General features: G+C 68.7%; 40 protein-coding genes, 4 tRNA genes and 1 other RNA gene (1 of these 45 running past the window's edge). 26 read left to right on the top strand and 19 right to left on the bottom strand.

The genetic code is table 11. The annotated features are described in order from the left end of the window. The 5 genes from thrS to AB7V09_RS02195 all read right to left on the bottom strand — a co-directional run. Positions 1-942, bottom strand: partial view of a threonine--tRNA ligase gene (gene thrS, locus AB7V09_RS02215; protein WP_419142802.1) — the 5' end (the start) only. Its footprint begins 1,110 nt before the window's first position; 942 of the gene's 2,052 nt are visible here — the first part of the coding sequence; it begins with the start codon at positions 940-942; its stop codon lies off the left edge, out of view. Between the two features lie 87 nt (positions 943-1,029). After that, a complete protein-coding gene (locus AB7V09_RS02210) occupies positions 1,030-2,355 on the bottom strand; it encodes a lipid II:glycine glycyltransferase FemX (protein WP_009747645.1) in 1,326 nt (441 codons plus the stop codon). Further along, positions 2,356-3,597 (bottom strand): carboxylate--amine ligase, encoded by a 1,242-nt coding sequence (locus tag AB7V09_RS02205; protein WP_081385242.1) that lies wholly within the window; start codon positions 3,595-3,597, stop codon positions 2,356-2,358. It abuts the gene before it with no gap. Between the two features lie 286 nt (positions 3,598-3,883). After that, positions 3,884-3,958: transfer RNA gene (locus tag AB7V09_RS02200), tRNA-Val, on the bottom strand. Position 3,959: 1 nt separating this feature from the next. After that, positions 3,960-4,032: transfer RNA gene (locus AB7V09_RS02195), tRNA-Gly, on the bottom strand. A 215-nt stretch (positions 4,033-4,247) separates the two neighbouring features. Between AB7V09_RS02195 and glgX the strand changes: the two genes are divergently transcribed. From glgX to AB7V09_RS02170, 5 genes are all read left to right on the top strand, one after another. After that, positions 4,248-6,455 (top strand): glycogen debranching protein GlgX, encoded by a 2,208-nt coding sequence (gene glgX / locus AB7V09_RS02190; RefSeq protein ID WP_009406109.1) that lies wholly within the window; start codon positions 4,248-4,250, stop codon positions 6,453-6,455. 93 nt (positions 6,456-6,548) lie between these two features. Beyond that, complete coding sequence (gene treY / locus AB7V09_RS02185) at positions 6,549-9,182, top strand: malto-oligosyltrehalose synthase (RefSeq protein ID WP_009406002.1); 2,634 nt, start codon at positions 6,549-6,551, stop codon at positions 9,180-9,182. Beyond that, the gene (gene treZ, locus AB7V09_RS02180) at positions 9,179-10,978 is read left to right on the top strand and encodes a malto-oligosyltrehalose trehalohydrolase (RefSeq protein WP_419142801.1); all 1,800 of its coding nucleotides are present in this window, start codon (positions 9,179-9,181) and stop codon (positions 10,976-10,978) included. Before treY ends, treZ begins: the two co-directional genes overlap by 4 nt. Before the next feature lie 152 nt (positions 10,979-11,130). Further along, positions 11,131-11,736, top strand: a complete 606-nt coding sequence (locus AB7V09_RS02175; protein ID WP_419142800.1) for a DUF3000 domain-containing protein — start codon at positions 11,131-11,133, stop codon at positions 11,734-11,736. 125 nt (positions 11,737-11,861) lie between these two features. After that, a complete protein-coding gene (locus AB7V09_RS02170; protein ID WP_009406047.1) occupies positions 11,862-13,136 on the top strand; it encodes an HRDC domain-containing protein in 1,275 nt (424 codons plus the stop codon). 110 nt (positions 13,137-13,246) lie between these two features. Here the strand turns inward: AB7V09_RS02170 and pflA are convergent, their stop codons facing one another. From pflA to dxs, 4 genes are all read right to left on the bottom strand, one after another. Next, positions 13,247-14,122, bottom strand: coding sequence for a pyruvate formate-lyase-activating protein (gene pflA / locus AB7V09_RS02165; RefSeq protein WP_004564789.1), 876 nt, complete (start codon positions 14,120-14,122; stop codon positions 13,247-13,249). Between the two features lie 23 nt (positions 14,123-14,145). Further along, positions 14,146-14,391: an autonomous glycyl radical cofactor GrcA2 gene (gene grcA2 / locus AB7V09_RS02160; protein WP_009406209.1), complete on the bottom strand. Its 246-nt coding sequence runs from the start codon at positions 14,389-14,391 to the stop codon at positions 14,146-14,148. A gap of 77 nt (positions 14,392-14,468) precedes the next feature. Beyond that, positions 14,469-16,583: a pyruvate formate lyase family protein gene (locus AB7V09_RS02155; RefSeq protein WP_419142799.1), complete on the bottom strand. Its 2,115-nt coding sequence runs from the start codon at positions 16,581-16,583 to the stop codon at positions 14,469-14,471. Between the two features lie 385 nt (positions 16,584-16,968). Further along, on the bottom strand, positions 16,969-19,026 hold the full coding sequence (gene dxs / locus AB7V09_RS02150; RefSeq protein ID WP_419142798.1) for a 1-deoxy-D-xylulose-5-phosphate synthase: 2,058 nt from the start codon (positions 19,024-19,026) through the stop codon (positions 16,969-16,971). 353 nt (positions 19,027-19,379) lie between these two features. On the opposite strand from dxs, the gene AB7V09_RS02145 reads away from it, so the two are divergent. Beyond that, positions 19,380-21,410 (top strand): alpha/beta hydrolase family protein, encoded by a 2,031-nt coding sequence (locus AB7V09_RS02145; RefSeq protein ID WP_419142797.1) that lies wholly within the window; start codon positions 19,380-19,382, stop codon positions 21,408-21,410. Further along, positions 21,410-23,362, top strand: a complete 1,953-nt coding sequence (locus AB7V09_RS02140) for a chloride channel protein (RefSeq protein ID WP_419142796.1) — start codon at positions 21,410-21,412, stop codon at positions 23,360-23,362. The genes AB7V09_RS02145 and AB7V09_RS02140 overlap by 1 nt, the downstream gene beginning before the upstream one ends. Before the next feature lie 54 nt (positions 23,363-23,416). Here the strand turns inward: AB7V09_RS02140 and AB7V09_RS02135 are convergent, their stop codons facing one another. Continuing rightward, entirely contained in the window at positions 23,417-23,971 is a 555-nt protein-coding gene (locus AB7V09_RS02135) for a hypothetical protein (protein WP_419142795.1), read from the bottom strand. A 21-nt stretch (positions 23,972-23,992) separates the two neighbouring features. Between AB7V09_RS02135 and AB7V09_RS02130 the strand changes: the two genes are divergently transcribed. The 3 genes from AB7V09_RS02130 to sucB all read left to right on the top strand — a co-directional run bounded on the left by AB7V09_RS02130 (position 23,993) and on the right by sucB (position 29,363). Continuing rightward, the gene (locus tag AB7V09_RS02130) at positions 23,993-26,005 is read left to right on the top strand and encodes a leucyl aminopeptidase (RefSeq protein ID WP_419142794.1); all 2,013 of its coding nucleotides are present in this window, start codon (positions 23,993-23,995) and stop codon (positions 26,003-26,005) included. Positions 26,006-26,243: 238 nt separating this feature from the next. Beyond that, positions 26,244-27,617 (top strand): dihydrolipoyl dehydrogenase, encoded by a 1,374-nt coding sequence (gene lpdA, locus AB7V09_RS02125; protein WP_009405889.1) that lies wholly within the window; start codon positions 26,244-26,246, stop codon positions 27,615-27,617. 30 nt (positions 27,618-27,647) lie between these two features. Then, the gene (gene sucB, locus AB7V09_RS02120) at positions 27,648-29,363 is read left to right on the top strand and encodes a 2-oxoglutarate dehydrogenase, E2 component, dihydrolipoamide succinyltransferase (RefSeq protein WP_075413780.1); all 1,716 of its coding nucleotides are present in this window, start codon (positions 27,648-27,650) and stop codon (positions 29,361-29,363) included. A gap of 141 nt (positions 29,364-29,504) precedes the next feature. Here the strand turns inward: sucB and AB7V09_RS02115 are convergent, their stop codons facing one another. Both AB7V09_RS02115 and AB7V09_RS02110 read right to left on the bottom strand, forming a co-directional pair. After that, positions 29,505-30,479: a Clp protease N-terminal domain-containing protein gene (locus tag AB7V09_RS02115; RefSeq protein ID WP_075413779.1), complete on the bottom strand. Its 975-nt coding sequence runs from the start codon at positions 30,477-30,479 to the stop codon at positions 29,505-29,507. 379 nt (positions 30,480-30,858) lie between these two features. Then, the gene (locus AB7V09_RS02110) at positions 30,859-31,479 is read right to left on the bottom strand and encodes a TetR/AcrR family transcriptional regulator (protein ID WP_314920892.1); all 621 of its coding nucleotides are present in this window, start codon (positions 31,477-31,479) and stop codon (positions 30,859-30,861) included. Between the two features lie 88 nt (positions 31,480-31,567). Here AB7V09_RS02110 and AB7V09_RS02105 point away from each other — a divergent pair, with 88 nt between their 5' ends. Beyond that, the gene (locus AB7V09_RS02105; RefSeq protein ID WP_419142793.1) at positions 31,568-33,835 is read left to right on the top strand and encodes an FAD-dependent oxidoreductase; all 2,268 of its coding nucleotides are present in this window, start codon (positions 31,568-31,570) and stop codon (positions 33,833-33,835) included. A gap of 75 nt (positions 33,836-33,910) precedes the next feature. Here the strand turns inward: AB7V09_RS02105 and AB7V09_RS02100 are convergent, their stop codons facing one another. Continuing rightward, positions 33,911-35,641 carry a serine/threonine-protein kinase gene (locus tag AB7V09_RS02100; RefSeq protein WP_419142792.1) on the bottom strand — a complete coding sequence of 577 codons (1,731 nt, stop codon included), beginning with the start codon at positions 35,639-35,641 and terminating at the stop codon, positions 33,911-33,913. 102 nt (positions 35,642-35,743) lie between these two features. On the opposite strand from AB7V09_RS02100, the gene lipB reads away from it, so the two are divergent. From lipB to AB7V09_RS02065, 7 genes are all read left to right on the top strand, one after another. Next, complete coding sequence (lipB, locus tag AB7V09_RS02095) at positions 35,744-36,445, top strand: lipoyl(octanoyl) transferase LipB (protein WP_314157528.1); 702 nt, start codon at positions 35,744-35,746, stop codon at positions 36,443-36,445. Positions 36,446-36,536: 91 nt separating this feature from the next. Continuing rightward, complete coding sequence (locus AB7V09_RS02090; RefSeq protein ID WP_009405909.1) at positions 36,537-37,568, top strand: lipoyl synthase; 1,032 nt, start codon at positions 36,537-36,539, stop codon at positions 37,566-37,568. Between the two features lie 75 nt (positions 37,569-37,643). Next, complete coding sequence (locus AB7V09_RS02085) at positions 37,644-38,399, top strand: DUF4191 domain-containing protein (protein ID WP_009747267.1); 756 nt, start codon at positions 37,644-37,646, stop codon at positions 38,397-38,399. Between the two features lie 192 nt (positions 38,400-38,591). Beyond that, positions 38,592-40,016: a type I glutamate--ammonia ligase gene (gene glnA, locus AB7V09_RS02080; RefSeq protein WP_075254645.1), complete on the top strand. Its 1,425-nt coding sequence runs from the start codon at positions 38,592-38,594 to the stop codon at positions 40,014-40,016. Positions 40,017-40,171: 155 nt separating this feature from the next. After that, positions 40,172-41,092, top strand: coding sequence for an ABC transporter substrate-binding protein (locus AB7V09_RS02075; RefSeq protein WP_419142791.1), 921 nt, complete (start codon positions 40,172-40,174; stop codon positions 41,090-41,092). A gap of 3 nt (positions 41,093-41,095) precedes the next feature. After that, positions 41,096-42,061: an amino acid ABC transporter permease gene (locus AB7V09_RS02070; RefSeq protein ID WP_419142790.1), complete on the top strand. Its 966-nt coding sequence runs from the start codon at positions 41,096-41,098 to the stop codon at positions 42,059-42,061. Then, a complete protein-coding gene (locus AB7V09_RS02065; protein WP_141406899.1) occupies positions 42,058-42,858 on the top strand; it encodes an amino acid ABC transporter ATP-binding protein in 801 nt (266 codons plus the stop codon). The genes AB7V09_RS02070 and AB7V09_RS02065 overlap by 4 nt, the downstream gene beginning before the upstream one ends. Before the next feature lie 12 nt (positions 42,859-42,870). Here AB7V09_RS02065 and AB7V09_RS02060 read toward each other — a convergent pair whose 3' ends face one another. The 3 genes from AB7V09_RS02060 to AB7V09_RS02050 all read right to left on the bottom strand — a co-directional run bounded on the left by AB7V09_RS02060 (position 42,871) and on the right by AB7V09_RS02050 (position 48,566). Further along, positions 42,871-43,524 carry a histidine phosphatase family protein gene (locus tag AB7V09_RS02060; RefSeq protein WP_009406468.1) on the bottom strand — a complete coding sequence of 218 codons (654 nt, stop codon included), beginning with the start codon at positions 43,522-43,524 and terminating at the stop codon, positions 42,871-42,873. Positions 43,525-43,619: 95 nt separating this feature from the next. After that, positions 43,620-47,216, bottom strand: a complete 3,597-nt coding sequence (locus AB7V09_RS02055; RefSeq protein ID WP_419142789.1) for a bifunctional [glutamine synthetase] adenylyltransferase/[glutamine synthetase]-adenylyl-L-tyrosine phosphorylase — start codon at positions 47,214-47,216, stop codon at positions 43,620-43,622. Between the two features lie 18 nt (positions 47,217-47,234). Then, a complete protein-coding gene (locus AB7V09_RS02050) occupies positions 47,235-48,566 on the bottom strand; it encodes a glutamine synthetase family protein (protein WP_004564746.1) in 1,332 nt (443 codons plus the stop codon). A gap of 204 nt (positions 48,567-48,770) precedes the next feature. On the opposite strand from AB7V09_RS02050, the gene panB reads away from it, so the two are divergent. The 3 genes from panB to AB7V09_RS02035 all read left to right on the top strand — a co-directional run bounded on the left by panB (position 48,771) and on the right by AB7V09_RS02035 (position 51,985). Further along, the gene (gene panB / locus AB7V09_RS02045) at positions 48,771-49,619 is read left to right on the top strand and encodes a 3-methyl-2-oxobutanoate hydroxymethyltransferase (RefSeq protein ID WP_075379030.1); all 849 of its coding nucleotides are present in this window, start codon (positions 48,771-48,773) and stop codon (positions 49,617-49,619) included. Between the two features lie 105 nt (positions 49,620-49,724). Then, a complete protein-coding gene (gene map, locus AB7V09_RS02040) occupies positions 49,725-50,630 on the top strand; it encodes a type I methionyl aminopeptidase (RefSeq protein WP_419142788.1) in 906 nt (301 codons plus the stop codon). Positions 50,631-51,124: 494 nt separating this feature from the next. Further along, on the top strand, positions 51,125-51,985 hold the full coding sequence (locus AB7V09_RS02035) for a hypothetical protein (RefSeq protein WP_419142787.1): 861 nt from the start codon (positions 51,125-51,127) through the stop codon (positions 51,983-51,985). A gap of 88 nt (positions 51,986-52,073) precedes the next feature. On the opposite strand, the gene rnpB is transcribed toward AB7V09_RS02035, so the two are convergent. After that, positions 52,074-52,464, bottom strand: an RNA gene (gene rnpB, locus AB7V09_RS02030) — RNase P RNA component class A. Between the two features lie 87 nt (positions 52,465-52,551). Between rnpB and AB7V09_RS02025 the strand changes: the two genes are divergently transcribed. After that, on the top strand, positions 52,552-53,361 hold the full coding sequence (locus tag AB7V09_RS02025; RefSeq protein ID WP_419142786.1) for a YaaA family protein: 810 nt from the start codon (positions 52,552-52,554) through the stop codon (positions 53,359-53,361). Between the two features lie 35 nt (positions 53,362-53,396). Here AB7V09_RS02025 and AB7V09_RS02020 read toward each other — a convergent pair whose 3' ends face one another. Both AB7V09_RS02020 and AB7V09_RS02015 read right to left on the bottom strand, forming a co-directional pair. Further along, a complete protein-coding gene (locus tag AB7V09_RS02020; RefSeq protein WP_419142785.1) occupies positions 53,397-54,131 on the bottom strand; it encodes a zinc ribbon domain-containing protein in 735 nt (244 codons plus the stop codon). 46 nt (positions 54,132-54,177) lie between these two features. Further along, entirely contained in the window at positions 54,178-55,080 is a 903-nt protein-coding gene (locus AB7V09_RS02015) for a Nif3-like dinuclear metal center hexameric protein (RefSeq protein WP_419142784.1), read from the bottom strand. 203 nt (positions 55,081-55,283) lie between these two features. On the opposite strand from AB7V09_RS02015, the gene AB7V09_RS02010 reads away from it, so the two are divergent. The 4 genes from AB7V09_RS02010 to AB7V09_RS01995 form a co-directional block, all read left to right on the top strand. Further along, positions 55,284-55,375 (top strand) — tRNA-Ile (locus tag AB7V09_RS02010). 38 nt (positions 55,376-55,413) lie between these two features. Further along, positions 55,414-55,498, top strand: a tRNA-Leu gene (locus tag AB7V09_RS02005). Between the two features lie 127 nt (positions 55,499-55,625). Then, complete coding sequence (locus AB7V09_RS02000; protein WP_009405745.1) at positions 55,626-56,798, top strand: aminotransferase class I/II-fold pyridoxal phosphate-dependent enzyme; 1,173 nt, start codon at positions 55,626-55,628, stop codon at positions 56,796-56,798. An 87-nt stretch (positions 56,799-56,885) separates the two neighbouring features. Further along, a partial coding sequence (locus tag AB7V09_RS01995; protein WP_419142783.1) for a DUF1266 domain-containing protein occupies positions 56,886-57,671 on the top strand: 786 nt, incomplete at its 3' end.

Here is a 57,671-nt window from a genome sequence, read left to right as displayed (position 1 = left end):
CTCGGGGGTGTGGACGAAGTCGAAGCCGTAGTCCTGGTGGCGGTCGACGACGTACTGCTCGATCTGGTGGCGCAGCATGGCGCCCTTGGGGTGGAAGACCACCAGGCCGGGGCCGATCTCCTCGGGGAAGGAGTAGAGGTCGAGCTCGGCGCCGAGCTTGCGGTGGTCGCGCTTGGCGGCCTCGGCCAGGCGGGTCTGGTAGGCCTTGAGATCGTCCTTGCTGGCCCAGGCAGTGCCGTAGATGCGCTGGAGGGAGTCACCGGACTGGTCACCCTTCCAGTAGGCCGACGAGGACTTGGTCAGCGCGAAGCCCTGCCCGATGAGGCGGGTCGAGGGCAGGTGGGGGCCACGGCACAGGTCGGTCCAGGCGACGGTGCCGTCGCGCCGGACGTTGTCGTACATGGTCAGCCCGCCGGCGCCGACCTCGACCGAGGCGCCCTCGGCGCCCGCTCCCTTGGTGGTGATGAGCTCGAGCTTGTAGGGCTGGTCGGCCAGCTCCTCACGCCCCTGGTCCTCGGTGATGTCGCGGCGCACGAAGCGCTGCCCCTCCTTGACGATCCGCTTCATGCGCTTCTCGATCTCGCGCAGCATCTCGGGGGTGACGGCGTCGATGGCGCCGAAGTCGTAGTAGAAGCCGTCGGTGATGAAGGGGCCGATGCCGAGGTTGACGTCCGGGAACATCTCCTGGACGGCCTGCGCCATGACGTGGGTGGCGCTGTGGCGCAGGATGTTGAGGCCGTCCTCGCTGGCCAGGGTGACGGGCTCGACGACGGCGCCGGCCGGGACCTGGCGCTCCAGGTCCCAGGGCTCGCCGTTGACGCACATCGCGACAACGCCGTCCTTCTTGACGGCGTCCTGCAGGAGGAGCGCCCCCGTGATGCCCGCCTCAATGGTGCGGGGCGCGCCGTCGAGGGTGATCTCAATCATGGGCTGGTCTGACACGGGTTCGTCTCCTCTGCTGCATCGGTGCGGGGCGCTGTACTGGTGCACCCCGGTTCGACCGCGAGTCTACGTCGTGGTCGCGCGGGCTCAGTCCTCCCGTGAGCCACGCCGCGCGCGCAGTGCGTCACGCAGGCGCTTGGCGGCGGACATCCCGGAGTAGATGACTCGGGAGACCGGGACGTCCCAGGCCCCGTCCACCTCGGTGACGTGCTGGGCGTAGCGCTTCTTGTACTGGCCCACCGTGTAGAGCGAGGGGACGCGGGTGGAGCCGGCGCCCATGAGGTCCAGGCCGCGGTAGCCCTCCTGCGCCAGGGTGCAGGCGGCCCACCAGTCCAGGGCCTCGGCCCCGCGGAAGGTGCGCGACTCGTTGGAGGAGGCGCCGTAGTAGGCCACGGAGTCCTTGCCCGAGGTGAGGATGAGGTCCCAGGCGTGGGGGATGCCGTCCTTGCGCAGGACGAACAGGCGGGCGTTCTTCTCCCCCAGGGAGGTCAGCATGGTCCAGTAGACCTCGGCGTCGTGGGGCTTGAAGCCGTCGCGCTCGGCGGTCTCGCGCAGGACCTCGTAGACCTGGTCGAACTCCTCGCGGCTCAGGCCGGTCTCGTCGCTGATGGTGCAGCCGGCCTCCCGGGCGACGCGCTCGGCGCGCTTGACCGCGCGGCGCCCGTCCTTGGGCATGACCGCCGCGATCTTCTCCGGTGTCTTGGGCACCAGGTCAATGACGTAGGTGCGGTCATAGGTGATGGTGGACAGCAGCTCTCGCAGGTCGGCAGCGCGGTAGCGGGCGTGCATGCGGATGAAGCGCACGGAGCGGTCGCGCTCCTTGACCACGGAGCGCAGCAGACGACGCAGGTGGGCCTCGCGCTCGGGCGACTGCTCCTTGAGCCAAACCGGGCCGTGCTTGGCCCACAGGAAGGTCTGGCCGCCCATCTCGTAGCGGTACAGGGCGATGGCGGCCACGGGCTTACCCTCGTCCTCATAGAGGTAGCGGCCCCACAGGGGGCGGCCCATGGCCTCCTCGAAGCGCTCCCAGGCCTCGGTCTGTTCAACCGGGAAGTGGCTGTTGCCCACGGCCAGACGCATCTCGCGCCCGTCGACCCGACGCAGGGTCTCGGAGCGGTCCGGGGTGGAGTGCACCGGCTCGGGGTGCGTGAGCCGAGGCGCCTTGGGCTTGTCAGTCTTGTCGGCCCTGGCGGGCTGGGCGGGCTTGTCGGTCGGGTCAACCTTCTGCTCGGGCTGCTCGGGCTGTTCGGGCTCACCGCCCTTGCGCCCCTTGTTGTTCTTGGGCTGAGTCGCCTGAGCCTTCTGGGGAGCCGGCGCACCGGCCTCGACCTTGATTTCAGGGGTGGAGTCAGTCGCGGAATCAGTCGTGGCGTCGGGGGTGGTGCTGTCGGGCATGTTCTCGTTCTCGGGCATTCAGCGGGACCTGTCGACTCGTTGCGGATAGTTGCGGGCGAACTTGCGGTAGTGGTTGAGGCGCTGGAGCTCGATCGTCACGCGACGGCGCAGCGAGCGCTCAGCCGGATCGCGCAGCGGGTCGACGCCCCGCCCCAGGCCCTTGGCCTTGCGGCGCAGAGCCTCATCGGACACGTAGCGTGCGATGACGCCGTCGGGAACCAGGGAGTAGAGGATCTGCCGGGTGACCTCGATGGGCTCGTCACGCTGGTCCAGGACCAGGTCCTTGAGCATGACGGCCATGGGGTTGGCGCCCGCGGCGGTCAGGTAGAAGGAGTTGCGGCCGATACGGGGGTTGACCTCGAAGAAGAGCTCCCGTCCGTCACGGGGGTCGACCTTGATGTCGAGGTTGGCGAAGCCGCGGTAGCCGGCATGACGCAGCAGGCGGCCGGTGGCCTCCCACAGGTCGGGGAAGGCCTCGGTCATCATGGCCACAGGGTTGCCGATCATGGTGGGCGCGTGGTCCTGCAGCAGAACACGCGCCGAGCCGATGAGGCGCAGCTCACCGGTGGAGTCCATGTAGGCCGTCACCGAGCGCATGGCGGTGTCGTCACCGGGGATGCACTCCTGCACCAGGAAGGTGGAGCGGTAACCGGCCTCCTTCAGGCTCCTCCACATGCCTGCCAGCTCGGCGGCGTCATCGATGAACCAGATCTTGCGCTTGCCAGGGAAGGAGATGCGGTCGTAATCAGCGCCGATGGCCGCCTTGGCCACGAGCGGGAACTCCATGCCGAGTTCGTCGGCGCTGGTCGGCGGCACGCAGTCGGGGTCGGCCAGGTCGACGACGACCTCCCGGGGCGTGAGCACCCCCACCTCGGCGCACAGACGGGAGAAGGAGGCCTTGTCGCTGACGGCATCGAGAACGTCGATGTCCGGAAAGGGCAGGACATAGGTGGGCTCGAGCTCGCTGCGGTGGGCCGAGATCATGGCGGCCGCGGCGTCGGTGTTGGCCATGAGCACAGCGCTGCGGGGCCCTCGGCCCTGAGCCAGCTTTCGCAGCAGCGCGATGGTCCGCTCCGGCGGGGCCCCGGCCTCCTGGTGGACCACGGTGATGTAGACCGACTCGGAGATCGCGACGATCGGATCCGAGGCCACGACCGTCACCGACGTGCCGGTGACCTCATGAAGCTGCCGCGCCAGGGCGTAGGCGCCGATATCACCGCCGAGGACCACGGGCAGCAGGTGCCTGAAGCGTTGCGTCATAACCATCCGTTTCTTGCCGCAGGGGCCAACTCCTCCCCAGATGGTAGAGCACGCCGGGACGCCCCGTTCCCGACCGCTCCAGGAACATCACGATCCAGACACGGGACCGTCCCCGACCGCCTCCACCCCACCCCCTCAATCCAGCGTGATTCCAAGCGATAGTCCGCACCTCGACGACGACATCGCGGCCTGACGGTGACACATGCCACCCTGCTCGAGGCCGCCTTCCCGGAGAACGACAAGAGCCCGGAGCGCTGGGCTCCGGGCTCACTTCGACCATCGGTTCTGGTGGGCGATACTGGGATCGAACCAGTGACCTCTTCCGTGTCAGGGAAGCGCGCTCCCGCTGCGCCAATCGCCCGAGCGGATGACGGGACTCGAACCCGCGACCCTCACCTTGGCAAGGTGATGCTCTACCAACTGAGCCACATCCGCGTGACACCCTTGTGGGGTGCGGGAAGAAAGTTAGCAGAGGTATCCCTCGGAGGCAAAACGCAGCCGAGCCCGTGTCCTCATGAGGTGTCTCACGCCCCGCCGCCCCAACTCGATCACCGGGCAGCACCCGGGGACGTGCCGGGAGACGCTCCGACGTGACATGTCTTTCTCCCACTCTCCTGCCTTCGCACCTCAGTCGTGGCAGGGTAGTCCCCATGACCACGCCGACAACACCGACGCCTCAGGCCGCACCGGAACCTCAGGAGGGCCCCCAGCGCCAGATCTGGCCGGGCCACCCCTACCCGCTCGGGGCGACCTACGACGGCTCGGGAACGAACTTCGCCCTCTACTCCTCGGCCGCCACCGGTGTCGACCTGTGCCTGTTCGACGACGAGGGCCACGAGGAGCGGGTGGCGCTCAAGGAGGTCGACGGCGACGTCTGGCACGCCTACCTGCCCGGGATCTTTCCGGGTCAGAAGTACGGCTACCGGGTGGCGGGCCCCTACGACCCGGCCTCCGGTCACCGCTGCGACCCCTCCAAGCTGCTGCTGGACCCCTACGCCAAGGCGATCTCCGGCGAGGTGACCCCGTCCCAGACGCTGTACTCCTACTCCTTCGACAACCCGGAGGTGCGCAACGAGGAGGACTCGGCGGGCCACACCATGCGCTCGGTGGTCATCAACCCCTACTTCGACTGGGGTCACGACCGTCCCCCGAACCACGAGTACCACGAGACGATCATCTATGAGGCCCACGTCAAGGGCATGACCAAGCTGCACCCGATGGTTCCCGAGGAACTGCGGGGCACCTACGCCGGTCTGGCTCAGCCCGCCGTCATCGACCACCTCAAGAACCTGGGCGCGACGGCCATCGAGCTCATGCCGGTCCATCAGTTCGTCAACGACACCCACCTGCAGGAGAAGGGCCTGTCGAACTACTGGGGCTACAACACGATCGGTTTCTTCGCCCCGCACAACACCTACGCCGCCTACGGCGCCGAGGGTGAGCAGGTCCAGGAGTTCAAGTCCATGGTCAAGGCCTTCCACGAGGCCGACATCGAGGTCATCCTGGACGTGGTCTACAACCACACGGCCGAGGGCAACCACCTGGGCCCCACCCTGTCCTTCCGAGGCATCGACAACAGCTCCTACTACCGCCTCGTCGATGGCTCAGCCAGCCACTACTTCGACACCACCGGTACCGGCAACTCGCTGCTCATGCGATCGCCGGCGGTCCTCCAGCTCATCATGGACTCGCTGCGCTACTGGGTCACCGAGATGCACGTCGACGGGTTCCGCTTCGACCTGGCCTCCACTCTGGCACGGCAGTTCCACGAGGTGGACAAGCTCAGCGCCTTCTTCGACATCATCCACCAGGACCCGGTGCTCTCCCAGGTCAAGCTCATCGCCGAGCCCTGGGACGTGGGCGACGGCGGCTACAACGTGGGCGGCTTCCCGGCCCTGTGGAGCGAGTGGAACGGCAAGTACCGCGACACCGTGCGCGACTTCTGGCGCGGGGAGCCCTCCACCCTGGGCGAGTTCGCCTCCCGTATCACCGGCTCCTCCGACCTCTACCAGCATGCCGGGCGCACCCCGGTGGCCAGCATCAACTTCGTCACCGCCCACGACGGCTTCACGCTGCGTGACCTGGTCTCCTACAACGAGAAGCACAACGAGGCCAACCTCGAGGGCAACGCAGACGGGGACAACAACAACCGGTCCTGGAACTGCGGCGCCGAGGGTCCCACCGACGATCCGACGATCACCGAGCTGCGTCAGCGCCAGACCCGCAACTTCCTGGCCACCGTCCTGTTCAGTCAGGGCGTGCCCATGATCTGTCACGGCGACGAGATGGGACGCACCCAGGGGGGCAACAACAACGTCTACTGCCAGGACAACGAGATCTCCTGGGTCAACTGGGATCTCAGTGAGCAGGACAACGACCTGCTGGAGTTCACCCGCACCATGATGTGGCTGCGTCGCGACCACCCGGTGCTGCGGCGTCGGCGCTTCTTCACCGGGGACGCCCGCCACGGCGGGGAGAGCGAGCTCGGCGAGATCGAGTGGCTCACTCCGGCCGGTGAGTCCATGACCGACCAGGACTGGACCACCTGGTACGCCCGGGCCATGATGGTCTTCCTCAACGGGGAGGCGATCGCCGAGCCCGATGAGCGCGGACAGAGGATCGTGGACGACTCCTTCCTCGTACTCATCAACGCCTCCGACGAGGACATCACCTTCACCCTGCCCGGCGAGGGGTACGCCCCCACCTGGAAGGTCGCGCTGGACACGGCTCCCGCAGTGGACGGGGACTCCGACCCGGTTCTCGCTGCTGACGACACCGTCGTGGTCGAGGCCCGCTCCATGCTCTTCCTCATCGACGCCCCCGAGTCCGCCGCCACCACGGAGCGCCACCCGAGGTAGGGGCTCTCCGCGGCCCTCCGGCGCGCCACCGAACGCACATCACCCATCAAGCAGCACCACCCGACGCAGACCAGACGAGCTTCAGGAAGTGACATGACCGACGCAGTGGACGCAGCAGTGGATCAGGCAGGTTCGGCGGGTTCGGCCGAGACACCCGCCTACGCGCCGTGGTCGGGGCACGTGCCGGCTCCGGAGCACCGGACGCCGGTGACCACCTACCGTCTCCAGCTCGGTGAGGATCTGACCTTCGCAGACGCCAAGGCCCTGGTCCCCTACCTGGCCGATCTGGGAGTCACCGACCTCTACCTCTCCCCGATCCTCACCGCCGCGCCGGGCTCCACCCACGGCTACGACGTCGTCGATCACCGCCGGGTCTCGGCCGTCATGGGAGGAAGGGAGCAGCTCGAGGCCCTGGCCGCTGAGGCCGACGCCCATGCGATGGGCGTTGTGGTGGACATCGTTCCCAACCACATGGCCGTGCCCACCCCCGGCTGGCACAACCTGCCCCTGTGGTCGGTGCTGCGTGAGGGACCGGACTCCCCCTACGCCGCCTGGTTCGACCTCTCCCTGGACGAGCCCATCCTCATGCCGATCCTGGGCAAGCGCATCGGCGCCGTCCTGGCCGATGATGAGCTCACCCTGGAGCAGATGGTGGTTCCGGGGCAGGAGGATCTGGGCGAGCAGTGGGTGCTGCGCTACTACGACCACGCCTTCCCCGTTGCCCAGGGCACCGAGGCGCTGCCGATGCACGTCCTCGTCGAGCGCCAGCACTACCGCCTGGCCTACTGGAAGGTCGGCGACGAGGAGATCAACTACCGACGGTTCTTCGATGTCGGCACCCTGGCCGCGATCCGCGTCGAGGAGCCCGACGTCTTCGCCGGAAGCCACGGCCTCATCCTCGACCTCATGAGAGACGGAGTCATCAGCGCCCTGCGGGTCGACCACCCCGACGGCCTGGCCGACCCCGGTGGCTACCTCACCCAGCTGGCCGAGGCCACCAGCGGGGCGTGGATCGCCGCGGAGAAGATCCTGGCGCCCGACGAGTCCCTGCCCACCTCCTGGCCGGTGGCCGGAACCACCGGCTACGACGCCGCCTGGCGGATCGACCAGCTCCAGGTGGACCCCGCCGGCGCGGCCCGCCTGGGCGCGCTCATGCAGGAGCTCACCGGGGACGCTCCGGTGGACTACGACCGCATCGTCGAGGAGGCCAAGCGAGAGGTCATCGCCGGCTCACTGGCCGCGGAGGTCGACCGTCTGGCCCGCATCCTGGACTCCCTGACCTCCCAGGACGTGCGCCTGCGCGACCACACCCTGCGCGACCTGCGGGCCTGCGTCGTCGAGCTGCTCGTGGCCGCAGACCAGTACCGGGTCTATGTCGTTCCCGGGACGCCCCCAGGCCCGGAGACGGCCGCCGTCCTCCAGGCCGACGCCGAGCGGGCCCGCCAGCGCCTCGAGCCGGACCAGGGAGAGACCCTCGACCTCGTGGTCGCCATCCTCCTGGGTGAGCCAGTCGGCTCCGAGGGCCTGTCTGAGTCCCCCGAGCGCACCGAGGCCATCATCCGCTTCCAACAGGTGTGCGGGGCCGTCACCGCCAAGGGAGTGGAGGACACCGCCTTCTACCGATGGACCCACCTGACCAGCCTCACCGAGGTCGGCGGCAACCCGGCCGGCTTCGCGCTGAGTGCCGACGAGGCCCACGCCTGGGCCGACCGGATCCAGAACACCTGGCCCGACACGATGGTCACCTCCACCACCCACGACACCAAGCGCGGTGAGGACGTGCGCGCCCGCCTGGACGTGCTGGCCTCCTACGCCGAGGAGTGGAGCGACCTCATCCACCGTCTGCGCGCCATGACCGCGCAGGTCCGCCCCCTGGACCTCGACGGACGCAGCGAGAACCTGCTGTGGCAGACCCTGTGGGGGACCTGGGCGCCCGACAGCGACGACCCCATGACCCCCGAGCGCCTGAGCGCCTATCTCATCAAGGCCTCCCGGGAGCAGAAGATCTGGACCACCTGGACCGCCCCGGACCTGGCTCGGGAGCAGGCCCTGACCGACTACGCCACCCATCTGCTCACCAGCGAGGAGGTCCGCGACGAGCTCGAGGCCTTCGCGGCCCTGACGGCCAGGTCCGTACGCACCGCGATCCTCGCCGGCAAGGCGCTGGCCCTGACCTGGATGGGCGTGAGCGACATCTATCAGGGCAGCGAGATCACCCGCACCTCACTGGTGGACCCCGACAACCGTCGCACGGTCGACTACGCCGGGCCCTCGGGTCTCATCAGCGCCCTGGAGCGCCTCGACTCCGGAGCCGCACCGCGCAGCCTGGATGAGGACAAGCTCTTCCTCACCTCACGCCTGGCGCGTCTGCGCGCTGCTCGCCCCCACACCTTCGTCGGTCCCCGCTCGGGCTACCGCACGATCCCGGTGACCACCTCCTTCGCCTTCGCCTACACCCGCCTGCTCGACGAGATCCCCGACGTCGTCGTCATCGTCAGGCGCCTGTCCCGGCGGCTCGAGCAGCTGGGGGGATGGCGTGAGGAGAGCATCGTCCTGCCGGAGGGGACCTGGGAGCACGTCCTGCGCACCGGCACCGTGGAGGGAGGCAGCCAGCCTCTGGCCGAGGTGGTCGGGGACGATGCCGTCGTCGTCCTGGCCAGGGTCGGCTCCCCCGACTCCCAGACCGACTCAGACCAGGCCGCCCAGGAGCAGGAGGCCGCCCGATGAGCCCGGCATCCCGGACCTGGCAGTCACCGGCCCTGCCTGTGGGCCCCCGCGTTCCCGTGTGGGCCCCCACGGCGAGGCGGGTCGAGCTGCACCTGCCCGGCGATGAGGGACTGGATGACCGGCTGGTTGACATGGTCCCGGCCCCCGACGGCTGGTGGGCCGCCCCCTTCGACCTGGAGCCGGGCACCGACTACGCCTTCCGGGTCGACGGTTCCCCCGACCGCCCCGATCCCCGCAGCGCCCTGCAGCCCCACGGTGTCCACGGCCCCTCACGAACCGTGGACCCGACCGCCTGGCAGTGGACCGATCAGGACTGGATGGGCAAGGACCTGCTCGGCTCAGTCATCTACGAGCTCCACGTGGGCACGTTCACCCCCGAGGGCACCCTGGACAGCGCCATCTCCCGGCTCGATCACCTGGCCGAGCTGGGCGTCGACATCGTCGAGCTCATGCCCCTGGCCGCCTTCCCCGGCCGAGCCGGATGGGGTTACGACGGGGTGGGCCTGTGGGCCGTCCACGAGGCATACGGGGGCCCCGAGGCCCTGATGCGCTTCGTCGACGCCGCCCACCGCGCCGGTATCGGCGTGTGCCTCGACGTCGTCTACAACCACCTGGGCCCGTCGGGCAACTATCTCAGCGTCTTCGGCCCCTACTTCACTCCCGCCCATCACACGCCCTGGGGTGAGGCCGTCAACTATGACCACGACGGCAGTCATCAGGTGCGTGCCTTCGTCATCGACTCGGCCCTGCGCTGGCTGCGGGACTTCCACGTCGACGCCCTGCGCCTGGACGCCATTCATGAGATCAAGGATGACGCCGCAGCCGCTGACCCACCGCAGGCTCACGTCCTGGCCGAGCTCTCCGACGCCGTGGCCGCCCTGTCCGCCGAGCTGGGCCGCCCCCTGAGCCTGGTGGCCGAGGCAGACCTCAACGATGTCGGAGTCATCACCCCCACCGACCAGGAGCCCCCCGCCGCGACACCCAGCCTGGGTATGACCGCTCAGTGGGCCGACGACGTCCACCATGCCCTGCACGCACGGATCACCGGCGAGGCGCAGGCCTACTACGCCGACTTCGCCGAGCCCGGGGCGTGGACCAAGGCCTACAGCAGCGCCTTCCTCCACAACGGCATCTGGTCCACTTTCCGGGACCGGGTCTGGGGCGCCCCCGTCCCCGAGGACACCGACCCCAGGCGCTTCGTCGTCTTCGGCTCCAACCACGACCAGATCGGCAACCGAGCCGTCGGGGACCGCCCCTCGGCCGGTCTCGACGACGCCGCCCTGGCCGCCACTGCCGCCCTGGTGCTCCTGTCGCCCTACACGCCCATGCTCTTCATGGGCGAGGAGTGGGGAACCCGTACTCCCTTCCAGTTCTTCACCGACCACGAGGAGGAGGACCTGGCCCGCAGCGTCAGCCAGGGGCGCGCCCGGGAGTTCGCCGGCTTCGGCTGGGACGCCGACGAAATCCCCGACCCCCAGGACGCCGGGACCGTCGAGACCTCACGCCTGGACTGGTCCGAGCTGGACAAGACCGAACACGCCCACATGCTGTCCTGGTACCGGGCACTGACCGCCCTACGCCGCGAGCTGGGATGGTCCCAGCGCACCGCGTGGCCGCAGATCGATGAGGCCGACGATGTTGTCACCGTGACCTACGAGGACATCGTCGTCGTCACCAACCTCTCCGGGAGGCCACGGCCCGCTGCCGAGCTGAGCGAGGTGCTCCTGTCCTGGGACCCCGTCGGCTCCGACCCGTCCTGCCTGCCGGCCGGACAGACGCTCATCGCCCGACGCTGACCAGTCCCACCAGGCGGCTTCCCCGGCCGACCAGATGCCGGCGAACCGGAAGCGGCCGATGCACATCCGTTCAGAAAGGCAGGCACCTCGTTGACACAATGCAACCCTCCCAGCGGCGTGGCTTCATGTGCCCACTGCGGTAGCGCACTAGCGTGGCATCCGTGACTGTCAACGGTAGGCCGAGTCAGAACGAGGCAGGTGGCATCCCCGAACGATTCGAGGAAGCGCTCCTGTCCCTTCGCGACGCGCCCCGCCCCCGAGGGCTCCTCATGGAGGAGGTGCCCGCCCCCAAGAAGCTGGCCCCCTACTCCGCCGCCCTGAGCGCCGAAACCGTGGAGACAGTCGGCGCCACCCCCGTGGCCACCGGACGCTTCGTCGTCCTCCACGACCCCGACGGCCAGGAGGCCTGGGACGGGGACTTCCGCATCGTCGTGCAGGCGCGCGCCCGCATCGACGATGAGATCGGCATGGACCCCGTCTTCGAGTCCGCCGCCTGGAGCTGGCTCACCGACGGCCTGGAGGACTCCCGCGCCGGCTACCACGCACTGGTCGGAACCGTCACCAGGGTCCTGTCCGAGACCTTCGGTGGGCTGACCCTCACCGACTCATGCGCCCACGCCGAGATCCGGGCGTCCTGGTCCCCCACGACCCCCCAGCTCGGCCCCCACCTCACCGCCTGGCACGAACTCCTGCTGGTCGCCTCCGGCCATGAACCGGCCGCAGTCCACCCCCTCACTCTCGCCGGAGCCGGAAGGTGACGCCCCGCCGCACCGGCGTGCCCCGCCCAGCCGCAACCTCGGCCGTGCCCCGCCCAACTGCTTCCTCGGCCGTGCCCCGCCCAACTGCTTCCTCGGCCGTGCCCCGCCCAGCTGCTTCCTCGGCCGTGCCCCGCCCAGTCGTCCCCCCTGGCACAACAGATCACCCCATCAACCCGCACGACATCGTCGACTACCCCCGTCCCAAGGACGGGCTCCCCGAGATCACCGCCACCCCCACCCAGCTGAACCGAGCCGCTCAGCTCCTGGCGGCCGGTCGGGGCCCCGTCGCCGTCGACGCCGAACGAGCCTCCGGCTTCCGCTACGGACAGGACGCCTACCTCATCCAGCTACGCCGGGACGGCGTCGGCACCCTGCTCATCGATCCGGTCACCACCGGGCCCCTGACCGAGCTGGCCACAGCCCTTGACGGACCCGAGTGGATCCTCCATGCCGCCGACCAGGACATCCCCTGCCTGACCGCACGCGGCCTGAAGGCCGCCTCCCTGTTCGACACCGAGCTGGCAGCCCGCCTCCTGGGCCGACAGCACGTCGGGCTCGGCGCCGTCATCGAGGAGACCCTGGGCCTGCGCCTGGCCAAGGACCACGCGGCCGCGGACTGGTCCACCCGGCCCCTGCCCACCTCCTGGCTCACCTACGCCGCCCTCGACGTCGAGCTGCTCATCGACCTGCGCGACGCCCTGGCCACCGAGCTCGAAGCAGCCGGCAAGGACCAGTGGGCCGCCCAGGAGTTCGAGCACGTGCGCACCAAGCCCGCCAGGCCGGCCAAGGTCGACCCGTGGCGCAAGACCCCACGAGCAGGCAGCTCTGTACGCTCCCCCCGCTCACTGGCCATTCTGCGCGAGCTGTGGAACTCGCGCGAGCAGCTGGCCGCAGAGCTCGACCGCACCCCCTCCAAGGTCCTGCCCCACCAGGCACTCGTCGCCGCTGCCGTCGCCCGCCCCCGGTCACGACGCAAGATGAGCGCCCTCAAGGAGTTCTCCTCCCGCCAGGCCCGCCAGAACCAGGAGCGCTGGTGGAGAGCCATCGAACGCGCCCTGGAGCTGCCCGACGACGAGCTTCCCCCCACCCGCGCACCACTGGCGCCCGGCGAGCTCCCCCATCCGCGCTCCTGGCAGCGCCACCACGCCGCGGCCGCCGAGCGGCTCACCGAGGTACGCGCGGCCATCAGACAGCACGCTGAGGAGATCCGCGTGCCCCAGGAGCTCCTCCTGACCCCGGAGTGCCAACGTCGTCTGGCCTGGGACCTCGGCGCGGAGATCGAGGCAGGTCGCACCGGCAGAGTCACTGCTCAGGAGATCAGTGAGCGTCTGGCCGCCATGGGGGCCAGGCCGTGGCAGATCGAGCAGGCCGCCCCCGCTCTCGCCGCAGCACTGGGCTGACGCGCCAGCACGCGCGTACCACAGTGCGCCGCCCACGGAGACGTGGACGGCGCACGACGTGATTCTCGTCAGAGGAGCTCGGCTCGAGAAACCAGTGACCTTCGCCGGCCTCAGTGGACCTCGAAGCCGTAGGAACGGAAAATGGCGCGAGTGGACTCCACCAACTCCGGCTCCGGGGGCCTGGTGTCACGAAGCTGGTACGTCAGTCCCAAGGCGTCCCACTTGTCGGTACCCATCTGGTGGAAGGGCAGCACCTCGACGCGGCTGACCGAGCCCCAGCGCTCGATGATCCGGGCCACGTTGTGGACGTTCTCAGGGTCATCCGTCAGGTCCGGGACCAGCACGAACCGGGCCCAGATCTCGATCCCCTTGGCCGCCAGACGGTCACCGAAGGTGATGGTCGGGGCCAGGGAGCGCCCCGTCACCTTCTTGTAGGTCTCCTCGTCACCGCTCTTGACGTCGAGCAGGACCAGGTCGATGTTATCGAGCATCTCGTCACTGGCATTGGCGCCCAGGAATCCTGAGGTGTCGATGCAGGTGTGGATGCCCATCTTCTTGGCCCCGGCCAGGAGCCTGCCCGCGAAGGCCGGCTGCATGAGGACCTCGCCGCCCGACAGCGTGATCCCGCCCTTGGACGCGCGGAACACCCCCCGGTAGCGGCGCATGCGGCGGAGAAGCTCCGAGGCCTCCACCGGTTCCCCGTCCTTCATGAGGAAGGTGTCGGGATTGTGGCAGTACTGGCACCGCAGGGGGCATCCGTTGAGGAAGACCGTCATCCGGGTGCCGGGGCCGTCCACCGCGGTCACGAGCTCCCAGGAGTGGATCGAGCCCAGCTCACCATCGCGCATCCGAGCCAGACGCTCGGAGCGTTGAAGATCCGTCAGCTCCTCGAGCCCGCCGATACCCGCACCGCGCAAGCGGGCGGCCGGGGCCAGGAAGTCCTGGTCCCGACCGCCGTCGCGCACGGTCGTCGTGGTCTGCGTCATGACCGCTCGCCGTGCTCCAGGGCTCAGGCCTGGGAGTGGAAGGTGCGGTGGAGGACGTCAAGCTGCTGCTCGCGAGTCAGCTTGACGAAGTTGACGGCGTAGCCGGAGACGCGAACCGTGAGGTTCGGGTAGTTCTCCGGGTGCTCCATCGCGTCCTCGAGGGTGTTGCGGTCCAGGACGTTGATGTTGGCGTGGTACAGGCCCTTGACGCCGCCGTTGTCCTGACGCTGTGCCTTCATGGAGGCGAGGCGCTCTTCGTACGTGGCCATGGTGGCCCCTTTCTGAGGTGATGTGATCGATGTGTGAGAAATTGCTGCGGTGTGATCGGCCGGATTGAGCGGCTCGATCAGATCTCGGCGCAGTCGTCGGGGACGAAGCCGGCGTCGAGAATGCCCACGAGGTTGGCGACGCGCTCGTCGAGCGTGCGACCCAGTCCCTGCGGGGTGATCGTGTTGGTCAGCGAGATGCCGTCGAGGGCGTCGTTGTAGTCGAGCTTGCCGACGCTGAGCATCGAGGCGACCATGCCGTGGGTGTCCATCCCGTTCTCCGGGTTGGCTCCGGGCGAGAAGGGGGTGCCCTTCTGGTGCCCCGAGGGGAAGGAGCCGGTTGCCTTGCCGTAGACCACGTTGGAGGTGATCGTCAGCACCGACTGGGTCGGGATGGCGTCGCGGTAGAAGGGCTGGGCCTTGATCTTGGACATGATCGTGTGGACCACGGTGGCGGCGATGTCGTCGGCGCGGTCGTCGTCGTTGCCGTAGATCGGGAAGTCGCCCTCGGTGACGTAGTCGACCACCAGGCCGGTCTCGTCGCGAACCGGGGTGACCTTGGCGTACTTGATGGCCGCCAGGGAGTCGGCCACGATCGACAGGCCGGCGATGCCGCAACCCATGGTGCGCACGATGTCGGAGTCGTGCAGCGCCATCTCGATGGACTCGTAGGCGTAGCGGTCGTGGCAGTAGTGGATGATGTTGAGGGCCTCGACGTAGGTGGCCACCACCCAGTCGAGCATCTTCTCGTACTTGTCCCAGACCTCGTCGAAGTCGAGGGGGCCGTCGCCCTCGATGCCGGGCAGACCGGTGACGACCTGCTTGCCGGTCATCTCGTCGCGGCCGCCGTTGATGGCGTAGAGCAGGGCCTTGGCGGAGTTGACGCGGGCGCCGAAGAACTGCATCTGCTTGCCCACGCGCATCGGGGACACGCAGCAGGCGATCGCGGCGTCGTCGCCCCAGTGCTCACGGATCTGCTCATCGGCCTCGTACTGGATGGACGAGGTCGTGATCGAGATGAGGGCGCAGAAGTCCTTGTAGCCCTGCGGCAGGTTCTCGTCCCAGAAGATCGTGATGTTCGGCTCCGGGGCCGGACCGAGGTTGCGCAGGGTCTGCAGCAGACGGAAGGAGGTCTTGGTGACCAGGGCGCGACCGTCCTCACCGAAGCCGGCGTCGGACCAGGTGGCCCAGTAGGGGTCACCGGAGAAGATCTGGTCATAGTCGATGGTGCGCAGGAAGCGGGTGATGCGCAGCTTCATGACGATGTTGTCGATGAGCTCCTGGGCGCGGGTCTCGTCGATGACCCCGTTGCGCAGGTCCCGCTCGAAGTAGATGTCCAGGAAGCCGGAGAGCCGACCGATGCTCATCGCGGCACCGTCCTGGGACTTCACGGAGGCCAAGTAGGCGAAGTAGGTCCACTGGACCGCCTCGTGGGCGTTCTTGGCCGGGCCGGAGATGTCATAGCCGTAGGTCTGAGCCATGACCTTGAGCTTCTTGAGCGCCTTGATCTGCTCGGAGTGCTCCTCGCGGTAGCGGGCCCAGTGCTCGGAGAAGGGCTTGTCCGCCACGGCGTCCTTGGCCTTCTGCTTCTGCTCAATGAGGAAGTCGACGCCGTAGAGCGCCACGCGGCGGTAGTCACCGATGATGCGACCGCGGCCGTAGGCGTCGGGCAGACCGGTGATGATGTGGCTCGAGCGCGCCGCGCGGATGCGCGGGGTGTAGATGTCGAAGACCGCGTCGTTGTGGGTCTTGCGGTAGCGGGTGAAGATCTTCTTGACCTCGGGGTCGACCTCCTTGCCCGCCTCCTTGATGGCGGTCTCCACCATGCGCCAGCCACCGTTGGGCATCATGGCGCGACGCAGCGGGGAGTCCGTCTGCAGACCAACGATGACGTCATCGTCCTCGCCGATGTAGCCGGCCGGGAAGGCGTCGATGTCGGCGGGGGTGTGGGTGTCGACGTCGAGGATGCGAACCTTGCGCTCCTCGGAGAGGTAGTTCTTCTCCAGGGTGTCCCACAGACGCAGGGTCTTGTCCGTGGCGTCGGCGAGGAACGAGGCGTCGCCGTCGTAGGGGGTGTAGTTGCGCTGGATGAAGTCGCGGACGTCAATGTCCTCGGTCCACGGTCCGGTAACGAAGCCCTCCCAGGCGTCATTGCCGCTCGCCGTGGTGGCAGATGTTGTGACCTCAGTGGTCATCCGTGCCCTCCTCATGTGGGTGACCGGAGAGCCACCCGGTTGTGATCGCCCTGATGAGGCGAGGCGGCACATCGGCGCGCCGTCGGTCTCAGACTAGAACTCAGAGGATGGCTTGTGGGTCGCTGGTCCCAAGAAGGGCCGGTTAGATGACTCACAGGTCGATCGCCGTCGTCGCAATCCGGGACATAGGTCCCCATATCGACCCCTCAGGAGAATCTCCGCCACCAGCCACCAACTCCCTCCAGCCTTCGACAACGAGGACGAATGGGGCCGCGTTCCCAGCACATCAACCTATCGGAACGATTAGGACAGGTGTCCCAGCGGATTACCGTTACCGTGCGGGGAACCGGAGCCGAGGCGCAGCCTCCATTGCCCTACTCGTGCCCTACTCGGCCCTAAGGTCCTGGTCGGCGCGGGGCCCTGCGACGCCGTCGGCCGCCCTGCGGGCCGCCTGGGCGATATCAGCCGCTCGCATGCCGAAGTCCTCCATCAGCTGAGCACGGGTGGCCGTGTCGACGAACTGGCGCGGAACGCCGATGCGGCGGAAGACCGGCGAGCCACCGGTAGCGCCGTGGGCGGCCTGGTACTCCTCGACCGCGTCACGCAGCTGGGAGCCAATACCGCCGTCGACCAGACCGTCCTCGACCACGACGACGACATCGACGTCGGCTGCGGCCGTCACGAGAGGAGCCGGGGCAGGAATCACCCAGTGCGGGTGCACCACGGTGACGGCGTACCCCTCCTGCTCAAGGAGCCTGCCGGCCTCGTAGGCCTGGGTGGCCATGGCACCCACCCCCACCAGAAGGATTCGCGCACCACCGGCCGGCCGGCGGCTCTCGAGTAGGACATCGACGACGTCGAAGGCACTCACGGAAGGCGTGTCCTGGTGCACCGGATCCCCGCCGCGTCCCGGTTCCTCCGACTCCGGACCGAGGCGTCGCAACGCGGTGAGGGGCTCGGGCAGCGCGCCCTTGGGGTAGCGCACGACGGTGGGGGCATCGTCAGTGCTCACGGCTGTGCGCAGGCTCTCGCGCAGCGTCACCTCGTCGCGGGGGGCCGCCAGGCGCAGACCAGGAACGTGCGCCAGCAGCGCCATGTCCCACATGCCGTTGTGGCTAGCCCCGTCAGTTCCCGTGATTCCGGCCCGGTCCAGGACGATCGTCACTCCCGCCCGGTGCAGGGCGACATCCATGAGCACCTGGTCGAAGGCGCGGTTGAGGAAGGTCGCATAGAGGGCGACCACCGGGTGCATGCCGGCGAAGGCGAGGCCGGCGGAGAAGGTCAGCGCGTGCTGCTCGGCGATGCCGACGTCGATGACCCGCGTCGGCATCTCATCGGCCAGGGGCTGGAGGCCCACCGGGGCCTGCATGGCGGCGGTAACCCCGACGATCCGTTCATCTCCGCGGGCCAGGGAGACGATCTCCTCGGCGAAGACGGCGGTCCAGCCGAAGCGCTCAGCCACCACCGGCAAGCCGGTCTCGGGATGAATCTGGCCCACCGCGTGGAAGCGGTCGGGGACGTGCTCCTCGGCCGGGGTGTAGCCCCGCCCCTTCTCGGTGATGACGTGGACGATAACCGGCTCGGCATACTCGCGGGCGCGAGTGAGGGCGAACTCGACGGCCGTGATGTCGTGGCCGTCAACCGGTCCGGTGTACTTGATCCCCAGGTCCTCGAAGAAGGCCGAGGGAACCAGGACGTCCTTGAGCCCCCGTTTGAGTCCGTGCAGGGCATCGAAGGCGGCCCGGCCGGGGGCGCCCTGCGACAGGAGCGTCCGCTTGACCCCGGACAGGACACGCTCGTAGCCGGGATTGGTGCGCAGTGCGTCGAGGTGGTGGGCCAGTCCCCCGATGGTGGGGGCGTAGGAGCGGCCGTTGTCGTTGACGACGATGACCAGGTGGCGGTCCGAGGAGTCGGCGATGTTGTCCAGGGCCTCCCAGGCCATTCCCCCGGTCATGGCGCCGTCCCCGATGACGGCGACGACGTGGCGCTCGTCGTGGCCCTGCAGGTGGTTGGCCCGGGCGATGCCATCGGCCCAGGACAGGGAGGTGGAGGCGTGGGAGTTCTCCACGACGTCGTGGACGGACTCGGCCCGTGAGGGGTATCCGGACAGGCCGCCGCGCTCGCGCAGATGAGTGAAGTCCTGACGACCGGTGAGCAGCTTGTGGACGTAGGCCTGGTGGCCGGTGTCGAACACGATGGTGTCCCGCGGGGAGCGGAAGGTGCGGTGCAGCGCGATCGTCAGCTCGACGACCCCGAGGTTGGGGCCGAGGTGGCCGCCGGTGCGCGCCACTGAGGCGACAAGATGCTGGCGGATCTCCGAGGCGAGCGTCACCAGCTGCTCGCTGGTGAGCCGATCGAGGTCGGCGGGCTTGCGCACGCACGGCAGGAGCGCCTTGCCGGTCTGTCCGGCGGGCCCTGCCGGGCGCTCAGCAGCTGCTGGCACGGTGCGCCTCCTTGTCGAAGGTGGTGACGAGTTGTTCGTGTCGCTCACGAGCGAGCCGCGGCGGGTCGCTGAAGCGGCACTCGGGACAGGGTAGCCGTTGACGAGGCGAAGGGGTCTTCCCAGGAGTCTCCTTCCCGGGCCCGGGGACCGCCAGGCTTCCCGGAGCGACGCTCCTGAGTCGACCGAGGGTGCTCAGCATAGAGCCGCCACGACCACTGTGCGGCCACCTGTCACGCGGGTCACGGCTGAGCACGTACTGTATGCCTTGGACGTCGAACCGTCCGCGCCCACCGGTCGACGGCGTCGTTCCTGATCGCCCGACCGCCCCTCAGGACTGCCCTCCAGGAGGAACCATGAGCACCACAGCCCCTTTCGGCACCTGGCCCTCGCCCATCACCCCGGGCACCATCACGACCCGGACGGTCCTGCTCTCCCAGGTCCGTGTGGACGGCGCAGACACCTACTGGGTGGAGCAGCGCGCCTCACAGGCAGGCCGCAACGTACTGCTCCGCCGCAACGGCGACGGCCAGATCGGTGAGGTGCTTCCGCTGACACCCGCCGACGAGCTGGTCGATGTGCGCACCCGGGTGCACGAGTACGGAGGGCGGGCCTACGCCGTCGACAGCGGGATCATCGTGGTCTCGCACGCCGGGGACGGGCGCCTCTACCGGTACGACGTGGCTCACCGCATGCGCGGCCTGGTCCCACTCACGATCTACGGGGACGTGCGACACGGCGACCTGGAGATCGACACGGGCCGGGGCCTGGTCTACGCCGTCCGCGAGGACCACCGAGGCGGCGGCGAGGCCGTGAACACCTTGGTCGCCATTCCCCTGGACGGCTCGGCCGCCCGAGATGACTCCCGCGTGCGGACACTGGTGTCGGGCACGGACTTCGTGGTCGCCCCGACGCTGTCCCCCGACGGCGAGCACCTGGCCTGGATCACCTGGGACCACCCGGGGATGCCGTGGGACAACGCCAGCCTGCACGTGGGGGATCTCGGCCCGGACGGGACTCTTGGCGAGCAGACGCTGGTGGACGGCGGCAACGGGCACTCGGTCTCCGAGCCCCGCTGGACCGAGGAGTGCGAGCTCGTGCACGGCTCCAACGCCTCGGGCTTCTGGAACCTCTACCGCACTGAGGGCTTCCCGGTACGCGGCACCAACCGCACCGGCTGGTCGGAGAAGCTGCGCACCCGCCCCCTGCACCCGGCCGAGGCCACCTTCACCAACCCGGCCTCCTGGCAGCTGGGGCCGCACTCCTTCGACGTGCTCGACTCCGAGCACATCATCACCTCCTGGGCCCGCGATGCGGTCTCCCACCTGGGGACCATCAAGCTCGCCAACGGGGAGCTCGAGGAGTGGAACGTGGGGTGGCAGCCGATCGGCAACGTCGCCTCCAACGCCGGGCGCGTCGTCATGCTGGCCTCCAACGAGATGTCGATGCCCAGCATCGTGGAGGTCAAGAACGGCACGGTGAAGGTGCTGCGAGGCTCGGGCGAGTTCGTGCCTGAGGGCACCGGGGTGTCCTTCCCCGAGCCGGTCTCCTGGCCCACCAGCGACGGCGACACCGCCCACGGCTTCTACTACCCGCCGACCTCGGCCTCTCACACTGGCCCCGACGGCGAGCTGGCGCCGCTGATCGTCAACGTCCACGGCGGCCCGACGGCCACGGCGGTCCCCGGCTACGACCTGCGCATCCAGTACTGGACCAGCCGGGGCTTCGGCTACCTGGACGTCAACTACCGCGGCTCCATGGGCTACGGAACCGGCTACCGCAAGGCCCTGGAGGGCAAGTGGGGCATCTACGACGTCGACGACTGCGTCAACGGGGCCCAGCACCTGGTCGACGCCGGGCTCGTCGACCCGCGCCGTATCGCGATCCGCGGAGGTTCGGCCGGGGGCTTCACGGTACTGTCGGCCATCACCCGCTCCTCCGTGTTCACGGCGGCCAGCTCCTGCTTCGGGGTGACCGACCTCAAGAGGCTGGTGCGCACCACCCACAAGTTCGAGTCGCACTACATCGGCCAGCTCATGGGAACCCAGGACATCGACGACCCGGTGCTCGATGAGCGCAGCCCCATCAACCACATCGAGGACATCAACGTCCCGCTGCTGCTCATCCAGGGCTCGGAGGATCCGATCGTCCCGGCGGAGCAGGCCACCGCCATGTATGAGGCCCTCAAGGAGGCCGGCGCCCCGGTGGCCCTGGAGGTCTTCCAGGGTGAGGGCCACGGCTTCCGTCTGGCGACGAACATCCGGCGGCGTTACGAGGCCGAGCTGAGCTTCTACCGGCAGGTGTGGAGGATCTGCACAGCCTCCTCCCATGCCGAGGGGCAGGGTGAGGAGGAGACCTTCACGGTCAAGGTGGAGAACCTGCACTGATGGATCGCGTCTGGAAGAGGCTGTCCGCCCCCCTGTCGCAGCGCGCAGGCAGCCTCTTCCGCCATCATCGCTTCGGCCTCTACATCCTGGCGGTGCTGGTAGGGCTCGCCTCGGGCCTGGGTGCGGTGCTGTTCCGGCTGGGAATCGACGCCTGGTCCCAGCTGCTGAGCGGAGCCGACGACTACACCGTGTCGATGGGGCCTTCGGTCGGGCTCCTGGCGCCTCTGGGAACCTGGTTCGTCCTAGTCACCCCGGTGCTCTCCGGCCTGCTGACAGGACCGTTGATGTCCCGACTGGGCCGTACCCCCACGGGCCACGGGGTGGCCGGCGTCATCTGGTCGACTCGTCACGGCGACGGCACCATGGCGCCCCTGCCGGCCTTGGCCGCGACGACGTCGGCCGCGCTGACGATTGGTGGCGGGGGCTCAGTCGGTCCGGAGGGGCCGATCGCCGAGCTGGGCGCGTCGACGGCGAGCATCATCGGACGGGGGCTGCGGCTGCGCCGGTCCTCGATCCGCCACCTGGCCGCCGCCGGAACGGCCGCCGGCATCGCCTCCGCCTTCAACGCGCCACTGGCTGGGGCCTTCTTCGCCCTGGAGGTCATCCTCATGGGCTTCAGCGCCGACGCCTTCATCGTCATTGTCCTGGCCTGTGTCTCCTCGACGGTCCTGTCGCACCACCTGCTGGGAACGACACTGTCTCTGTCGCTCCCCTACCTGGACCTGTCCGGTGACGCCCAGCTGGGCTGGGTCGCGCTGCTGGGAGCCGTGGGCGGGGTCGTCGGTATCGGCTTCATGCGTCTTCGCTTCATCATCCTCGATGCCCTGACCCGAGCCTGGCAGCGCTTGGGCGTTCCGATCTGGGCGCGTCCGGGCATTGGCGGGCTGGCGGTCGGTGCGACTCTCCTGGTTCTGCCCGAGATGTACGGCGAGTCATCAGCCGCTCTCAACCGGGCGCTGGCAGGACGCTACGCCCTGACGCTACTGCTGGTGCTGTGCGTCGCCAAGATGCTGGCGACCTCCTTGACCCTGGGAATGGGCTTCGTCGGCGGAGTGTTCGCCCCGTCCCTGTTCATCGGTGGGACGCTCGGCGCCGCCTTCGGCACCCTCGTGGCTCCCAGCTACGCGCCGGCCGCCGGGGTCTTCGGGGTGATCGGCATGGGGGCGGTCTTCGCCGGTACGGCTCGCGCCCCGATGACGGCGGTCCTGCTCATCATTGAGATGACCGGGCAGCACGCGCTCCTGGTGCCCCTCATGCTGGCCACGGTGCTGGCCACCTTCATCAGCCGGTTCCTGTCACGCGGCACACTGTTCACCGAGGAGCTGCGTCGTCGCGGAGAGGATGTCGAGGACCCGATGGCCACCACACTCCTGGGACGCACCCGCGCCTCCCGACTCATGGTGGATCCTCCCGGGGTGCTCCAGGCCACGGCGTCACTCAGCCAGGCAGCCTCCGTGATGAGCCGGCGTGGCCTCTCGGCCCTGCCCGTGGTCGCCACCGGACAGGACGGCACCGGCGGCGAGCTGCTCGGTTGCGTGACGGCCGCACAGCTCGCCGGGGCGCTCCTGAGCGAGGACTCCGACGACGTCTCCGCCCGGCCGGCGACGGTGGCGGACCTGTCACTGGTCCGTGACCGTCTGGACGGCCAGGACGAGGCGACCGACGTGCTTCAGGCCCTGACCGATACCCGCCTGGAGGGCCTTCCGGTGGTCACCCGCACCGCCGGCTCCGGTGCGGAGGAGCTGGTGGGCTGGGTGTCCCAGAGGATCGTCGTCGAGCGGGTCTACGAGGCCCAGGCGCAGGCCCGCACAGCCGCCGCCACCTACACCTCCTGGGGCTCACGGCTTCAGGACAAGTGGCACTCCCGCCCCGTTCCTCGGCGCAGAATCGGAAGGATCAGCCGTATCAGCCGAGTCAGCTCGCGCAGCTCACGCCGTTCCCGGCGCCGATGAGAGTCCGCCGGGGCTCAACGCGCTGCGGCCCCGTTCAGGACTCGCCGCAGCGCCTCACCGGTCACGACCACCGCGGGAAGTCTTGTGAGTCCGGCCCTCCTGGACCGCCCGGGCCTTCTCGCTGATGCTCTCGGTGAGGGTGTCGGACAGCTCGGTGATGCGCTCGGCGTTGGCCACGATGCGCCGGGGGTCGGACATCCACATCCACGCAGCGGCGATCACCGGGAGGATCGCGGGCAGGTACCACCGGGACCGGCCCCAGTGCGCCCACACCGAGACGCTGAGGTCGGCGGGCGAAGGGGTGGGCAGGGTGAGAACACCGATGAGCACCGCCATGGTGGCCAGCGCCCCCAGGCACATCCAGCCGATATTGCGCATCCGGCGCCCGTTGTGGGCCACACAGACGGCCAGCAGGAGGTATAGGACGCCCCCCAGGAGGTTGAGCGACCACACCGCGGGCTCCTCATCGGGGCTTCTCAACAGCGTCGTCAGGGAGGGGACGAGGAGGATCGCCCCGAAGACGGCGAAGACGCCGACCAGGATCCGCCCCCACCCGTATGCGGGACGGCGGGTGTCCTGAACCGGGCGTACCGATGAGCGCTCGTCCATGAGGAACGACCTTTCCGTGTGATGACCTTCGGCACGCGCAGCACCGGTTCAACCTCCAACCAATGCCAGAACGTTACTATTCACAACGTGAGCACCATTAAGTTGACCAAATCCCTGAACGCACGCGCCTCGGCGGACGATGACCGCAAGGATACCGACCTCAGCAGTCAGGCCGAGGTCGACACGGTCGAGGAGGCCGAGAACTCCGAGGCTCCCGCAGCCGGCGACGGGGCCGGCTCGACAGATGCCGAAGCCGCCGAGCGGGACCTGAAGCAGGGCTCCGACGGCGACGAGGATGCCTCCGAGGACCAGGAGGGTAACGCCGACGGTGCCAGCGTCAAGGGCAGCGGCTCCGAGGCGGGATCCGACGTCGCCCCTGATGACGCCTCCGGCACCGAGGCCGACGTGCTCGTCCTGGCCGCAGCGCCGGGCCGGGACGGGGCCGAGGCCCCCGAGATTCTCCTGGAGGGCCTCGAGCCGCCGTCGAGCACCGCCCTGGAGGACCTGGACGTCAACGCCCTGGTGACCCTGCTGCCCGCCCTGGGCTTCTCGGGCGCCCAGGACTCGGTGGTGCGTCTGCCCTCCTCCGCGGTGACTGCCCAGGGCTACCGGGGACCGGCGACGATCCTCGTGGTCGGCGTCGGAACGGGCTGGGCCGACACCGATCCGCTCGCCGTCACCACTGACGACGAGGCCGCACTGGGCTACGACCAGACCGGTCTCCTGCGCCGGGCGGCCGGACGCGCCACCCGAGCACTGGCCGGGACCGACTCCGCGGTCCTGGCACTGCCCACGCTCTGCGAGGAGCAGCTCGCCGCCGTCGCGCACGGAGCCGCCCTAGGCGCCTACTCCTGGAGCGCGACGAAGAACGAGGACCGCCCCGGACAGGAGACGGCCTCGAAGAACACCTCCCCGCTCACGACCATCTCGATCATCTCCCCCCTGGCCGACACCCCCAAGGGGCAGGAGGCGCTGGCGGGAGCCCTGGCGCTGGCCCAGGCCACGGCACTGACCCGGGATCTGGTCAACGAGCCGCCGAACCGGCTGACTCCGGAGGTCTTCGCCGAGAGGGCCCGCACAGCCGGGCAGGAGGCCGGCATCCGCGTTGAGATCTGGGACGCCCCGGCACTGGTCGAGCAGGGCTTCGGGGGGATCCTCGGCGTGGCTCAGGGCTCGGTGCACCCGGCGCGCCTGGTCCGTCTGGAGTGGTCGCCGGAGCACGCAGCCAAGGCCTCCGGCGGGCAGGAGGGCTCACAGGTCGAGGGTGACGGAGCAGCCGGTCGCCCCAAGCACGTCGCCCTCATCGGCAAGGGCATCACCTTCGACTCCGGCGGCCTGTCCCTCAAGCCGGCCTCCTCGATGCCGGAGATGAAGTCCGACATGGCGGGGGCCGCCACCGTGCTGGGCGCCATCGTCACGGCCGCGCGCCTGGCACTTCCGATCCGCGTCACCGCGTGGCTGGCGCTGGCCGAGAACATGCCCGGCGCCGACGCCCAGCGCCCCAGCGACGTCATCACGATGTTCGACGGCACCACTGTGGAGGTGACCAACACCGACGCCGAGGGGCGCCTGGTCATGGCCGACGCCCTGGCACGGGCCGTCACGGAGGAGCCCGATGCCGTCCTGGACGTGGCCACCCTCACCGGGGCGCAAATCGTGGCCCTGGGCGACCACGTGGCCGCCGTCATGGGGACGCCGGACCTTCGCGAGGAGGTCGTCGCCGCGGCGCAGCGGGCCGGAGAGTCCTTCTGGCCGATGCCGCTGCCGGCGCACCTGCGTGCCACCCTGGACTCGCCCTTCGCCGACCTGCGCAACACCAAGGTCGGCTCGCGTGCCGGCGGGATGCTCTCGGCCGGGCTGTTCCTGCGCGAATTCGTCGGGCACCGGCCGTGGGCCCACCTCGACATCGCCGGTCCCGCCTACAACGACTCCTCTCCCTGGGGCCTGACTCCGACCGGCGGGACGGGCATGGGGGTCTCCACCCTGGTGGAGCTGCTCCGTTCGCTGTCCGCCGAGGTCAGCATCCTTTCCTGAGCCCGCGCCCAGCGGAGACGAGTTGACGACGAGCCGTGCCGGGGCCTCACACGAGCGCCCCGGCACGGCTCGTTGCCGAAACCACCCATGAACGGTGATGCGTCTCACCCCGTTTTCAGGACTCTGGTCCCTAAACAGCAACCCCCGTGGCTCCTGCACTCCCTCTTCAGGTGGAACAATGGCCCCGTGCCGAGCCGCCCCGCGGGGGCGACGTGACCAACCAACAAGGAGTGAGTTCGTGACAGAGACCGTCTACGACATGGTCATTCTGGGCGCGGGATCAGGGGGCTACGCCGCCGCCCTGCGTGGCGCCCAACTGGGCCTCAAGGTCGCCCTCATCGAGGCGGACAAGCTGGGGGGCACCTGCCTCCACCGCGGCTGCGTGCCCACCAAGGCCCTGCTGCACGCCGCCGAGACCGCCGATGCCGTGCGCGAGGCCGCCACGGTGGGCATCAAGGCCGCCTTCGAGGGCGTGGACATGCCTGGCGTCCAGAAGTACAAGAACAGCATCGTCTCGCGGATGCACAAGGGCCTGGAGGGCCTGGTGTCCTCGCGGGGCATTGACCTGATCCAGGGGTGGGGACGTCTGGTGGCCGCCGACGCCGTCGAGGTTGACGGCCGTCGCATCACCGGCCGCAACGTGGTCCTCGCCTCCGGCTCCTACTCCAAGACCATCGGGCAGGAGATCTCCGGAGGCGTCATCACCTCCGAGGAAGCCCTGGAGATGGACCACGTCCCCGCCTCGGCAGTGATTCTGGGTGGCGGCGTCATCGGGGTGGAGTTCGCCTCGGCCTGGGCCTCCATGGGCAGCCAGGTCACTATCATCGAGGGGCTGCCCCACCTGGTGCCCAACGAGGACGAGGCGATCGCCAAGCAGCTCGAGCGCGCCTTCCGCAAGCGCAAGATCACCTTCCGCACCAACACGATGTTCGAGTCGGTCGAGCGCCACGACGGCGGGGTGACCGTGCGCACCCAGGACGGCAAGACCCATGAGGCCGAGGTCCTCCTCATCGCCGTGGGCCGTGGACCGGCGACCGCCAACCTCGGCTACGAGGAGGTCGGGGTCGCCATGGACCGCGGCTTCGTCCTGGCCGACGAGTACGGCCGCACCAACGTCCCGGGCGTGTGGGCCGTGGGTGACATCGTCCCCGGCGTCCAGCTCGCCCACCGCGGCTTTGCCCAGGGCATCGTCGTGGCGGAGAAGATCGCGGGCCTGGACCCGACCCCGGTCGACGACGTCCTGGTACCCAAGGTGACCTTCTGCGAGCCCGAGATCGCCTCGGTGGGGCTGTCTGAGGCCAAGGCCGCCGAGATCCACGGCAAGGAGAACATCACCTCCGCCGAGTTCAACGTGGCCGGCAACGCCAAGAGCCAGATCCTGGGGACGCAGGGCTTCGTCAAGCTCGTCTCCCTCAAGGACGGCCCGATCCTGGGCTTCCACGCCATCGGCGCCCGCATGGGCGAGCAGGTGGGTGAGGGACAGCTCATGGTGTCCTGGGAGGCCGACGCCGACGACGTCGCCGCCCTGGTCCACGCCCACCCCACCCAGAACGAGACCCTCGGCGAGGCCGCCATGGCCCTCGCCGGCAAGCCGCTGCACAACCACGGCTGATCCAGCTAGACGAGAGTAAGGAAGACAGTAATGTCAGAGTCCGTGAAGATGCCCGCCCTGGGTGAGTCCGTCACCGAGGGGACGGTCTCCTCCTGGCTCAAGGCCGTGGGAGACACCGTCGAGGCCGACGAGCCCCTGCTGGAGGTCGCCACCGACAAGGTCGACACCGAGGTCCCCTCCCCCGCATCCGGCGTCCTGCTGGAGATCCGCGTCCCCGAGGACGAGACCGTCGAGGTCGGCACCGTCCTGGCCATCATCGGCGACCCCTCCGAGGCGGGCTCCGCCCCAGCACCGGCCGCCCCCGCGCCCCAGGCCGCACCCGAGCCCCCGGCTCCCGCCCCGGCCCCGGCCGCTGAGGCCCCGACCCCCGCCGCCCCGCAGGCCGGCGGCTCGGCCGAGGGCACTGAGGTGAAGATGCCGGCTCTGGGTGAGTCCGTCACCGAGGGGACGGTCTCCTCCTGGCTCAAGGCCGTGGGAGACACCGTCGAGGCCGACGAGCCCCTGCTGGAGGTCGCCACCGACAAGGTCGACACCGAGGTCCCCTCCCCCGCATCCGGCGTCCTGCTGGAGATCCGCGTCCCCGAGGACGAGACCGTCGAGGTCGGCACCGTCCTGGCCATCATCGGCGACCCCTCTCAGGCGGGCTCCGCCCCAGCACCGGCCGCCCCCGCGCCCCAGGCCGCACCCGAGCCCCCGGCTCCCGCCCCAGCCCCGGCCGCTGAAGCGCCGGCCCCCGCCGCCCCGGCTGCGACCGCGGCGCCTGCGGCCGCCGCACCGGTGAGCTCTGGAGCCTCGGGTTCCTACGTCACGCCGATCGTGCGCAAGCTCGCCAAGGACAAGGGTGTGGACCTGTCCACCGTCACCGGTACGGGTGTGGGCGGACGCATCCGCAAGCAGGACGTGGAGGCTGCCGCCAAGGCCGCTGAGGAGGCCCGCGCGGCGGCAGCCGCCCCGGCTCCGGCTGCTGAAGCCTCGGCGCCTGCCGCCGCGGCCAAGCCGGCCTCGGCCAAGCCCGAGGTGGACACCACCCTGCGTGGCCGCACGGAGAAGATGAGCCGGCTGCGTCAGGTCATCGCCGATCGCATGATCGACTCCCTGCAGACCTCCGCTCAGCTGACCACCGTCGTCGAGGTGGACGTGACTCGCGTGGCCGCTCTGCGGGCCCGCGCAAAGAACGACTTCCTGGCCAAGAACGGCACTAAGCTGACTTTCCTGCCCTTCTTCGTCCAGGCGGCGACGGAGGCCCTCAAGGCCCACCCGAAGATCAACGCCTCCATCGAGGGCAAGAACGTCACCTACCACGATGTCGAGCACGTCGGCATCGCGGTGGATACGCCGCGCGGCCTGCTCGTGCCGGTGGTCAAGAACGCCGGGGACCTCAACATCCCCGGGCTGGCCAAGCGCATCAACGACCTGGCCGCCCGTACCCGGGACAACAAGGTCAACCCCGATGAGCTCAGCGGCTCGACCTTCACGATCACCAACACCGGCAGCGGCGGTGCCCTGTTCGACACCCCGATCATCAACCAGCCGGAGGTCGCGATCCTGGGGCTGGGCGCCATCCAGCGCCAGCCGCGCGTCATCAAGGATGCCGACGGCGGCGAGGTCATCGCCATCCGCTCGGTGTGCTACCTGGCCCTGTCCTACGACCACCGACTGGTGGACGGCGCGGACGCGGCCCGCTACCTCATGACGGTCAAGAAGCGCCTCGAGGAGGGCGACTTCGGCGGCGAGCTGGGGCTGTGAGCCTGCGCTCGGCCCGCTAGGCCGTCAACGGGGCCCCGCACCATCACGGTGCGGGGCCCCGTTCGTTGTACCCGGGCTATCGGGTCCTGTACTCGGGCATACGACAACCGCCGCTGCCCGTTCCCGGGTTCACGGCTCGGCTCAGGAGTCCTCCGCTGCAGCCCGCGCGATACCGGCGAGCGTGTTCTCCAGTCCCAGACGAGTCCCGCGCCAGACGATCGGGTAGAGCAGCGCCCCCAGCCGCCCCCATGTGCGATGCGCCAGGACCAGACCGACACGAGTGCCACCCGGTGCCTCGATCAGGTGCAGATCCTTCACGAAGGCCACCTCACCGTCGCGACGCCCTGAGACGACGGTGCACGACCAGGTAACCCTCGTGTCCACGGCCGTCTCCAGCCGCCACCTCAGGAAGACGGTCCGACGTCGCCCCTCCACCCTCTGCACGGCGCCGTCGGAAAGAACCTCAACCAACTGCTGCCGGGGCATCCCCCACCACGTGAGCCGGTCCGGGTCCCTGAGTAGGGCGGCCAGCTGAGCCGCTGACGCTGAGATGAAGCGTTCCTGACTCAGGTCCCGATCCAGGCCGTACCCACGGTACTCATCAGTCATCCGGTAGCGTCCTCGGGCCGATTCCTCGTCGGCCGCTATCTCACTGAGCTCAGTGCGCAGGTAGCCGACATCAACACCGCAGTGAGCAAGAAGCCTGACAACCGGGGACTGGAGCGAGACGGTGGATGAGGAGATGAGGGCTTGCAGAGCCTGAGCGCTGGTGCTGAATGAAGCCCCCGTGTTGTCAAAGAACTCGGCGGCAGCGTCCGAGAGGGGAATCTCTCCTCCCGCCTCCGCGGTCAGCTCTTCGGCTGAGATCGGCGCAGGTCTGAGGGCGTCGGGAAGGCTGATGCCCACGCGCGCAAGATCCGCATGAGCCATGTCGTCGACGGCAGCACGCGCTCGCGTGAGAGTCACGCCCTGGGCCGCCAAGACGGCCGCAGCCGTCCCGCCTTGGGCGAGGAGACCGAGGAGCATGTGCTCCGGCTCGACCTCCCGGTGGCGAAGGCGCGCGGCTTCCGCGTGCGTGGCTTCGAGCCAGGTCAGGTAGTGGTTAACGGCGGGCATCGTCATCTCCTTCGGGTCGGGGCCAATCCGGGCTGAACTCGCTTTGCGTACTTCTTGTGGACTGCCTGACGAGAGACTCCAAGACAGGAGGCGATCTCGATCCATCCCATGCCCGCGCGCAGAGCGGCCTCGACCTGCGCAAGCTCAAGGCTGTCCGTCAGTCGTCGCAGAGCCGCCACGGCTCGTAGCCCATCTTCGGGGCGAGTGGTGTCAGCAGCCTCGGTGGCTGCGGTGAGCGCATCCATGTAAGCAACATAGGTTGACAGAACTACTTTGTCAACCTAAGTTGCTATTCACCTTCAACAAAGACATTCAGCCAGGAGACCGAACACCTTTCCGCTTCCGTCACACACCTGCCACTATGACGATTCCCGCTCCCTCATCCCCTACCAACCCCAGGCACCCCAGCAAGGCCGACGACGCCGCGAGCGAAGTCGATGCGATCCTCCGTGGAGCTGAACTCGCCCGCCAAGGGGCCGTCGAGGAGCAGCGAGGCCAGGCCGTGCACGCCAGACCAGATCAGGACCTCCGCCTCGACCTGAGCACCATCGCCCATCACGGCCTTCGCCAGACGGGCCAGCTCATGACGCGCACGCTCACCGGCCTGCACCACCTCCGGGAAGCGCTCGGGATCGCAGACGTCGGGCCGGAACATCACCCGGAACACCCCGGGATGGCGTAGCGCGAACTCGACGTAGGCGTTCCCCGAGGCCACCAAAACCGCATGCAGATCCGCACCCCCAAGCCCCTCGTGCGCCACAGCAAGCCTGTCCGCGAGCTCATCGAAGCCCTCACATACCAAAGCCGCCAGGATGGCCTCGCGGTTTGCGAAGTAGTGGTACGGCGCCTGGTGCGTACAACCGGCACGACGTGCAACCTCTCGCATACTCAGGGCACTGGGGCCGGCTTCATCGAGGAGCTCCCTGCTGGTTCGCAGCAGCTCGGAGCGCAGATCCCGGCCGCCGTGGCGCCCTGAGGCGCCTGTCGTTTCAGAGGTCATGGAAGGAGTCTAGAACCGAACTACTAGACAGTGTCCAGTTGACTGCTATGCTGACTTGACACTGTCTAGTCATTGGAGGGGTAAGGGGATGTCCCACGACGTCATCGTGATCGGTTCGGGTATTGGAGGCCTGACGACTGCCGGCCTGCTGGCGCGGGCCGCCGGCAAGCGAGTTCTGGTCCTGGAGCGGCATACGGAACCGGGCGGACTGACTCACACCTTCCGGCGTGACGGCGCATCCTGGGACGTGGGGGTGCACTACATCGGTCAGCTTGGCCCCGGAAGCCAGGGCCGCGCCTACTTCGACTACCTCTCCGGTGGCGAGCTGGAGTGGAACCGTATGCCCGACTCCTATGACAGGTTCGTCTACCCGGGCGTGGACCTGCGCGTCAGCAGCGATCCAGTTCGGTACGAGCGTGATCTGGTTGCCGCGTTCCCCCAGGAGGCCAGAGCCATTCACCGTTACTTCCAGGATGTTCGCCGGGTGACACGGTGGCTGACGCTGGGCTTCGTCCAGGGGATGGTCCCCCGACCTGCAGCCTCGCTGCTCAGGGCCGCTCAGCGCCTGGGAGGCCGAAGAGCCACTCAGACGACGAAGGCGTATCTGGATGCCCACTTCCGCTCCCCCAGGCTCAAGGCCGTCCTGGCCAGTCAGTGGGGGGACTACGGCCTGCCGCCGTCCCGATCGGCCTTTGCCGTGCACGCGCTGATCGTCTCCCACTACCTCGAGGGCGCCTGGTTCCCCCGCGGCGGCAGCGCTCGGATCGCCCGCACCTTCGAGAAGGGTATCGAGCAGGCCGGAGGCGCGGTCCGCGTCGCTCAGGAGGTCACCGAGATCCTCACCGAGAACGGGAAGGCAGTCGGGGTCCGCGTCATGGACCACAGAGGCGCCCAGGTACGCGAACGCGTCTACCGCGCCCCGGTCATTGTGTCCGCCATCGGCGCCTCCAACACCTTCAACCGCCTGTTGCCCACATTCGGTGAGATCGGGAGACGCACCGGGCCCGCACGCCGCTCGCTGGAGCACCTGGGTACGGGCACGTCCGCGGTCACCGTCTTCCTACGCTTGCGTGATGACCCGCGCCGCATCGGCATCGATGGTGGAAACATCTGGGTGAACCGGGACCTCGATCACGAGGGCGCACAACGGTACAGCGATTCGTTGCTCGAGGGGCGCCCTCACGACGTCTTCGTCTCCTTCCCCTCTCTGAAGTCCGGCGAGTCCCCACATACCGCCGAGCTCATCTCCTTCTGTGACGCGCGAGCCTTCCAGCAGTGGGCCGAGCAGCCCCGAGAAAACCGCGGCCCCGAGTACTTCGCTCTCAAGGAGCGCATCGCCCAAGGCATGCTGGAGCTGGCTGAGAGCGCGGCCCCGGGGCTGACCGAGCTCGTGGACTACGTGGAGACCTCCACTCCTTTGACCTACGAGCACTACACCGCTCATCCCGCCGGGGCCTTCTACGGTCCTCCGGCCACTCCGCTGAGGTTCCGGTCCCACCCCCTGGGGCCGCGCACGGCCGTCCCCGGTCTGTTCCTCTCCGGCCAGGACGCCGGGAGCACCGGCATCATGGGAGCCATGATGGGCGGAGTCGCAGCCGCGTGCCAGGTCCTTGGGCCCCGCGGGTATCCCACTATCGCCTCCGCCCTGCGAGAGAGGCCCGAGGCTCCTGAGTCTCGAGCAGTGCACCCACTGCCCGAGGGCAAGCACCTCGCCACCCTGGTCTCCAAACGGCGCCTGACTCCCAGCGTGTGGGAGGCGGAGCTGCAGTTGGACGGCAGGATCGGCTCGTGGGCGCCAGGGCAGTTCGCCCGTCTGCACGTGGGCGATGACGCATGGCGTGACTACTCGATCGCGGGGCTGGAGGAGGATCGTCTTCGTCTGCTCATCTCCACCCGGACAGGCGGCCGAGGTTCCCAGTTCATTGAGAACGCGGACACGGGCGCGCAGACAGTGGTGGAGCTGCCCCTGGGCGGCTTCGGGCTCGCCGACTCGGGCAGGCGCCGCCTGTTCATCGCCACCGGCACGGGGATCGCACCCATGCTGGCCATGTTCGCTCAGGCTGCGGGCCTGGAGCACGACACTCTGCTCTTCGGGTGCCGTCACCAGGAGGAGGACCTGACCACCAGGATCAGCTCCCCCTTGCCTGGGACCGTCGTGCGCTGTCTGAGCCGCCAGGAGGCTTCGGACGCGTTCCACGGACGAGTCACCCAGGCCCTCACCGCGCTCGCTCACGACCTCCAGCTCGATCCCGAGTGCACGGACGTCTACCTGTGCGGTTCGGCGGCGATGGTGGCAGATGCACGAGACGTGCTCGAGTACGAGGGCTACACGTCGGTCCTCACCGAGCCGTATTGAGCCCCACGCGGCCCACATCCGCCCTGAGTTCGCTCCGATCGTCGACCGCGCCTGGCCTGCGGTGCCCCTCAGAGGTCACTCCACGGCTCGAATGTCCGCAACGCGCCACGGCTCCGGGACGACGATGAGCACGACCTGGCGGGGTGCGAGGGCCGGAACCGTCCGTGTTCCCTCAGGCCCCGAACGCGTTGAGGCGCTTTGAGACAGCGTCACCTGGACCGCTCTCGCGCCGGCCCACTGCTCCGCCGCGTCGTCAGGCAGCCTCACCTCAGCGACCTGGCTGACGGAGGTGTGCAGCTCCTTGACGCCTTCACCGGAGTCGGACAGCTCAGTGAGAACCTGAGTGTCGGCCCGCGCCGCGGGCGACCCCGGTACCGTCGTGGCAGCCAGAGCGACGGCATCGCCGGCCATGAGGGCCCGGTCTCGAGCCGCGGACAGTCCGACGACGACGCTGGCCACGTCGACGCCACCGCTCCCGCCAGGAGCCTGCGTCGACGCCGTTGCGACTGAGCTCCCGGCGACTAAGGGAGACGGACTACCTGAAGGGATGGCTCCGGCGCGGGAGGAGGTCAGCGGCCGCGCCGATGCTGTCGGGCCGGCGGCCGCTCCGAGCGCCCACGCGGGCCTGTGCGACACCAGGGCCTTGGCCGGCCCCCAGGCGGCCAGGCAGATGGCCACCAGCGCCACTGCCGTAAGTTTCCAGGCGGGGGTGCGCGAGCGCCCTGATCCTCCCCTTCTCCCCCAGCGTATGGCCGCGGGCCCTCGCCCGGTGCGGCCGGCACTGCCATGGTTGTTCCGTGGCTCGCTCCTCGTCCTCGGCCGGCGGCTCGGTCGGTTTTTGGGCGTGAGCCTGGAGCCGACCGTGCGGGTCGGGGTGCGGGCCGCTGCTCGCAGGGAGCCGGCAGCCATGCGGGCGCCGTCAGGCAGCTCGATGGGTGAGGCCTGCCCGAGCTGAGGTGCCCGGGCCGCCAGATCCCGTGCGGTGGGACGGTCTGCGGGCTCCTCGGCCAGGGCATCAGTCAGGATTCCCGCCAGGCGCCGGGAGGCGGTACCGCCCTGTCCCGAGCACTCGGTCAGCAGACGGGCCAGGGCGTAGACGTCACCGGCCGCGGAAGGCGGGGCACCGGCGAGGCGTTCCGGCGCGGCATACTCCTGCGTGCCCGTCTCCATGACGGAGCCCAGCAGGTCGACGAGAACCGGGTGCCCATCGGCAGTCACCAGGACGTTGCCGCTCGACACGTCCCCGTGGGTCGCTCCGTGCTCGTGCAGGTAGGCCAGTGCCGAGCCCAGAACGTCCAGGAGCGTGGCCAGCGAGGAGACGTTCAGCCGTCCTCGCGCCCCCAGAACCACATCGAGTCCCGCCCCGTCGACGAGGTCCATGATGACGCCCGCCCGATGCTCGGGCAGCGAGACCACCTCCCGCACGGTGACCAGGCCGGGGTGGCGCAGGACGCGCAGGTCGGCCAGGCGCCGCAGGACTATGGCTCCAGCACGTCCGTGGGGCAGGTCGACGACCCGGACGACCACATGGCGGCCCTGCACATCGAGGCCACGGCGAGGGGCGCTGGGGGCAGTGGAACGCCCAATGGCCTCACCGATGGTGTAGCCCTGCTGCGACAGGGCGCCGAGCGCCGAGTCAGGGATGCTCGGCTCCGCGTCCGAGGGAGGCAGTGAGCCGGCGCGAGGGGCGCCCGCGCGGCGCGGCCGGAGTCGCCGGCGAGGTACGGGACGGCGTCGGGACCGCGCACGGTGGGAGGCGCCATCTCCGGGGCGGTCGGCGGGGCGGGGGCACGTCGTCGGGCTCATGCACTCCATGGTCATCACGGCGCACCGTGATGACCAGCCCTTTCGACCGGCCTGTGGATAACTCGGGTTCGGGTGCCGGTTGTGGTCACGTAGACTGCGCCCGTGCTGCGTGAGGACATGGAGCTCGGTTCCCGGCTCATCCCCTTCCATGAGGGTTGGCAGCGGCAGAGGGATGTTCACGGCGAGATCGTGGAGGGGCGCCGCCCCTCGACCCTTCTGCTCGTGGAGCACGAACCGGTCTACACCGTCGGCAGGAGGGCCCACTCCTGGGAGCGGCCCAGCGCCGACGTCGTCGAGCCCGGTCACGTACCGGTGGTCGACGTGGACCGTGGCGGCAAGACCACCTGGCACGGGCCCGGACAGCTGACCGTGTACCCGATCCTGCGCCTGGCCCAGCCCATTGACGTCATCCGCTACGTACGGGCCCTGGAGGCCGCCGTCATTGACCTGTGCGACCTCTACGGACTGGAGACGATCCGTGTCGAGGGGCGCTCCGGGGTCTGGCTGCCGGCCGATCCTGAAGCCGCGGGCGAGGCGGATCAGCTTGCGCGCCCCGAGCGCAAGATCTGCGCCCTGGGGGTGAGGGTCGCCCGCGGCGTGACCATGCACGGGATCGGCCTGAACGTCGATCCCGACCTGGAGGCCTTCTCCCTGGATCGCATCATTCCCTGCGGAATCGACGACGCCGGCGTGACCTCACTGGCAGCGGAGACCGGCCGGCACCTGGAGACCAGCGCCCCCGCGGACGCCTTGGTATCCACCCTGGAGAGCCACCTGTTGCCCTTGGTGGCGGATGCCACGTGACAACCGGCCTTACTCCTAGGCCGGAGGTCCTAAGAACCTCGGGAGCGTACTAGACTCCCCGTAGAACCGTCGTCAGCGAGGAGAGGTAGACGTGAGCACCACCGTGGCCCCTGAGGGACGTAAGCTCTTGCGGGTTGAGGCGCGCAATGCCCAGACCCCCATTGAGTCCAAGCCCGACTGGCTGCGCACCCGCGCCGTCGTCTCCGACACCTACCAGGAGGTCCGCGGCCTGGTGCGGGAGAAGAGCCTGCACACGGTGTGTGCCGAGGCGAACTGCCCCAACATCTACGAGTGCTGGAATGACCGTGAGGCCACTTTCCTGGTGGGCGGCGAGATGTGCACCCGACGCTGCGACTTCTGCGACATCGCCACCGGCCGCCCCACCGAGTACGACGTCGATGAGCCCCGGCGTGTGGCGGTCTCGATCAAGGAGATGGACCTGCGCTACGCCACCGTCACCGGGGTGGCCCGCGACGACCGTCCCGACGGTGGCGCCTGGCTCTACGCCGAGACCGCCCGCCAGGTGCACGAGCTCTCGCCGGGCACCGGTGTCGAGCTGCTCATCCCCGACTTCAAGGGAAACCCCGACGCGCTTGAGGACGTCTTCTCCTCGCGCCCCGAGGTTCTCGGCCACAACCTGGAGACGGTCCCGCGCATCTTCAAGCGGATCCGGCCGGCCTTCTCCTACCAGGGCAGCCTCGACGTCATCACAGCCGCCGCGGAGGCAGGACTGGTCACCAAGTCCAACCTCATCCTGGGCATGGGCGAGACCCGTGACGAGATCGAGGCGGCCATGTCCGCCCTGGTGGAGGCGCGTTGCGACATCCTCACCATCACCCAGTACCTGCGCCCCTCCAAGCTGCACCACCCTGTTGACCGCTGGGTCAAGCCTCAGGAGTTCGTGGATCTCAGCCGCCTGGCCGAGGAGATCGGATTCGCCGCCGTCATGAGCGGCCCCATGGTGCGTTCCTCCTACCGCGCCGGCATGCTGTGGGGACGGGCCATGGTCAAGCGCGGTCGCCCCATCCCCGAGCACCTCTCGCAGCTCGCCGAGCCGGCCACCGCCCGCCAGGAGGCGTCGGCCCTGCTAGGGGCTCACCCCCACCTCGCCGCCGCCTGCTGAGGACTCCGCACGGGTCCCACGCAGCCGACCGGGTTCCCGGTGCGTACCGGCCTGCCACGCTGACGGCGAGACCATGTGTGCCGGCGCACCAACGTCGTCTATGGTGTGCCCGTGAGTAGTGCCCAGTCCCCCCAGCCGAAGAAGAAGCGCCGGCTGGCTCAGTACCTTCAGAACATCAAGGACTCCTACACGATCTCGCGGCGAAGCTACCCGTGGATCGGGTGGACGATGCTGGCGGTGCTCGCCACGGGCCTCGCACTGGGGGCCGCTGTCTCCTTCGGTTACGGACTGTCCCTGTGGTACTGGCTGATGGTGGGCATCCTCATGGCGCTCATGATCGACATGGTCATTCTGTCGTTCACGGTGCGCCGCGCTTCCTTCTCCCAGATCGAGGGAATGCCAGGAGCGGCGAAGGCCGTTCTGGACCAGATCGGTCGGGGCTGGTTCGTGGAGCCCGAGCCCGTGGCCTTCACCAAGGATCAGGACCTCGTGTGGCGGCTGGTGGGACGCCCCGGTGTCGTTCTCATCGCGGAGGGACCCAGCACCCGCACCCGACGCATGTTGGCCGAAGAGGAGCGCAAGGTCCATCGGCTGCTGTCGACCGTTCCCATCCACACCCTTCAGGTGGGCACTGACGCCGGCCAGGTACGCCTGACGGACCTGTCCAAGACGCTGCGCCAGCTTCCAACCAAGCCCACGTCACTGACTGACAGCGAGATCACTCAGGTCTCCAAGCGCCTGACGTCGATGGCGGGCAAGAACCTGCCGATCCCCAAGCACATCGACCCCAATAGGGTCCGCCCCGACCGCCGTGCCATGCGCGGACGCTGAATCTCCGCCCCAGCTCACCTCCTTCTCCCATGACACAGGGCCCTGCCGACTCGAAGAGTCCGGCGATCAACGGGCGAAACACTCAGGCAACACTGACGCCATTCCTTTGTCACGGTAACGTCAATATAGTGACCGCCGTCAGCCACAGTGCATACGCGTGAAGTATGTGCGCCGTTCCCACCTGGAGGAGATATGTTCAAGGACGCATCCGAGGCACTGACGTTCATCGAGACGGAGAATGTCGCGCTGGTCGATGTGCGGTTCTGCGACCTACCCGGCGTCATGCAGCACTTCACCATTCCTGTGGCCGCCTTCAAGGACGAGGCACTCACTGACGGCCTCATGTTCGACGGCTCATCAATCCGAGGCTTCACCGCGATCCACGAGTCGGACATGAAGCTGGTTCCCGATGTGACCACCGCATTCCTGGACCCGTTCCGCGAGGAGAAGACCCTGGTCGTCAACTTCTCGATCGTCGACCCCTTCACGGACGAGGTCTACTCGCGCGACCCCCGCTCGATCGCCGCCAAGGCCGAGGACTACCTGCGCTCCACCGGAATCGCCGACACCTGCTACATCGGTGCCGAGGCCGAGTTCTATCTCTTCGACTCGGTACGCTACGAGGCCTCACCGGCCGAGTCCTTCTACGCCATCGACTCCTGCGAGGCGGCCTGGAACACCGGCCGCGAGGAGGATGGCGGCAACAAGGGATACAAAACCGCTTTCAAGGGCGGCTACTTCCCCGTCTCCCCCAACGATCAGATGGCCGATATCCGTGATCGCATGGTCCGCACCTGCCTCGCCTCCGGACTGGAGATCGAACGGGCCCATCACGAGGTCGGGACCGCCGGACAGCAGGAGATCAACTACCGTTTCAGCTCTCTGCTCGCCGCGGGCGACGACATGATGAAGTTCAAGTACATCATCAAGAATGAGGCCTGGCGCAACGGCAAGACAGCCACCTTCATGCCTAAGCCGATCTTCGGCGACAACGGCTCGGGCATGCACACCCACCACTCGCTGTGGAAGGACGGCAAGCCACTGTTCTTCGACGAGCGGGGCTACGGCCAGCTCTCGGACCTCGCCCGCTGGTACATCGGTGGGATCCTGGCCCATGCCCCGGCGCTGCTGGCCTTCACCAACCCGTCGGTGAACTCCTTCCACCGCCTGGTCCCCGGCTTCGAGGCACCGGTCAACCTGGTCTACTCGGCCCGCAACCGCTCGGCCTGCATCCGCATCCCGGTCACGGGCTCCTCCCCCAAGGCCAAGCGGGTGGAGTACCGGGTGCCGGATCCCTCCTCCAACCCCTACCTGTGCTTCGCCGCCGTCCTCATGGCCGGAATTGACGGCATCCGCAACCGCATCGAGCCCCGCGAGCCCATCGACAAGGACCTCTACGAGCTGGCTCCCGAGGAGTACTTCGACATCGACAAGCTCCCCGACAGCCTGGACGAGGCGCTGGAGGCCCTGGAGGACGACCACGACTTCCTCACTGAGGGAGACGTCTTCACCCCCGACCTCATCGAGACCTGGATCGAGTACAAGCGCACCAACGAGATCGAGCCGCTGCGGCTGCGCCCCCACCCCTACGAGTTCCAGCTCTACTACGACCTGTGAGCCGGTGACCCAGCTCAGACGGCGGCCCTGAGCCTCCTACGCACGAGGCTCAGGGCCGCCGTCGTGCTGTACGCCACCACCCCAGTTTGCATATCTATACTGCATTGCGGATATTCTTTCTCTGTCTTGATCCACTCCGAAGAGGAGATCCCATGATGAGGATCCGCCATCACGCCTCCCTCGGGCTGGCAGCCACCGCCTGCCTGGTCCTCAGCGGATGCACCAACGCCGCTGACTGGAACGCGAACCGGAGCTCGCAGATCCATTCCTTCGACACCTCGTCGATCCAGGCGCAGCCCGACATCATTGCCAAGCTCCCTCAGGGCGCCCTTGAGGACGGTGTCCTCGACGTGGCCGCCTCCACGGACTACGCGCCGGCCGAGTTCCTCGACCCCTCGGGCAAGGCCGTGGGCTACGACGTCGACCTGACCAACGCGATCGCCGCCGTCCTGGGCGTCAAGGGCCAGGTGCACACCGCCGAGTTCGACTCCATCATCGCCTCGATCGGCTCGAAGTACGACGCCGGCATCTCCTCCTTCACCGTCACCCCCGAACGGACCGCGGAGGTCGACATGACCGCCTACATCAACGTGGGCTCGCGGTTCAACGTCCAGGCCGGCAACCCCAAGGGCGTCGAGACCTCCGACCACCTCAAGCTGTGCGGGCGGACCATCGGCGTCCAGGTGGGAACCGCCCAGGAGACCACCATGCGTGACGCCGCCGACAAGTGCGCGCAGGCGGGCAAGCCGGTGCTGTCCGTGCGTTCCTACTCCAAGCAGTCCGAGGCCACCACCGGCCTGGTGGGCGGCACCATCGACGCCACCTACTCGGACTCCACCGTGGCCGGCTACGCCGTCGAGCTGACCGATGGCCAGATCGTCACCCTCGGTGAGATCGAGGACGCCGCCCCCCAGGGTGTGGTGACCGCCAAGGCCGATCCGCAGTTCACCGCCGCGATCCAGGCCGCCGTCCAGTACCTCATGGACCACGGCATCTGGCAGAAGATCCTGGACAACTGGGGCGTGAAGGACGCCGCCCTGACCACCGCAGAACTCAATCCCGCAGTGAAGGAGTGAGCAGTGACCGCCTCACCCGCCTCTGAGGACGACAAGGTCGTCCTCAACAATCCCAAGCCCGTCCCCCGCCCGGGGACGTGGATCAGTGCCGCGATCGTCACGGTCCTGGGGGCCATGCTCATCCACGGGCTGGTCACCAATGAGAAGTTCCACTGGTCCACGGTCTGGTTCTTCCTGCGTGAGGTCCACGTGGTCAAGGCCGTCGGCTGGACGCTGCTGCTGACGTTCATGGCGATGGCCATCGGCATCGTGCTCGCGGTCACCACGGCGGTCCTGCGCCAGTCCTCCAACCCGGTCCTGCGCTGGGTGGCGCTGGCCTACCTGTGGTTCTTCCGTGGCACCCCGATCTACACCCAGCTGGTCTTCTGGGGTGCGCTGTCCGCGCTCTACCAGAAGCTGAGTCTGGGCGTCCCCTTCGGTCCCGAGCTGCTGACCTTCAAGACGACGACGGTCTTCACCCCCTTCGTCGCGGCGGTCCTGGGGCTGGGCATCAACGAGGGCGCCTACCTCTCCGAGATTGTCCGCTCGGGCCTGAACTCGGTGGACAAGGGCCAGAGCGAGGCCGCCGGTGCCCTGGGCATGAGCAGGGGCCAGATCCTGCGCAGGATCGTCCTTCCCCAGGCGATGAGGGTCATCGTCCCGCCCACCGGTAACGAGACGATCTCCATGCTCAAGACGACCTCCTTGGTGCTGGCGGTCCCCTTCACCCTGGATCTGACCTTCGTCACCAACTCCTACGCGTCGCTGACCTACCAGATCATTCCGCTGCTTCTGGTCGCGGCCATCTGGTACATCATCATCACCTCGATCCTCATGGTGGGACAGCACTACATCGAGCGCTACTACGGCAAGGGCTTCGACTCTGACAAGTCCTCCGGCTCCTCGGGCCGGGGCCTGTCGGCCCGTCAGCAGGCCATCCTCGATGCGCACACCACCAAGGACGATCCCTTCCTGGAGGTCACCCCATGAGCACATCCGCCCAGGCAGCAGCCGCCACGCCCAAGGTCGAGATCAGCGACCTGCACAAGTTCTTCGGTGAGCTGCACGTGCTGCGGGGCATCGACCTCATCGTCCCGCCCGGTTCGGTGACGGTCCTCATCGGCCCGTCGGGATCGGGAAAGTCCACGCTGCTGCGCTGCATCAATGAGCTGGAGTCCATCGACGCCGGCCGGATCAAGGTCGACGGCGAGCTCATCGGGATGCGTGAGGTCGAGCGCAGGGGGCGCATCGAGCTGCACGCCCTGTCGGACAAGGCCCGCGCCGCTCAGCGCGCCAAGATCGGGATGGTCTTCCAGCGTTTCAACCTCTTCCCCCACATGACGGCTCTGCAGAACGTCATGGAGGCACCGGTCCTGGTCAAGAAGACTCCGAAGGCCAAGGCCCGTGAGCGCGGCATCGAGCTGCTGGAGCGGGTGGGGCTGGGGGATCGCCTCGACCACTACCCCTCCCAGCTCTCCGGCGGCCAGCAGCAGCGAGTGGCGATCGCCCGGGCCCTGGCGATGGACCCCGAGCTCATGCTCTTCGACGAGCCGACCTCGGCCCTGGACCCCGAGCTGGTCGGTGAGGTGCTGCAGGTGATGCAGGACCTCGCCGCCTCCGGCATGACGATGGTCGTGGTCACCCACGAGATGGGCTTCGCCCGGGAGGTCGGCGACCAGCTGATCTTCATGGACGGCGGTGTCATCTGCGAGTCCGGTGACCCCGTCAAGGTCCTGGACGATCCGCAGGCCGAACGCACCCGGGCCTTCCTCTCCTCGGTCCTGTAGGGGCGGGCCGGTTCAGGAGGGGGCCTGGTCCCAGGCCCCGTCATCCCAGGAGGTCAGGCTCCATCCACCGCCGGGATCGCCGTCGACGACGGTGATCCCGGTGTTGTGCATGGGGCGGTCAGCGACCCACAGCGGGTCCACGCCACCTCCGGCCGCGGCCCTCAGGGAGGTCCACAGACGCAGTGCGGTGCCGTGGGAGACGAGCAGGGCCGCTGAGTCTCCCGCCCGTGTGGCCTGCTCGCAGATGCGGTCGACGGCCTCGTCGAAGCGCTGAAGCGTGTCGTGCCCATTCTCCGGGGAGCCGGGGATGCGGCAGGCGGGGCGCCCCGCCATCCAAGCCCGGGTGGTGTCCACGTAGCAGGCCACCGAGCGCGCGTCGGTGTTCATCTCCAGGTCGGCGGCCAGAACCTCACGCAGTCCCGAGTCGACGGTGGCGCTCAGGCCGGTGGCGGCCTCGATAGGGGCGATGGTCTGCCTGGCGCGCAGGATCGGGGAGACCCACAGTGACCCCAGCCCCTCGAGCAGTCCGGCCTTATCCAGACGGTCCGGCAATCCGTCGGCCTGCCCCAGTCCCACCTCATCCAGGGGATTTCCGGGGAAGGCGGTGTCGAGTGCCTGCATGACATTGGCCTCGGTGCGACCGTGGCGTACAAGAATGAGCCTCACGGCGGCAAGTCTGCCAGGTTCGTAGCGCGGGGACCCACGACGACGGTGCGATCCTCATCGCCCAAAGACCTGCGTCCGGTGCCGTCTGCACCCGGTCAGCTCCAGGGGTAGGGTCCCTCCGGTCGCCTTCTCGTGGTGCGGGGACGGCTGGCCCGTCTGGAGCCCTTGAAGGCTGCCGCCCCAGTATCTCGGCGGGACCGTGCGCGAGAGCTCCGGGCCGAGCCTGCTGAACGTGGCGGCGGTGACTCCTGGCTGTGCGGCTGAGCCGTTGACACGGTGCTCGACGGCGCTGAAGCGGTGGAGCCGTGGGCGGCGTCGGTGAAGACGATGCGCTCGGCCACTGCGCGCGCGTGGCGGGCGCTGCGGCGGTAGAGGTCCTCGAGCTCTCGCTCCCTGCCCGCACTGAGGCCGATGAGGCGCCCCACCAGACGGATCTCCCGGCTCTGGATGGGGAGGACCTGGGAGCGCGGCCCCGAGGCGCGCCCGGTTCCCAGGACGATCGCCGAGCGCAGGCGGCTGGCCAGGATCCAGGCCGCGACCAGTTCTCCCCCGCCATCCGCGCTCAGTACCCCGGCCTGGACCGCGGCCTGGAGCGCGCCGACGGTCGAGGTGGTCCGCAGCTGGGGTATCCGACCGGCGTGGGCGAGCTGAAGCACCTGGGCGCTCCACTCCACGTCACTGAGCCCACCGGGACCGAGCTTGAGGTGGCGGGCCGGGTCAATGCCCCGTGGCAGGCGCTCGGCCTCCACCCGCGCCTTGATCCTGCGGATCTCCCGCAGGTCCTGGGGCGCCAGCCCCTCCTGCGCCCAGCGCAGCGGGTTGATGAGCTCCTCGAAACGCCGACCCAGGTCTCGGTCTCCGGCGCAGGGACGGGCGCGCAGCAGTGCCTGACGCTCCCACAGGGCGGACCAGCGGCCGTAGTACTCGCGGTAGGCGTCCAGCGAGCGGCTCATGACGCCGTTGCGTCCCTCGGGCCTCAAATCGCAGTCCACCTCAAGGGGGTGCGGGAGCGCCGCGGCCAGCAGTCCCATGACCTGTTTGGCGACGGCCTCGGCCTCCTGGGCGGCATCCTCCTCACCCGCCCCGTCGCGGGCCTGGTGGACGAAGAGGACGTCCGCGTCCGAGGCGTACCCGATCTCGCGGCCTCCCAGGCGTCCCATGGCGATGATGGCATGGCGGGCGCGGGCGGCCTGCCAGCACCCGCTGGCGTCGGGCCCGGCGGAGACGGCCTCCAACCCGTCACGCTGGGCGATGACCAGCCCGGTGGCCACGGTCAGCGCCCCAGCCAGGACCGCGTCGGTGGCGTCGGAGAGGATGGAGGCGGTGCGTGCGGGGTCGATACCGTCCAGGCAGTCCGCTAGTGAGGCCCGTACCTCCTCGCGGGCGCGCACTCTCAGGATCGCCTGAACCGCCTCGAGCGCCTGCTCGGCAAGGGCAGCGTCATCGGGGCCGGTCAGGCTGCGGCGGCGCAGGACGGCGGCGATCTCCTCCGCCAGGGCGCCGGATCGGCGGGGGGCGAGCTCGTCGTCGTCGTCGAGCCAGGCGATGGACTCGGGGAACTCCGCGAGGCGCTCGGTGGCCCAGTGGGCGCTGGAGAGGACCTGGCACAGTCTGCGCGCCGCCACCGGGGAGTCCCGCAGCATGGCCAGGTACCAGTGCGAGCCCCCGATGGCCTCGGACAGCCGCCGGAAGGAGAGCAGACCGAAATCGGGGTCGGCTCCCCCACCGATCCAGCCGATGATGACCGGCAGCAGCTGGCGCTGGATCGCGGCGCGGCGGCTGACCCCCTCGGTGAGGGCCTGGATGTGGCGCAGGGCCCCGTCGGGATCCGCGTAGCCGACTGCGGCAAGACGCTCGCGCGCCGCCTGAGGACTCAGGGCCATCTCATCGGCGCTGAGGGCGGCCGCGAAGGCCAGTAGGGGACGGTAGTAGATCTCCTGGTGGAGGGCCCGTACCCGCCGGCGCAGGTCCTTGAAGTCCTCCCACAGGCTGTCTCCGCGGCCCAGGCAGTCACTGATGCCCCGCTCGACACGGCGCAGGTCCTCCTCCTTCTCAGGAAGGTTGTGGGTGCGGCGCAGCCGGAAGAGCTGGCTGCGATGCTCCAGCAGCCGCAGGGCCTTGTAGCAGCCGCTCAAGGCCGCTGCGTCGGTGCGGCTGACGTATCCGCCTGCGCTGAGAGCGTCGAGAGCCTCCAGGGTGGCACGCACGCGCAGGCTCTCGTCGGAGCGGCCGTGGACGAGCTGGAGGAGCTGGACAGTGAACTCGACGTCCCGCAGTCCCCCGGGGCCCAGCTTGATACGCCGGTCGACTCCTCCGCGCGGCACGGACTCCTTCTCCACCCGGCGCCGCATGGCACGGGCGTCCTCGACGAAGTTCTCCCGCCTGCTGGCCTCCCACACGTAGGGCGCCACGCCCTGCTCGTAGCGGGCCCCGAGCTCGACGTCGCCGGCGCAGGCCCTGGCCTTGAGCAGGGCCTGGAACTCCCAGGAGGCGGCCCATCTGCGGTAGTAGGCCAGGTGGGAGTCAAGCGTGCGCACGAGCGCACCGTCCTTGCCCTCGGGACGCAGCGCCGTGTCCAGCGGCCACAGGGGCGGCTCGGGGGCGGTGGCGGAGACGACGTGGGCGAGCTCGGTGGCCACATGCGTGCCGACCTCCACGAGGCGCTCCTCGCTGATCGGCTCCTGAGCACCGCAGGCCTCGTGGGCGGGGCCGACGACGTAGACGACGTCGACGTCCGAGATGTAGTTGAGCTCTCGGGCCCCGGTCTTTCCCATGGCGATCACGGCGAGGGCCACGTCGTCGGCCCGTGGTCCGACGACGGCGCGGGCGACGAGCAGGGCCGCGTCCAGGGCGGCGTCGGCAAGCTCGGTCATGCGGCGGCACACGGTGGGGACGTGCTCGATCGGGTCGGCGCTGGTGAGGTCATCGGCGACGATCGCCGTGAGTCGGTCCCGGTAGGCGCGTCGCAGCGCCGCGGTCGCCCGGCTGACGGCAGCGTCTCCCGGGTGTGGGGGCCTTTCGTCGCTGTCCGAGGGGTCCGCATTCACGGGGTCGGCCTGCCCCAGCGCGTCGCGGACCGCCCGTTGCAGCGCCTCACCGGCGCCGGGCTCCTGCGGGGCGTCCCACGCCCTGTCAGGCGCGAGCGCGGTGAGGCGCTCAGGATGGGCCACGAGGAAGTCGCCCAGGGCCTGCGAGGCGCCCAGGACCGCGAGCAGGCGGCGCCTGTGCTCACGCGGCCCTGCGGCAGGATCGCTCATGACGCTGCACAGAAGTGCTGCTGGCGTCGTCGTACCCCCAGTCTCGACACCGCCCACCGATGCCCGGTGAGCTGATTCGGCCGCGGTGGCGGCCTCGGCGAGCCGGACGAGGCTGAGCAGAGCCATGTCGGGGTCCGCGGTGAGTGCTAGGGAGTCAATGAGCTCCTCACGCTCAGGCCCCAGCCGTATCTCAGTGGGTCGGCCACCCGGCCGTGTGGAGCGGTCCGCCAAGGCGCGCCCACCGTGGTCACTCACCTCACCGACGTCGTCGGCCTGAGTGCTGTCCGGCAGGAAGGGCAGCAGCGCCGGGTCGCCCAGGAGCTTTCCGGCGCGGGCCGCGTCGTGGAATCCGGCCCGCAGCAGCAGGGTCCTGGGCGAGGAGCTGTGCCGGGAGGGGGACCCGATCGGCGCTCGCTTCTCGCTGCGGTCTCTCACAGCTGTCTCCTGCTCCGCTCAGGCGCGCGGGAAGAACTGGCTGATCTCGAAGTCGGTGACCTGGGCGTCGTAGGCCCGGTACTCGCGGCGCTTGTTGCGCAGGAAGAACTCGAAGGTGTCCTCGCCGAAGGTGTCCGCCACCAGGTCGGAGCGCTCCATGGCGGCGACCGCGCTCTTGAGCGAGGTGGGCAGGGCGTGGATCCCCAGCGCCCTGCGCTCCATCTCTGACAGGGCCCAGACATCGTCCTCGGCCTCGGGGGGGAGCTCGTAGCCCTCCTCGATGCCCTTGAGGCCGGCGGCAAGAATGACCGCGTAGGCCAGGTAGGGGTTGGCCGAGGAGTCGATGCCGCGGAACTCCACCCGCGCGGACTGGGCCTTGCCGGGCTTGTGCATGGGGACGCGCACCAAGGCGGAGCGGTTGTTGTGGCCCCAGCACACGTAGCTGGGGGCCTCGTCCCCTCCCCACAGGCGTTTGTAGGAGTTGACGTGCTGGTTGGTGACGGCCGTGATCTCCGAGGCGTGGTGCAGCAGTCCGGCGATGAAGGAGCGACCGGTGGCGGAGAGCTGGTACTGGCCGGCGGGGTCGAAGAAGGCGTTGCGGTCACCCTCGAAAAGGGAGAAGTGCGTGTGCATGCCCGAGCCGAACTCGTTGGGGAAGGGCTTGGGCATGAAGGTCGCCAGGCAGCCCTCCTTGAGGGCCACCTCCTCCACGACGGCGCGGAAGGTCATGATGTTGTCCGCCATCGACAGGGCGTCGGCGAAGCGCAGGTCGATCTCGTTCTGGCCCGGGCCACCCTCGTGGTGGGAGAACTGCACCGAGATCCCCATCTGCTCGAGCATGAGGATGGCGTGGCGGCGGAAGTCGTGGGCAGTGCCCCCGGGCACGTGGTCGAAGTAGCCGGCGTCGTCAGTGGGGCGGATGCGCCCGTCGGCGTCGCGGTTGACCAGGTAGAACTCGATCTCCGGGTGGATGTAGCAGGTGAAGCCGGCCTCGGCGACCCGGGCGAGCTGACGCTCGAGCACCGAGCGCGGGTCGGTGCGGGCCGGCTCGCCGTCGGGCGTGAGGACGTCGCAGAACATGCGGGCCACGCCGTTGTCCCCGTCCCGCCACGGCAGCATCTGGAACGTGGAGGGGTCGGGGGCCAGCAGCATGTCGGATTCGAAGACGCGCGTGAGCCCCTCGATCGCCGATCCGTCGAAGCCGATCCCCTCCTCGAAGGCGCTCTCGACCTCGGCCGGTGCGATGGCCACGGACTTGAGCTGTCCGGAGACGTCAGTGAACCACAGGCGGATGAAGCTGATGTCGCGTTCCTCGATGGCTCGGAGCACGTACTCCTGCTGCTTGTCCATGGTGCCTCCTCAGCGTGGGGTGCGGCAGCGGGCCGACGGCGTGGCCGGCGTTCTTGCGCCTGAGACGTTCTGCTCGGTCCAGCCTAGTGCGCGGGTGCGTCAGGCAGGTTTCGTGCATCGCCGCCTGTGGGACAAGCCGGCCGCGAACTGGGCGGGCGACTCAGCCCGTCAAGGACGCCCGGTGACCTCCGGTAGCCTCGGATCATGGCTACACCCGAGTCCCCTTACGGACCTTCATCCGCCCCCATCGTCGCAGGCGGCAAGCCCGTGCGCGTTCATCACCTGGCATCCGCCAAGAAGGACGGCACCAAGCTGGTCATGCTCACCGCCTACGACGCCGTGACCGCCCGGATCCTGGATGCGGCGGGAACCGACCTGCTGCTGGTGGGCGACTCCATCGGCAACGTCATGCTGGGGCACGACTCCACACTCCCGGTGGAGCTCGACGAGATGGTGGTGGCCACCCGCTCAGTGGCCCGGGCGACCAAGCGCGCCCTGGTAGTGGCCGACCTTCCCTTCGGCACGTACGAAGCCGGTCCGGAGCAGGCACTGGCCAGCGCGGTGCGTCTCATGAAGGCGGGGGCCAACGCCGTCAAGCTCGAGGGCGGCACCCCCCGGGCAGCCAGCGTGAGGGCACTGGCCCAGGCGGGCATCCCGGTGGTGGGGCACCTGGGGTTCACCCCGCAGAGCGTCAACATGCTCGGCGGCTTCCGGGTTCAGGGCCGTGGCGAGGCCGCTGACGTGCTGATGGCCGACGCGCAGGCGCTGGCAGAGGCGGGGGCGGTCGCCCTGGTCCTGGAGATGGTGCCCGAGCCCCTGGCCGCGCGCGTCACCGAGTCGCTCACGATCCCCACGATCGGTATTGGCGCGGGCGCGCGCTGCGACGGACAGGTCCTGGTGTGGACGGACATGGCCGGGATGACGGACTGGTCTCCGCGCTTCGCCCACCAGTTCGGACAGGTCGGCGAGGCCCTGAGGCAGGCGGCCGCCGACTACGGGGCCGCGGTGCGCGAGGAGTCCTTCCCCGCGGAGAAGCACTGGTTCAGCTCCTGACGGTTCCTGACAGTGATAAGACCCACAGCGTCATGGTGGAGGCCCTGAACCACAGGCTGGAGGGAAGGTCCCGCGAACCGGATGCCTCCTCCTATGCTTACGACCATGACTTCTTCGGCTTCCCCTGCGTCCTCGGCCTCACTGGCCGACCGCGCGCCGCGTGGCACGCTGACTCCCGGGACGCTCAGTCCTGAGCGTCATGTGCCTGCGTCCATCGCACGCCCCGAATACATGTTCCACGACGGCCCCGAGCGCGTCACGGCCTCGGAGATCAAGGACGCCGAGACGATCGAGCGGATCAGGGTCGCGGGGCGGCTGGCCGCCCGCGCCCTGGCCGAGGCCGCCAAGGCGATCGCCCCGGGGGTGAGCACCGACGAGCTCGACCGGATCGCCCACGAGTACCTGTGCGACCACGGCGCCTACCCTTCGTGCCTGGGCTACATGGGTTTCCCCAAGTCGATCTGCACCTCGATCAATGAGGTCATCTGCCACGGCATCCCGGACTCGACCCGATTGAACGAGGGAGACCTCATCAATCTTGACGTCACCGCCTACGTCGGCGGGGTCCACGGCGACACGAACGCCACCTACACCGTCGGCGAGGTCGACCGCGAGACGGAGCTGCTCATCGAACGTACCCGCACCGCGATGGAGCGGGGCATCAAGGCCGTCAAGCCGGGGCGCGAGGTCAACGTCATCGGCCGGGTCATCGAGGCCTACGCCAAGCGCTTCGACTACGGGGTGGTGCGCGACTACACCGGACACGGCGTCGGGGAGGCGTTCCACTCCGGCCTCATCATCCCCCACTACGACGCCGCCCCTCTGCACGACGACGTCATCGAGACGGGCATGGTGTTCACCATCGAGCCGATGCTCACACTCGGTGGCATCGAGTGGGAGCAGTGGGACGACGGCTGGACGGTGGTCACCAAGGACCGTTCCCGTACTGCGCAGTTCGAGCACACGCTCGTGGTGACCGAGGACGGCGCCGAGGTGCTCACCCTGCCTTGAGGCAGTGGGTATCGCTACCCATCCACATCCAGGACGATCGAGCGCCGTCACGTTGCCTCACGATAAGGTGACGACGTAGGGTCCTTGAGTAGCGGACATCTCTATTCTGCCCAGGAAACCCATGCGGGTTTCTCCCTGTTTATTTCCTCCCGGAGGTTCTCATGGCTTTGCGCTTCAATCCACCGCCGAACTGGCCCGCGCCACCCGAGGGCTTCGAACCGCCTGCAGGCTGGCAGCCCGACCCGGCCTGGGGACCGGCTCCAGAGGGCTGGCAGATCTGGGTCGACGACTCCGCCGCCTCCGCTGCTTCGGCCGCAGGCGCGGCTTCCGAGGCCGACCCGGCGTGGGCTCCGACCCAGGCGGTGTCGACCGCCCCGACGGCGTCGTTGAGCACTGCGTCACCGGTTGCCGACCCGACAGGCATGTCGGCCTCCGCCCCCTCCGGGGACTACGCCGGCGCTCCCGCAACTGGGGGCAGCCCTTACGCGGCCAACATGGACTACGCCCAGTCGCCCACGCCCTACCAGCCCCAGGGGGCTGCCGGAGGCATGCAGCCTCCCACTGGCGGGTGGCAGCCCAATGCCGCCGCTCCGGCCGGCGCTGGCAACGGTTCCAAGCCGCTGACCCAGCAGTGGTGGTTCTGGACCGGTATCGCTGCAGTCGTCGTCGTCGCCCTGGTCATCGGAAGCATCTTCATGTTCAAGGGCGATTCCAGCGAGTCGGACGACAAGGCGGACAGCACGTCAACCTCGGAGCCGAAGAGCCAGAAGAAGGCTGACTCTGACTCTGACTCCAAGAAGAAGACCAGCGACTCTGACGAGACTGACAGCTCGGATCAGAAGAAGACCACCAAGAACAGCAAGCCGGGCAGCAACGACCCGGGCTCCAACGAGAAGAACCCCCTCGACCCGAAGGCCGGGCCGATCACGCTGAATGCCGGTAAGTACGACGACGACCCGAACGCCTCGGTTGATGTCACCTTCGGCGATGTCGAGTGGAACGCCAATGAGACCCTCAAGGCCGCTTCAGGCCCGTATGGCTACGATGAGCCCCCTGCCGGACAGGTGTATATCCGCGTCCCCGTTGAGATCACCTACCACGGTGAAGGACAGTTCGACGAGTACAGGCTGCAGGTGGGGTACACCCACGACGGAAACACGGCACAACCGACGTCGTCTGTCGGCGGAAAGTCTCTCTTTTCCCGGCAGAGCATGCCCCGCGACGGCGGCAAGGCGAAGGGTGATTTCGTCTTCCTCGTTGACTCGTCCACAGCTAATGAGAAGAAGGGCGCATTCACAGTGAGCGCTTTCTCTCAGGTGGATAACAAGAATGAGGTTTACGTGGCGGCGAAGTAAACGCGCTACCCGCCTCTGACCATGTGTCGGCTGTGGCCCGCCAGGATCATCCTGGCGGGCCACAGCCGTTTCAACAGGTTCTATGGGGCGGACGAGCCGACCTGTACGCCGGGTTCTGTTGCCGCCCGCCGTTACCGGCCTGGGCGGTGGCGACCATTCATCTTGGACCACTGTTGCCAGCGGCCTCATGCGACCTACCCGCTGACTCGGGCGAGCAGCCTTCAAACGCCAGCTGTGCGGTCTTGCTCCGGGCGGGGTTTACCGAGCCGCGACGGTCACCCGCCGCGCTGGTGGGCTCTTACCCCACCCTTTCACCCTTACCCACCGGTTTCCGATGGGCGGTCTGCTCTCTGTGGCACTGTCCCGCGGGTCACCCCGGGTGGCCGTTAGCCACCGCCCTGCTCTGTGGAGCCCGGACGTTCCTCAGCCCGCCACCGTTATGAAGGCGGTGGCGGTACCGCGGCCGCCCGGTCGGCTCGTCCGCACGGGTCAGTGTAGCGCCGTGGGGCATCAGCACGGAGCCTCGCTCGCCGTCGGCCCCTGACCTGCTGGGAGCCGCTTATCATGTGCGGGTGCTGATCCTGCTGCCTCCCTCAGAGGGAAAGACCGCTCCTGCCAGTGGACCGTCACTGGAACTCGACTCGCTACTGGACGCGGACAGGCTCACTGCTGCGCGCCGCGAGGTGATGTCCGCGCTGGCTGAGGTGAGCCGGAGTGCCGAGGGAGCCTCCGTCCTGGGACTGGGGCCACGCAGCGCCGCGCAGGTATCAACGAACCTGACGCTGGAGACCTCGCCCTGTGTCCCCGCCCATCAGCTGTTCACCGGGGTCCTGTACGAGGCCGCCCGGCTCGACTCGATCGCCGAGGAGGCGGCCGGCCGGGCTGCTCTGGAGCGCCACTGCGTCGTTCTCTCGGGACTGTGGGGCATCCTGTCCCCCACTGACCTGGTGCCCGACCACCGCCTGTCGATGGGCACATCCCTGCCTGGACCGGGGCGCCTGCCGGCGTTCTGGAAGCAGCACCTGGCGCCGTCGCTCACTGAGATGGCTGCACAGGGACTGGTGGTTGACTGTCGGTCGGCGGACTATGCGGCCGCGTGGAAGCCGTCCGCGCGCGACGGCATTGAGGTCGTCAGCGTACGCGTGGTGCGCACCGCGGACGACGGTTCGCGCAAGGTGGTCTCCCACATGGCCAAGCACGCTCGCGGGCTGCTCACCGGGGAGCTCCTCAGGGCAGTCGCCGACGGGTCCGTGCCTGAGCACGTCCACGTGGACGACATCGCAGCCATCGCCGGGCGTCTGGAGGGCATCGACGACGTCGAGGTCGGCGAGCCGGACCAGCTGGGGCGTCGGGCTCTCACCCTGGTGACCCGCTGAAGCCGGTCGCGGCCGGCTTCAGGTGGGCCGCGCCGTCAGATGTCCATCCGTACGACGATGACGTCGTTCTCCTCGGCGTGGATGACTTCCTCGGCCGGGGCGGCCACGATGCGGGCCAGCTCCTGGGGGCTGATCTCGACGGCACCGCCGTCAACGGTGCGTCCTCTCAGGGCGACTGCGCCGAGCCCACCCGTGGAACTGCGCACGGCCTCGTAGTCCGCCAGGAGGGGCGCCTCGATGGTTCCGGCCAGGTCTGCCCGCTGGTTCTCCAGGGACTCGATCTCGTCATCGAGTCGGGCGAACTCGGCGTCGCGCTTGGCGGTGAGCTCCCGGCCGGCCGCCCGGATCTCGGACTCCTCCTGGCTGAGGCGCTCCGCCTCCTGCCGGGCGGAGTCGAGGGCCTCCATGGCCACGATCTGCGCCTCCTCCAAGGCTGACTGGCGTTGGCCGAGCTGGTCGATCTCCCCCTGGATGGCGGAGAGGTCGCGGGCCGCACTGCTGCCGGAGTGGAGGCGCTCGCGCAGCACCTCGGCGCGGCGCGCCACCTGCCCGACCTCGTCCTCACTGCGGGTGGCCTGCTTCTTGGCCTCGTCGAGGGCGGCCTCGGCCCGGATGGCTGCGCGCTTGTTGGCTTTGAGGCGCTCGATGACGGCCTCGATGCGGGTGAGGACCGGAAGGTGCTTGCGCTCGTGACGCAGCCGTGCCAGGTGGGAGTCGAGGTCCTGGAGGTCGATGAGAAGGCGCTGCTGGGCGATGGGGGCGCTGGTCACGGCGTGTGCTCCTTCAGGTGCGTACAAGTTGTTGCTGCGAATCCTCTCATGCCCGGTCTGTTCCGGTCGGCAGGCGCAGCGCCCAGGGGTCCGTGACAATGCGGGAGACCTGGACGGCCAGGGAGGCTCCACGGGAGTGAGCGTCCTCTGTGAGCCTGCGCCCCAGGGGCTCCAGGCCGACCCACTCGGTAGCCCAGTGGGTTCCGCACAGGAGATAGGGGCGGCCATCCTCGAGGTGCTCGGAGGCCGGGTGGTGGCGCAGGTCGGCGGTGAGGAACACGTCGGCTCCGGCCTGCCGGGCCCGTTGCAGGAGAGAGTCGCCCGCCCCACCTGAGACGGCGATGCGTTCGACGACGGCATCCAGGTCCCCGCCCACGAGGAGGCCGGGGGCGGAGTCGGGCAGGGCTGAGGCGACGCCCTCGGCGAACCGGCGCAGGGTGACGGGTTGCGGGAGCGTGCCGATCCGTCCGATGCCCTGATCCGGGGAGGTGGGGTCGGGCTCGAGGGGGACGGTGGAGACGAGACCGACGCGCTCGGCCAGGGCGTCGGCCACTCCCCCGTGGGCGGCGTCGAGGCTGGTGTGGGCGTTGAGGAGCGCGATGCCTGCGCGGATGAGGCGGTGGACGCTGCGGCCCTTGGGGTCGGTGGCCGCGACGTGGTCGGTACCGCGCAGGTAGAGGGGGTGGTGGGTGATGACCATGTCGACTCCGGCATCAATGGCCTCGTCGACGACGGCAGTCACCGGGTCGACGGCCAGCAGGATGCTGCGCACGGGCTCGGCGGGGTCGCCACAGATGAGCCCGTTGGAGTCCCAGGAGGCGGCCAGGCCGGGAGGAGCGGCGGCCTCCACGAGGGCGACGACGTCACCGACGGTCAGGTGGCCTTCCGACGTGCTGCGTGCTGGCCCGGGTCCGACCTCAGGGGATGCGGGTGCAGGAGTGTGACTCATGCGACCAGGCTAGCGGCATGGCGAGCAGTTCCTGAGATGTCAGGGGCAACGGAGCGTGGCGCCTGCGCGCGGGCGTACCTGACGGAACACAGTGAGGAAAACGACCGACGCGGCCGCCGTCTGGGGTAACCTACTTCCGCGCTGCCGGCCCCCTCCGGTGCCGGCAGCGTCGGCCTCCTCGACGCCGTCGATGTCGTGGCCGCGCCCCCATAGCTCAGCGGTTAGAGCAGCGAGCTTATACCTCGTATCGTGCCTGATAAGCACAAGGTCCTGGGTTCGAATCCCAGTGGGGGTACTGACGCCCCTTATTACTCACATACTGGGGTGCGTCCTGCCTCCGTGGTGGAATCGGTAGACACCGCGACCTTAAAAGTCGCTGCCTACGGGCGTGCGGGTTCGAGTCCCGCCGGAGGCACCACAGCATCGCTATACAAACCCTCACCTCCGATTCTCGACACATCGGCGTCCCATCAACACACCTTTGCCCTCCCGCTACCGGAAGGGGGACACTGGTCCTGTATCTGCCCCCGCGTCAAGGAGTCGTCATGAAGATCGCCGCCCGGGCCACAGCCGCTCAGCCCTTCTATGCGATGAGCATCGGCGAACGCGCCGGAATCCTCCAGGCGGAGGGCCACTCGATCGCCAAGCTCAGCCTGGGTGAGCCTGATTTCGGCGCCCCTCCCGCGGTCCGCGAGGAGATGTGCCGCATCATGGACGGCCGGCCACTTCCCTACTCCCCCGCCCTGGGCCTGCTCGCCCTGCGTGAGGCCATTGCGGGTTTCTACCGGGACAGGCACGGCGTCGAGGTCGATCCCGCCCGGATCGTCGTCACCACTGGTGCGTCGTCGGCGCTTTTGCTGGTGGCCGCCGCCACCACGCAGGCCGGCGACGACGTCGTCATCGCCGACCCGTCCTACCCCTGCAACCGGCAGCTGGTGGAGACCTACGGCGGCCGGATCGTTCTGGCACCCACCAGTTCTGCCAGCCGATACCAGATGGACCGGGCCGCAGCCGAGGCGGCATGGACTCCTCAGACGAGCGCGGTGATGCTGGCGACCCCGTCCAACCCCACAGGCACATCCATCCCCTTCGAGGAGCTGGCATCGATCTGCGAGCTGGCGCGCGAACGCAGCGCCTGGCGGATCGTCGACGAGATCTACCTGGGCCTGGCTGATCCAGGCGAGGACGGTAGGCCTGCGCGCACCGTCCTGGAAACCGACCCTGATGCGATCGTCATCAACTCCTTCTCCAAGTACTTCGGGATGACGGGATGGCGCCTGGGCTGGGCGATTCTTCCCGAGGAACTCGTGGCCCCCGCCGAGAACCTGGCGGTCAACTACTTCCTGTGCGCCTCAACGCCCGTTCAGCAGGCCGCGCTGGCGGCCTTCTCCCCCGAATCCATCTCCGTGTGCGAGCAACGCAGACAAGAGCTCCTCGCCCGCAGGAGCATCGTGCTCGACGGGCTGCAACGCATCGGCCTTCCGGTCCCGGTCCTGCCCGACGGCGCCTTCTACGTCTACTTCGACGTCTCCTCCACGGGTCTTGACGCCCAGACCTTCTGTCACCGCGCCCTGGAGGAGGCGCATGTGGCGCTCACTCCGGGACAGGACTTCTCCACGACCACGGCCCGCACCCACGTTCGACTGTCCTACGCGGCCTCCCGCGACGAGCTGCACGAAGGAATGAAGCGTCTCGAGGCTTTCATCAACAGTCTGTAAATAAACTGGCATTCAACTCAATAATCCGATGTCGAGCCGTGCACATCAATGTGGCACCACCTGTTCACATGTTGCACAATTCTCGTCATGTCCATGCAGACCCTGCTCCTCTCCGCCGCGCTGGTGTTTTTTGGAGTGATCGCCACCGTCGAGATTTCCAAATCAATCCATCAAAAAATACGCTTGCGCCGCGATAAGGCAGCCTCGGCCCCGCACCGAGGTGAGGAGTCCACATGGAATGAGCTCACCGAGCATCATCGACCCGTCAGACACTCCGAGCCCGAGGAGTTCACCGCTGGCCCGCATGAGCGACTCCTGGCGATCTGCGCGCCGTACTCCCTGTGCCGCCGGGACCCGTGGGACCGGCTCGCCTGCTCCGATCTTGACGGCACGCGCACCATGCTCTCCCTCGACTGGGGAGTGTGCTCGCGCGCCGACCTTCTCTACCAGGTCCACTGGCTCATCACCTCCGGGCACCGCACCAGTTTCGATGCCGAGCGCGCCCGCTGGGTCGACACCTCCCTGGCGGAGGCCGAACGCCACGAACTACGAGAGACTGCCGAGTCATCCTCAGACGCAGCAGAGACACTGTGGCGCCTCGAGCGCATGCTCAACAATGATCGCGACATCCGCAACGTGGACTTCTCCGCCTGGGACCTGGTGCGTGCCGGCATGCTGACGCGCTGTGGATTCGCGCTGGGGTGGCTGACCGAGGACGAGACCTGGGACACGCTCGCGATCCTGGATCAGGGGCTGCGAGAGCGTTATCGGAGCTGGACGCAGGTGTCGGAGTCGTTCCGGCTGGCACGCTGGTACTGGAACTCCACGAGCGGCAAGGACGAGCACTTCAACGACCTGCACGACCTCAACCGC

The sequence above is a fragment of the Actinomyces sp. SKVG-SVH-4(1) genome (assembly GCF_048514265.1).
GTDB classification, from domain to species: Bacteria; Actinomycetota; Actinomycetes; order Actinomycetales; family Actinomycetaceae; genus Actinomyces; species Actinomyces oris.
Note: the sequence above shows the minus strand (reverse complement) of the source record. Positions and strands in the feature narration are given on the sequence as shown.

Bases quoted from the DNA above. Each gene is read 5' to 3' on its own strand.
- AB7V09_RS02210 (WP_009747645.1), bottom strand. From the start codon at position 2,355: ATGCCCGAGAACGAGAACATGCCCGACAGCACCACCCCCGACGCCACG.
- AB7V09_RS02205 (WP_081385242.1), bottom strand. From the start codon at position 3,597: ATGACGCAACGCTTCAGGCACCTGCTGCCCGTGGTCCTCGGCGGTGAT.
- glgX (WP_009406109.1), top strand. From the start codon at position 4,248: ATGACCACGCCGACAACACCGACGCCTCAGGCCGCACCGGAACCTCAG.
- treY (WP_009406002.1), top strand. From the start codon at position 6,549: ATGACCGACGCAGTGGACGCAGCAGTGGATCAGGCAGGTTCGGCGGGT.
- treZ (WP_419142801.1), top strand. From the start codon at position 9,179: ATGAGCCCGGCATCCCGGACCTGGCAGTCACCGGCCCTGCCTGTGGGC.
- pflA (WP_004564789.1), bottom strand. From the start codon at position 14,122: ATGACGCAGACCACGACGACCGTGCGCGACGGCGGTCGGGACCAGGAC.
- grcA2 (WP_009406209.1), bottom strand. From the start codon at position 14,391: ATGGCCACGTACGAAGAGCGCCTCGCCTCCATGAAGGCACAGCGTCAG.
- AB7V09_RS02155 (WP_419142799.1), bottom strand. From the start codon at position 16,583: ATGACCACTGAGGTCACAACATCTGCCACCACGGCGAGCGGCAATGAC.
- AB7V09_RS02145 (WP_419142797.1), top strand. From the start codon at position 19,380: ATGAGCACCACAGCCCCTTTCGGCACCTGGCCCTCGCCCATCACCCCG.
- AB7V09_RS02140 (WP_419142796.1), top strand. From the start codon at position 21,410: ATGGATCGCGTCTGGAAGAGGCTGTCCGCCCCCCTGTCGCAGCGCGCA.
- AB7V09_RS02135 (WP_419142795.1), bottom strand. From the start codon at position 23,971: ATGGACGAGCGCTCATCGGTACGCCCGGTTCAGGACACCCGCCGTCCC.
- AB7V09_RS02130 (WP_419142794.1), top strand. From the start codon at position 23,993: ATGACCTTCGGCACGCGCAGCACCGGTTCAACCTCCAACCAATGCCAG.
- sucB (WP_075413780.1), top strand. From the start codon at position 27,648: ATGTCAGAGTCCGTGAAGATGCCCGCCCTGGGTGAGTCCGTCACCGAG.
- AB7V09_RS02115 (WP_075413779.1), bottom strand. From the start codon at position 30,479: ATGCCCGCCGTTAACCACTACCTGACCTGGCTCGAAGCCACGCACGCG.
- AB7V09_RS02110 (WP_314920892.1), bottom strand. From the start codon at position 31,479: ATGACCTCTGAAACGACAGGCGCCTCAGGGCGCCACGGCGGCCGGGAT.
- AB7V09_RS02105 (WP_419142793.1), top strand. From the start codon at position 31,568: ATGTCCCACGACGTCATCGTGATCGGTTCGGGTATTGGAGGCCTGACG.
- AB7V09_RS02100 (WP_419142792.1), bottom strand. From the start codon at position 35,641: ATGAGCCCGACGACGTGCCCCCGCCCCGCCGACCGCCCCGGAGATGGC.
- glnA (WP_075254645.1), top strand. From the start codon at position 38,592: ATGTTCAAGGACGCATCCGAGGCACTGACGTTCATCGAGACGGAGAAT.
- AB7V09_RS02075 (WP_419142791.1), top strand. From the start codon at position 40,172: ATGAGGATCCGCCATCACGCCTCCCTCGGGCTGGCAGCCACCGCCTGC.
- AB7V09_RS02065 (WP_141406899.1), top strand. From the start codon at position 42,058: ATGAGCACATCCGCCCAGGCAGCAGCCGCCACGCCCAAGGTCGAGATC.
- AB7V09_RS02050 (WP_004564746.1), bottom strand. From the start codon at position 48,566: ATGGACAAGCAGCAGGAGTACGTGCTCCGAGCCATCGAGGAACGCGAC.
- panB (WP_075379030.1), top strand. From the start codon at position 48,771: ATGGCTACACCCGAGTCCCCTTACGGACCTTCATCCGCCCCCATCGTC.
- map (WP_419142788.1), top strand. From the start codon at position 49,725: ATGACTTCTTCGGCTTCCCCTGCGTCCTCGGCCTCACTGGCCGACCGC.
- AB7V09_RS02035 (WP_419142787.1), top strand. From the start codon at position 51,125: ATGGACTACGCCCAGTCGCCCACGCCCTACCAGCCCCAGGGGGCTGCC.
- AB7V09_RS02015 (WP_419142784.1), bottom strand. From the start codon at position 55,080: ATGAGTCACACTCCTGCACCCGCATCCCCTGAGGTCGGACCCGGGCCA.
- AB7V09_RS02000 (WP_009405745.1), top strand. From the start codon at position 55,626: ATGAAGATCGCCGCCCGGGCCACAGCCGCTCAGCCCTTCTATGCGATG.